Source organism: Flavobacterium sp. (assembly GCF_043760115.1).
In the GTDB taxonomy this organism is placed as follows: Bacteria; Bacteroidota; Bacteroidia; order Flavobacteriales; family Flavobacteriaceae; genus Flavobacterium.
On record NZ_JAYUPK010000021.1, the window covers coordinates 1 to 57,671 of the forward strand.

The 57,671-nt window shown below is 30.2% G+C and carries 45 protein-coding genes and 1 pseudogene (1 of these 46 running past the window's edge); 18 read left to right on the forward strand and 28 right to left on the reverse strand.

Features of this window, described 5'->3' with window-relative positions; all coding sequences use genetic code 11:
• Positions 1-223: 223 nt before the first annotated feature.
• Complete coding sequence (locus ACH2BC_RS01665; protein WP_395052230.1) at positions 224-739, reverse strand: PAS domain-containing protein; 516 nt, start codon at positions 737-739, stop codon at positions 224-226.
• 85 nt (positions 740-824) lie between these two features.
• Positions 825-1,907 carry a DNA polymerase IV gene (gene dinB / locus ACH2BC_RS01670; protein WP_395052231.1) on the reverse strand — a complete coding sequence of 361 codons (1,083 nt, stop codon included), beginning with the start codon at positions 1,905-1,907 and terminating at the stop codon, positions 825-827.
• Between the two features lie 93 nt (positions 1,908-2,000).
• Here dinB and ACH2BC_RS01675 point away from each other — a divergent pair, with 93 nt between their 5' ends.
• Positions 2,001-2,468: a CYTH domain-containing protein gene (locus ACH2BC_RS01675; protein WP_395052232.1), complete on the forward strand. Its 468-nt coding sequence runs from the start codon at positions 2,001-2,003 to the stop codon at positions 2,466-2,468.
• Here the strand turns inward: ACH2BC_RS01675 and ACH2BC_RS01680 are convergent, their stop codons facing one another.
• From ACH2BC_RS01680 to ACH2BC_RS01745, 14 genes are all read right to left on the reverse strand, one after another.
• Complete coding sequence (locus ACH2BC_RS01680; RefSeq protein ID WP_395052233.1) at positions 2,469-2,954, reverse strand: septal ring lytic transglycosylase RlpA family protein; 486 nt, start codon at positions 2,952-2,954, stop codon at positions 2,469-2,471.
• Positions 2,955-3,063: 109 nt separating this feature from the next.
• Complete coding sequence (locus tag ACH2BC_RS01685; RefSeq protein WP_395052234.1) at positions 3,064-3,486, reverse strand: hypothetical protein; 423 nt, start codon at positions 3,484-3,486, stop codon at positions 3,064-3,066.
• 99 nt (positions 3,487-3,585) lie between these two features.
• On the reverse strand, positions 3,586-6,870 hold the full coding sequence (locus ACH2BC_RS01690; RefSeq protein WP_395052235.1) for a TonB-dependent receptor domain-containing protein: 3,285 nt from the start codon (positions 6,868-6,870) through the stop codon (positions 3,586-3,588).
• 222 nt (positions 6,871-7,092) lie between these two features.
• Entirely contained in the window at positions 7,093-8,730 is a 1,638-nt protein-coding gene (pgi, locus tag ACH2BC_RS01695) for a glucose-6-phosphate isomerase (protein ID WP_395052236.1), read from the reverse strand.
• A 959-nt stretch (positions 8,731-9,689) separates the two neighbouring features.
• Entirely contained in the window at positions 9,690-10,916 is a 1,227-nt protein-coding gene (locus ACH2BC_RS01700) for a peptidoglycan DD-metalloendopeptidase family protein (protein ID WP_395052237.1), read from the reverse strand.
• A gap of 16 nt (positions 10,917-10,932) precedes the next feature.
• Positions 10,933-11,862: a tryptophan 2,3-dioxygenase family protein gene (locus tag ACH2BC_RS01705; RefSeq protein WP_395052238.1), complete on the reverse strand. Its 930-nt coding sequence runs from the start codon at positions 11,860-11,862 to the stop codon at positions 10,933-10,935.
• Between the two features lie 3 nt (positions 11,863-11,865).
• Positions 11,866-12,639 carry a DUF3108 domain-containing protein gene (locus ACH2BC_RS01710; protein WP_395052239.1) on the reverse strand — a complete coding sequence of 258 codons (774 nt, stop codon included), beginning with the start codon at positions 12,637-12,639 and terminating at the stop codon, positions 11,866-11,868.
• Between the two features lie 357 nt (positions 12,640-12,996).
• Positions 12,997-13,524, reverse strand: coding sequence for a Uma2 family endonuclease (locus tag ACH2BC_RS01715; protein WP_395052240.1), 528 nt, complete (start codon positions 13,522-13,524; stop codon positions 12,997-12,999).
• Positions 13,525-13,684: 160 nt separating this feature from the next.
• Positions 13,685-14,845, reverse strand: a complete 1,161-nt coding sequence (hppD, locus tag ACH2BC_RS01720) for a 4-hydroxyphenylpyruvate dioxygenase (protein ID WP_395052241.1) — start codon at positions 14,843-14,845, stop codon at positions 13,685-13,687.
• Positions 14,846-15,022: 177 nt separating this feature from the next.
• Positions 15,023-16,180 carry a homogentisate 1,2-dioxygenase gene (locus tag ACH2BC_RS01725; RefSeq protein WP_395052282.1) on the reverse strand — a complete coding sequence of 386 codons (1,158 nt, stop codon included), beginning with the start codon at positions 16,178-16,180 and terminating at the stop codon, positions 15,023-15,025.
• Between the two features lie 183 nt (positions 16,181-16,363).
• Positions 16,364-17,815: an amino acid permease gene (locus ACH2BC_RS01730; protein WP_395052242.1), complete on the reverse strand. Its 1,452-nt coding sequence runs from the start codon at positions 17,813-17,815 to the stop codon at positions 16,364-16,366.
• Positions 17,816-17,893: 78 nt separating this feature from the next.
• On the reverse strand, positions 17,894-20,248 hold the full coding sequence (locus ACH2BC_RS01735) for a patatin-like phospholipase family protein (protein ID WP_395052243.1): 2,355 nt from the start codon (positions 20,246-20,248) through the stop codon (positions 17,894-17,896).
• A 6-nt stretch (positions 20,249-20,254) separates the two neighbouring features.
• A complete protein-coding gene (gene uvrC / locus ACH2BC_RS01740; RefSeq protein ID WP_395052244.1) occupies positions 20,255-22,060 on the reverse strand; it encodes an excinuclease ABC subunit UvrC in 1,806 nt (601 codons plus the stop codon).
• 184 nt (positions 22,061-22,244) lie between these two features.
• A complete protein-coding gene (locus ACH2BC_RS01745; protein ID WP_395052245.1) occupies positions 22,245-23,117 on the reverse strand; it encodes a Fic family protein in 873 nt (290 codons plus the stop codon).
• 77 nt (positions 23,118-23,194) lie between these two features.
• Between ACH2BC_RS01745 and ACH2BC_RS01750 the strand changes: the two genes are divergently transcribed.
• A complete protein-coding gene (locus tag ACH2BC_RS01750) occupies positions 23,195-23,758 on the forward strand; it encodes a 5-formyltetrahydrofolate cyclo-ligase (protein ID WP_395052246.1) in 564 nt (187 codons plus the stop codon).
• Here ACH2BC_RS01750 and ACH2BC_RS01755 read toward each other — a convergent pair.
• From ACH2BC_RS01755 to ileS, 3 genes are all read right to left on the reverse strand, one after another.
• Complete coding sequence (locus tag ACH2BC_RS01755) at positions 23,748-24,416, reverse strand: lipoprotein signal peptidase (RefSeq protein ID WP_395052247.1); 669 nt, start codon at positions 24,414-24,416, stop codon at positions 23,748-23,750. The two genes, ACH2BC_RS01750 and ACH2BC_RS01755, sit on opposite strands and share 11 nt — an antisense overlap.
• A gap of 87 nt (positions 24,417-24,503) precedes the next feature.
• Positions 24,504-24,884 (reverse strand): TraR/DksA family transcriptional regulator, encoded by a 381-nt coding sequence (locus ACH2BC_RS01760; RefSeq protein WP_395052284.1) that lies wholly within the window; start codon positions 24,882-24,884, stop codon positions 24,504-24,506.
• An 11-nt stretch (positions 24,885-24,895) separates the two neighbouring features.
• On the reverse strand, positions 24,896-28,354 hold the full coding sequence (gene ileS / locus ACH2BC_RS01765) for an isoleucine--tRNA ligase (RefSeq protein WP_395052248.1): 3,459 nt from the start codon (positions 28,352-28,354) through the stop codon (positions 24,896-24,898).
• Positions 28,355-28,598: 244 nt separating this feature from the next.
• Between ileS and ACH2BC_RS01770 the strand changes: the two genes are divergently transcribed.
• Positions 28,599-29,471: a T9SS type A sorting domain-containing protein gene (locus ACH2BC_RS01770; RefSeq protein ID WP_395052249.1), complete on the forward strand. Its 873-nt coding sequence runs from the start codon at positions 28,599-28,601 to the stop codon at positions 29,469-29,471.
• A gap of 49 nt (positions 29,472-29,520) precedes the next feature.
• Here ACH2BC_RS01770 and ACH2BC_RS01775 read toward each other — a convergent pair whose 3' ends face one another.
• The 5 genes from ACH2BC_RS01775 to gdhA all read right to left on the reverse strand — a co-directional run bounded on the left by ACH2BC_RS01775 (position 29,521) and on the right by gdhA (position 35,255).
• On the reverse strand, positions 29,521-30,120 hold the full coding sequence (locus tag ACH2BC_RS01775; protein WP_395052250.1) for a zeta toxin family protein: 600 nt from the start codon (positions 30,118-30,120) through the stop codon (positions 29,521-29,523).
• Complete coding sequence (locus tag ACH2BC_RS01780; protein ID WP_395052252.1) at positions 30,107-30,298, reverse strand: hypothetical protein; 192 nt, start codon at positions 30,296-30,298, stop codon at positions 30,107-30,109. Before ACH2BC_RS01780 ends, ACH2BC_RS01775 begins: the two co-directional genes overlap by 14 nt.
• A 37-nt stretch (positions 30,299-30,335) precedes the next feature.
• A complete protein-coding gene (gene recO / locus ACH2BC_RS01785; protein ID WP_395052253.1) occupies positions 30,336-31,049 on the reverse strand; it encodes a DNA repair protein RecO in 714 nt (237 codons plus the stop codon).
• Positions 31,050-31,130: 81 nt separating this feature from the next.
• On the reverse strand, positions 31,131-33,470 hold the full coding sequence (locus tag ACH2BC_RS01790) for a T9SS type A sorting domain-containing protein (protein WP_395052254.1): 2,340 nt from the start codon (positions 33,468-33,470) through the stop codon (positions 31,131-31,133).
• A gap of 441 nt (positions 33,471-33,911) precedes the next feature.
• The gene (gene gdhA, locus ACH2BC_RS01795; RefSeq protein ID WP_395052255.1) at positions 33,912-35,255 is read right to left on the reverse strand and encodes an NADP-specific glutamate dehydrogenase; all 1,344 of its coding nucleotides are present in this window, start codon (positions 35,253-35,255) and stop codon (positions 33,912-33,914) included.
• 251 nt (positions 35,256-35,506) lie between these two features.
• Between gdhA and ACH2BC_RS01800 the strand changes: the two genes are divergently transcribed.
• On the forward strand, positions 35,507-36,301 hold the full coding sequence (locus ACH2BC_RS01800) for a glutamate dehydrogenase (RefSeq protein ID WP_395052256.1): 795 nt from the start codon (positions 35,507-35,509) through the stop codon (positions 36,299-36,301).
• 67 nt (positions 36,302-36,368) lie between these two features.
• On the opposite strand, the gene ACH2BC_RS01805 is transcribed toward ACH2BC_RS01800, so the two are convergent.
• Complete coding sequence (locus ACH2BC_RS01805; RefSeq protein ID WP_395052257.1) at positions 36,369-37,517, reverse strand: cystathionine gamma-synthase; 1,149 nt, start codon at positions 37,515-37,517, stop codon at positions 36,369-36,371.
• Positions 37,518-37,772: 255 nt separating this feature from the next.
• Between ACH2BC_RS01805 and ACH2BC_RS01810 the strand changes: the two genes are divergently transcribed.
• The 6 genes and pseudogenes from ACH2BC_RS01810 to nadD all read left to right on the forward strand — a co-directional run bounded on the left by ACH2BC_RS01810 (position 37,773) and on the right by nadD (position 42,169).
• Positions 37,773-38,132 carry an arsenate reductase family protein gene (locus ACH2BC_RS01810; protein ID WP_395052258.1) on the forward strand — a complete coding sequence of 120 codons (360 nt, stop codon included), beginning with the start codon at positions 37,773-37,775 and terminating at the stop codon, positions 38,130-38,132.
• A pseudogene (locus ACH2BC_RS01815) lies at positions 38,125-39,034 on the forward strand (DMT family transporter). Before ACH2BC_RS01810 ends, ACH2BC_RS01815 begins: the two are co-directional and overlap by 8 nt.
• A gap of 421 nt (positions 39,035-39,455) precedes the next feature.
• Complete coding sequence (locus tag ACH2BC_RS01820) at positions 39,456-40,316, forward strand: YicC/YloC family endoribonuclease (RefSeq protein WP_395052259.1); 861 nt, start codon at positions 39,456-39,458, stop codon at positions 40,314-40,316.
• Positions 40,317-40,391: 75 nt separating this feature from the next.
• Complete coding sequence (locus tag ACH2BC_RS01825) at positions 40,392-40,847, forward strand: hypothetical protein (protein WP_395052261.1); 456 nt, start codon at positions 40,392-40,394, stop codon at positions 40,845-40,847.
• A 63-nt stretch (positions 40,848-40,910) separates the two neighbouring features.
• Positions 40,911-41,495, forward strand: a complete 585-nt coding sequence (gene gmk, locus ACH2BC_RS01830; protein ID WP_395052262.1) for a guanylate kinase — start codon at positions 40,911-40,913, stop codon at positions 41,493-41,495.
• Between the two features lie 86 nt (positions 41,496-41,581).
• The gene (gene nadD, locus ACH2BC_RS01835; RefSeq protein WP_395052263.1) at positions 41,582-42,169 is read left to right on the forward strand and encodes a nicotinate (nicotinamide) nucleotide adenylyltransferase; all 588 of its coding nucleotides are present in this window, start codon (positions 41,582-41,584) and stop codon (positions 42,167-42,169) included.
• Between the two features lie 81 nt (positions 42,170-42,250).
• Here the strand turns inward: nadD and ACH2BC_RS01840 are convergent, their stop codons facing one another.
• Both ACH2BC_RS01840 and ACH2BC_RS01845 read right to left on the reverse strand, forming a co-directional pair.
• Positions 42,251-43,960 (reverse strand): choice-of-anchor tandem repeat GloVer-containing protein, encoded by a 1,710-nt coding sequence (locus ACH2BC_RS01840; protein ID WP_395052264.1) that lies wholly within the window; start codon positions 43,958-43,960, stop codon positions 42,251-42,253.
• A gap of 69 nt (positions 43,961-44,029) precedes the next feature.
• Entirely contained in the window at positions 44,030-46,654 is a 2,625-nt protein-coding gene (locus ACH2BC_RS01845; RefSeq protein ID WP_395052265.1) for a T9SS type A sorting domain-containing protein, read from the reverse strand.
• A gap of 689 nt (positions 46,655-47,343) precedes the next feature.
• Between ACH2BC_RS01845 and ACH2BC_RS01850 the strand changes: the two genes are divergently transcribed.
• Positions 47,344-48,021 carry a type 1 glutamine amidotransferase domain-containing protein gene (locus ACH2BC_RS01850; protein WP_395052267.1) on the forward strand — a complete coding sequence of 226 codons (678 nt, stop codon included), beginning with the start codon at positions 47,344-47,346 and terminating at the stop codon, positions 48,019-48,021.
• Positions 48,022-48,029: 8 nt separating this feature from the next.
• A complete protein-coding gene (locus ACH2BC_RS01855; protein ID WP_395052268.1) occupies positions 48,030-49,196 on the forward strand; it encodes an iron-containing alcohol dehydrogenase in 1,167 nt (388 codons plus the stop codon).
• Between the two features lie 496 nt (positions 49,197-49,692).
• Here ACH2BC_RS01855 and ACH2BC_RS01860 read toward each other — a convergent pair whose 3' ends face one another.
• Positions 49,693-51,033 (reverse strand): serine hydrolase domain-containing protein, encoded by a 1,341-nt coding sequence (locus ACH2BC_RS01860; RefSeq protein WP_395052269.1) that lies wholly within the window; start codon positions 51,031-51,033, stop codon positions 49,693-49,695.
• Positions 51,034-51,162: 129 nt separating this feature from the next.
• On the opposite strand from ACH2BC_RS01860, the gene ACH2BC_RS01865 reads away from it, so the two are divergent.
• The 6 genes from ACH2BC_RS01865 to ACH2BC_RS01890 form a co-directional block, all read left to right on the forward strand.
• On the forward strand, positions 51,163-51,816 hold the full coding sequence (locus ACH2BC_RS01865) for a DUF4331 family protein (protein ID WP_395052271.1): 654 nt from the start codon (positions 51,163-51,165) through the stop codon (positions 51,814-51,816).
• Between the two features lie 26 nt (positions 51,817-51,842).
• Entirely contained in the window at positions 51,843-52,388 is a 546-nt protein-coding gene (locus tag ACH2BC_RS01870) for a DUF4331 family protein (protein WP_395052272.1), read from the forward strand.
• Positions 52,389-52,459: 71 nt separating this feature from the next.
• Positions 52,460-53,755, forward strand: coding sequence for a tetratricopeptide repeat protein (locus tag ACH2BC_RS01875; protein WP_395052273.1), 1,296 nt, complete (start codon positions 52,460-52,462; stop codon positions 53,753-53,755).
• Positions 53,755-55,968, forward strand: a complete 2,214-nt coding sequence (locus ACH2BC_RS01880) for a TonB-dependent receptor (protein WP_395052274.1) — start codon at positions 53,755-53,757, stop codon at positions 55,966-55,968. Before ACH2BC_RS01875 ends, ACH2BC_RS01880 begins: the two co-directional genes overlap by 1 nt.
• A gap of 142 nt (positions 55,969-56,110) precedes the next feature.
• Positions 56,111-57,325 (forward strand): aminotransferase class V-fold PLP-dependent enzyme, encoded by a 1,215-nt coding sequence (locus tag ACH2BC_RS01885; RefSeq protein WP_395052275.1) that lies wholly within the window; start codon positions 56,111-56,113, stop codon positions 57,323-57,325.
• A gap of 10 nt (positions 57,326-57,335) precedes the next feature.
• Positions 57,336-57,671, forward strand: partial view of a hypothetical protein gene (locus ACH2BC_RS01890; protein ID WP_395052276.1) — the 5' portion only. The gene runs 132 nt beyond the window's last position; 336 of the gene's 468 nt are visible here — the first part of the coding sequence; it begins with the start codon at positions 57,336-57,338; its stop codon lies off the right edge, out of view.

Sequence of the window (57,671 nt, forward strand, 5' to 3'; positions counted from 1 at the left end):
TATAAGGTATATTTCGCCAACACAAATTAAAGTAAAATTATATCGTGACGGCAAATCATTTTACATTGATGGCAATTTTGATGTGCCAGAAGTACCAACGGTTCCATTTTTTGAATATATAATGAATAAAATTTAAAGAGTAATATTTCTACAGCTATATTTATACTAAAAGCGTCAATCTTTCGATTGACGCTTTTTTTATGAAATAATATTTCTTAATTATCTATGCAGCAATTTTTTCAAAAGCTATAAAATTAGTAAGTACACCTTTTTTATTAAAAATAGGATAACCTTTAATATGGCATTTATATAACGAACCATCTTTACAATAATTCATTATAGTTTTTTCAAATGATTGTTGCGTTTTAACTGCTATGCTTATCTCTCTAGAAATCGTATCATCAGTTAAATCTCCTTGAAACATTTTAGGAGAATTTCCTATAACTTCGTTTGGAACATAACCGTTCATTTTTATCATGTTTTTAGAAGCAAAAACAATATTAAGAGTTGCATCTGTAACAACAATAACAGTTTCATCATTCAGTTCTTCTTGAAAACTCCAATTGGTATTCCAATTATTATTGGTAACTATTGCATCTAACAAAGTAGTATCTGACAAAGAAGTTTTTAATTTTTCGAAATAATTTCCATAAAAACTCCAACACTTTAAAGGCGATTTATTAATCTTTAATGTCTTGAAATATTTCTCGATTGCGTTTTCGTATTCTTTAAATTCCATTGTATTACATTCTTAAATTTCGCCAAATATATATGATTTATAATTGGTTACATATTACTAATTAAAGTTTAACTTTTGTTGAATGTTAGAAATCAAATCGCAATTGCACTACAACCGATTTTTTAAGGTCTGTATTCAAGTTATTGACAGATATTCCTAATAATCTAACCGATTCTTTCATTCGTTCTTGAAACAATAATTCGGTTGCTGTTTCTGCCAACAATCCTTTATCAGAAATGAAATAAGGCAAGGTTTTACTGCGAGTTTGGGTTGTAAAATCGCTATACTTAATTTTCAAAGTAATGGTTTTTCCAGATAATTTATACTTTTTTAAACGTTTTTCAAGTTCGCCAGCAATTTGTACCAACTTTTCTTGCATAAAAATTTCTGAAGTCAAATTTTCGTTAAACGTATGTTCTGCTGCAACAGATTTAGAAACTCTATTAGGTTTTACTTCGCTGTTGTGAATTCCTCTAACAATATTGTAGTAAAACGAACCACTTTTTCCAAAATGTTCTTCAAGATATTCTTGCGATTTAGTTTTTAAATCTTTACCTGTAAAAATACCATGTTGGTACATTTTTTCTTTGGTAACTTTCCCAATTCCGTAGAATTTTTTTATTTCTAATTGTTCTAAAAAGTCAATAACCTCATCAGGATTTACTGTTTTTTGTCCGTTGGGTTTATTGTAATCCGACGCAATTTTGGCAACAAATTTATTTACAGAAATTCCTGCCGAAGCTGTAAGTCCAACTTCTTCTTGAATTCGTTTTCTAATTTCTTGTGCTAGTAAAGTGGCGCTTGGATTTCCTTTTTTATTATGAGTTACATCAAGATAAGCTTCGTCAAGCGAAAGTGGTTCAACCAAATCGGTATAATCAAAAAATATTTTTCTAATTTGCTGAGAGATTTCTTTATAACGATCAAATCTTGGTCTAACAAAAATTAAATCTGGACAATTTCTTGCTGCTTGAACACCACTCATTGCGCTTCTTACTCCAAATTTTCGTGCTTCATAACTTGCCGCAGAAACTACACCACGAGTTTCGCTTCCACCAACGGCAAGAGGTTTTCCTTTTAATTCAGGAAAATCCATTTGTTCTACAGAAGCATAAAAAGCATCCATATCTACGTGAATTATTTTGCGGTATTTTATTTCTTCAGTCACATTACAAATTTAGTTTTTTTATTTTCTGATTTTGAAAATGATTTGACACATTATAACTTTTGAAATCGTATTTTTGATGAAAAGTAATTATTTATGATTGAAATAGAACGAAAATATTTGGTGAATTCATTAGATTTTAAAGAACAATACTTCAAGAAAAGTGAGATTGCTCAAGGTTATATTTCATCGAATCCAGAACGAACTGTACGAATAAGAATTAAAGCAGAAAAAGGATTTCTAACCATAAAAGGAAAAGGAAATGAAAGCGGAGCAACACGACTAGAATGGGAAAAAGAAATTCCTGTTGATGAAGCCAAAGAATTATTAAAACTATGCGAAAAAGGAATTATAAAAAAAACTCGTTACGAAATACAATCTGGCAAACACATTGTAGAAGTTGATGTTTTTTATGGTGAAAACGAAGGATTAATTATTGCAGAAATAGAATTAGAAAACGAAAATGAAACCATTGTAAAACCAAATTGGCTTGGAGAAGAAGTTACAAATGATGAACGTTATTATAACGCTTTTTTAAGCAAAAATCCTTTTAAAAGTTGGTAATTATTTTTGCAAAGTTTCTAATGTTACAACAGCTTTTCCTCCAGCAGTGCTTCCGCAGATTGATATAAATGCTTTTTTAGACAAATCTATTTCTCTACCTTTTACAAATGGTCCACGATCGGTAATTTCTACTACAACTGATTTTCCGTTTTTTTCGTTGGTTACTTTAACTTTGGTTCCAAAAGGTAATTTCTTGTGCGCTGCAGTTAACTTATTCATATCATAAATCTTACCGCTTGCGGTTCTTTTTCCGTGAAAACGTTCGGCATAATAAGATGCGTGTGCCTTAGTTTTAAAAGGTTTAAACTTTCCTTTATAGACAATAACAGAATCTGTTTTTACAACTTCAACTTTATCTTTTTTAAGTGTATCTTGCTTTACTTTTTTTATTTCTTCTTGTTCTATTGTCTTCGGCTTGAAGGTAAAACCACTTAACAATAGAAAAAAAGATAAAATAACAATTAGTATGTAGGTGTATTTTTTCATTTTATAGATATTAAATTAAACTTACAAAAACAGTGCCTTTGTAGAAATTATAATGTAAAAAAGCGTTTTATACACTGATAAAAAGTATAATTTTAGAACTTGAATGTCTTTATTTAATCCATAAAGACCAAGGAATTTTAGAAAGGATTAAAAGTAATCCTAATCCAAAAAATATAAATATAAACTTAAATTTAGATTCACTAGAAAGAGCTTTTTTATGTTTAGACCAACCTATTGTAATTAAAGTAATTGCAATTATATTAGTTAATGGATGTTCTAATGAAGTTAATCTTGCAGTTTTTTCCATATTTCCTAAAAGTGCAAAACCTACAGGCGAAACAAAATATAAAATTAACCCAACAACAAGTTGAATATGTGTTACGATTAATCCGAAAAGTGCAATTTTTTTATCTTTGGATGTAAATTCTTTTTTAGAAACGAAGCCAATTAATGAATTTAAAACAACAACAACAAGTAATAAAAGTGCTAAGTAAGCCCAACCTGAGTGAAATTTTTGAATAAAAGTATACATAAGTAAATTTTTGGTTGAAACAAATATAAAGAAAAAAAGACGAAAAAAAAAGGCATTCTTGGTTAAGAATGCCTTTTTAGAATTATAATATTTAAAGTATTAGTTAAAAGTATATCTAACTCCAACTTGCATTTGCCATCTTGAAGATTGTAAACCTGCATCGTCAACTTGATTTAAAGTTTCTCCTGCTGCTGGTTTAAAGTTAAAGGTTGGTGTTGTGTTATCTGCTAAGAAACCTACCTGATTTATTAATAAAACTTGGTCATTTGTAGCAAAATATCTTCTTCCCCAATCTTTATTGATAAGGTTTGTAAAGTTAAATATGTCTGCAGAAATTTCTAAAGCATGTTTAGATTTTCCAACATTTATTGAAAATTCTTGAGCAAATTTAAAATCAACAATATGACTCCAATTTAATCTACTTCCATTTCTTTCTGCATATTGACCTCTTCTACTGCTTAAATATTCATTACTTTCTATATAACTATTTAATGCATCCCATTGTTGTTGAGGAGTTAATCCAGTAGAAGCATCTGCAACTAAAACAATATCACTTTGCTTTGCTGGTACATAAATTAATGCTGAATTAGAGAAAGTATCTCTTAAAATATTTCCAAAATCGTTATAAACATAACTTACTGGAGTACCCTGAGCTCCTTCGTAAAAGAAACCAAATTTAGATTTAGTATTTTTTGTCCATTTTAATGTTACAAATGAATTTCCTAAAACTCTATGTCCTTGTGAAAAATCTGACATTGAAGTTCCTGAAACTTTATTTGATCCGTTTACTGTTTCTATATTGTTCCATTGAGAAGCATTTACAGATGAAGTTGCATCATATAACACTGTTGAATTTCCATAGGCATACGTACCAGAAAGATTTAAATCTGCAAAACTTGATTTAAAGTTTTTAGATAATGTAAAAGAGGTATTCCAAGCTTCACCTTCACTAGTATTACTTGCTAAGAAAATCCCTAAATATTTAGAATCTACTCTTGTTGTACTGTATCTTGGTCTTACATCAGCTCCAGTTGTAAAAACAGTTGGTTCGCTTAAGTTTAAGTTTTCATATCTAATACCGCTAATGTTATCATTATAGGTAATATCCGCAGAAAATAATATTCCGTATGGTAATTTTTGATCTACTGCGAAACTTGCTTTAAAAACTTGTGGTAATCTAAAGTCTTTGGCAAAAATATCAATATTTCCTCCAGTTGCACCAGAACCAGGAACTGGCGCAATTGTTGCAGGTAATGTACTAATTTGACTTTGTACACTTGGATTAGGATTAAATGTTGGCATATTAACATTAGTAGTTCCAGTAATTTGAACTGCACCTTGAGTTAAACCATTATTGTTATAAGTTCCACCTGGCCATACTAAAGGTAATCTAGAAGTAAAAATTCCTAATCCACCTCTAAACTGAGTTTTTCTATTACCGTTTAAATCGTAATTAAATCCTAATCTTGGAGAAAGGTGTGCATAATTATCAATTTTTTGTCCCACTTTAGCACCTTGTAATTTTTTTCCTGCCGCTTCTAATAAACCAATTGTTCTATTATTAAAATCGTCATTTACTAAACCATCTTCCCATACTGGTACATCTACTCTAATACCGAAAGTTAGTTTTAAGTTGTTAGCAACTTTAAATTCGTCTTGAATGTAACCTCCAAATTGCATCACGTCAAACTCTGCTGCACCAAGAGATTCATCACCTGTTCCTCCAATTAATGAGTAATTAATTCTAAATCTGTTTGGCTTTCCGTTTGTTAAAAACGAATTGAAATTAGAATATCTATATTCTCCATAATTTCTTTGGAAAAATACATTTTTAGCACTTGAAAACTCATTATGTGTTCCAATTGTAATATTGTGTCTTCCTGTATTTATTTCAAAATTATCTGTAAGAGTTAGGATGTCTTGCTCTAATAAATTGGCCGTTGAATTAGATTCTGATCCTATAAAAATTGATCCTGCACCATCTTGTATTGAGATACTAGGAAATGGATCTCCATTAGCATCTCTATCATCAACAACATTAGTGTAACCTAAAACTAGGTTATTAGAATATTTATTGTTAAATCTAGTATTTAATTCTAAAGAAGTTGAATTTGTTGTAGATTTAAAATCTTGAGCACCGTTTTCAAAGTTTATAGAACTTCTAGTTGAACCAAAAGGTGATACGTTTCTTGCGGATACATAACTATGTTTAACAGCAAGTTTGTTTTTATCATTTATGTTCCAGTCAATTTTAGCTATTAATTTATCACTTACTAAAGTTGATAAGTTGTTTCTATAATCGCCTGTTTTATAACCAAAAGCAGTAGATAAATAATCTTGCAATTGTTGTATTTTAGTTGCAGCAAGAGCACCATCATATACTGTAGAACCAGTTGCAAAACCAATACCTCCAACGTAATTGTTAATATCAAAAGGTTGAGGAGTTTCATTATCTTGTCTTTCGTAGTTGATAAAATAAAATAATTTATCTTTTTTTATTGCTCCACCAGCTCTAACTCCGTAAGTTCTTGCAGTAAAATCTCCTAATTTTTTTCTTTCTCCACCATTAGCAATACTAACAGGAGTTTTTCCAGCTAAAGTTTCATCTCTATTAAAGAAATATGCTGATCCTTCAAATTTATTTGTTCCAGATTTGGTTATTGCACTTATTGCTCCACCAGCAAAACCTGATAATTTAACATCAAATGGTGCAACACTTACTTGAACTTGATCAATTGCATCTAATGAAATTGGGCTTACACCAGTTTGTCCACCATTTGTACCATTTGAAGCTAATCCAAATACGTCATTATTAACAGCTCCATCAATATAAATTGCATTGTATCTATTATTTTGACCACCAATAGATATTACATCATCGCCTCTTATTTGAACTTGAGGTGTTAATCTTGCAAAATCGGCAATGTTTCTAGAAAGAGATGGTAATGCATTTAATTTTCTTGAATCAATAATTGTTTGAGCTCCAGTTTTTTTAGAGTTAAAAGCATTATCTTGAACAATTACAACTTCTTCTAACTGATTTAATTCAGTTTCTAATGCAATTGATAAATTTTGAGATTCTCCTAATTGTAGAAAAACATCTGAAATTACTTTAGTTTTAAAACCAATATAACTTGCTGTTATTTCATATGGTCCACCAACTCTCATGTTAGATATTCTAAAAAAACCATCTACATCTGTAGAAGCAGAATATTTTGTTCCTGATGGTGTGTGAACTGCAACTAAAGAAGCTCCAATTAAAGATTCTCCTTTTGCTTCAGAAATTTTTCCATTAATGGATGAGTTAGTACTTCCTTGAGAAAATACTGTAGATACTACAATAAGCAGTAATCCAGTGAATGCCCATTTCTTAAAATTCTTCATTTTATAATTTGTTAAAATTTTAATGCAAAATTCCGATATTATATCCTATTTAATGTTAAGTTAATGTTAACAAAGATTGAAACTTTGATTAATTATCAATAGATTAAAGTAAACTTATAATTTTTTTAAAAATTCTATACATATTAACATATTTAAACTAAAAACCTCGATTTATTGTTAAATTGAGGTTTAAAAAGTGAGTGTTTCACATTTTTAACAATATTATTTCAAATAATGTTTTAAAAGAAAATTAGTTGAACTATCGTGTTTATTGACAGATTTACTTTCAATTTCTGCAAGTATTGAATTTGCTAATTGCTTGCCCAATTCTACACCCATTTGATCGTAACTAAAAATGTTCCAAATAATTCCTTGTACAAAAATTTTATGTTCATACATTGATACAAGTGAACCCAAAGATTCTGGTGTTAATTTTTGAATTAACAATGTATTTGTTGGCTTGTTTCCTTTAAAAACTTTAAAGGGTTTTAAATAATCTGATTTAGATTTTTCTAGGTTTTGTTCATCAAATTCTGATTGCACTTGTTCGGCATTTTTTCCGTTTAATAATGCTTCTGTTTGAGCGAAAAAATTGGACATTAATTTATTGTGATGGTCTTGATTGCCATAAAGTGGTTTTACAAATCCAATAAAATCGGTAGGAATTAATTTTGTGCCTTGATGTATTAGTTGAAAAAATGCGTGTTGCGAATTGGTTCCTGGTTCGCCCCAAATTATAGTTCCAGTTTGATAATTTACTGGTTTTCCGTCACGACCAATGCTTTTTCCGTTGCTCTCCATAATTCCTTGTTGCAAGTATGGCGCTAATTTTTGTAAATATTGTGTATATGGAATTAAAGCTTCGCTTTCTGCACCAAAAAAATTATTGTACCAAACGCTAATTAATGCAAGAATGACAGGAATGTTTTTATTAAATGATTCGTTTTTAAAATGGTTGTCCATTTGGTTAGCGCCTTTTAATAATTTGTTGAAATTATCAAATCCCACTGCTAAACTTATTGATAAACCAACGGCTGACCAAAGTGAAAATCGTCCTCCAACCCAATCCCACATTGGGAAAATATTGTTTTTGTCAATGCCAAACTCAGTTACTTTTTGAATATTAGTTGAAACCGCAACAAAATGTTTAGCAACATCTTGTTGTGTTGCTGATTGCAAAAACCAAGTTCTAATAGTTTGTGAATTGGTTAATGTTTCTTGTGTTGTAAAGGTTTTAGACACAATTACAAAAAGTGTTGTTTCTGGATTTAATTTCTTGATTATTTCGTTTACGTGATCGCCATCTACATTGGAAACGAAATGCAGGTTTAAATGATTTTTATAGAATTGTAATGCTTCTACAACCATTGCTGGACCTAAATCTGAACCGCCAATTCCTATGTTTACAACATCGGTAAATGGTTTATTTGTATATCCTTTTCTTTCGCCAGAAAGTATTTGATTGGTAAAAATTTCTATTTCTTTTTTTACTTGATAAATTTCGGGAATTATGTTTTTATTGTCTACTAAAACAGTTGCTGTTTCTGGAGCTCGTAATGCTGTATGAAGTACTGCTCTTTCTTCTGTTTGATTAATTGATTCTCCAGAAAATTGTTGAAAAATTGCTTCTTTTAAATGAACTTCTTCTGCTAGTTTTAATAATAAATCTAAAGTAGTTTGATTGATGTTATTTTTAGAATAATCTACTAAAAAATCGTTCCATTGTATGTGAAATTTTTCGGCTCTTGTTGCATCATTTTGAAACATTTCTTTAATAGAATTGTTTTGCATTGATAGGTAATGATTTTGTAATTCTTGCCAAGATTTGGTTTGCGTTGGGTTTATTTTTTTTAATGCCATTTTATGATTTTTTAGAAATGCAAATTTAGTTAAAATTTGTAGATTTTGGATTTGATGATTTTTAGATACAAATCCTCCAGAAAGGCGGACAGTTTCACGAATTATCACGAATTTTTTGAGGTTTGGATTTCACTAATTTTATCCTTCGGATTGTTTTTGAAACAAATTTTTAATAAATAGACACGAATTCTAAAAAAGATAAACACGAATTTTCACGAATTTTTTGAGATTTGGATTTCACTAATTTAATTCTTTGGATTGTTTTTTTGTAACAAATTTTTAATAAATAGACACGAATTTCACGAATTATCACGAATTTTTTGAGGTTTGGATTTCACTAATTTAATCCTTCGGATTGTTTTTTTGCAACAAATTTTTAAAAAAGCAAACACGAATTTCACGAATTATCACGAATTTTTTGAGGTTTGGATTTCACTAATTTTATCCTTTGGATTGTTTTTTTGCAACAAATTTTTAATAAATAGACACGAATTCTACAAAAGATAAACACGAATTTCACGAATTATCACGATTTTTTTGTGATTTTGATTTCACTAATTTTATCCTTCGGATTTTTGTTTTGAAACAAGTTTTTAAAAAAGTAAACACGAATTATCACGAATTATCACGAATTTTTTTAGTTTGGATTTTACTAATTTAATTCTTTGGATTGTTTTTTTTATAAGTAAATTGTAAAAGTTTCGTTTTTAAATTATACCTAACAGGTTAAAAAAAACCTGTTAGGATATTAAAAATAGTACTGTTTGGTTTTATGAGTTTGGAAAATACTTATGAAAAATTACTTGATTTTTAGCCCAGAATGCAATGAAAATCTTTGTGAAAAGAAATGCTAATTTTTCCTTGCTGTAAAAAAGCGACTGCAAGAAGCTCTTTTTATGGCTTAGAAAAATAGCAGTTATTGAACAAAATTGTAATGGAATGCTGGAAGTTGCTTCTAATTAAAGTGAGTTGAATTTTATGCTGAGAACACTGTCTAATTCTTGTTTTAATGGTCGTATTTGGTCTTTAAATCTTGGTAAGTCATAGTATTCCATTGGTTGCGAGTTTGGCAATTTAAGTTTTAATGCGTCTACTTGAACTCCGTTTTTCCAGAATCGATAGCATACATGTGGTCCGGTTGCTAAACCTGTACTGCCTACTTTTCCTAAAACGTCGCCTTGTTTTACTCGTTGTCCGCGTTTTACAAGTATTTTAGACATGTGTAAATATTGTGTGGAATAGGTATTGTCGTGTTTTACTTTTACAAAATTTCCGTTTCCTGCTGTGTAACCTGCTTGTTCTACTATGCCAGTTGCGGTTGTCATAATTGGCGTTCCTGTTGGCGCTGCATAATCTGTTCCGTTGTGTGGTTTAAATTTTAATTGTACAGGATGAAAACGGTTTTTAGAAAATTTGGATGTAATGTGGATGAATTTTAATGGCGCTTTTAGAAAAAAGTTTTTTAGGGCTTTTCCTTCTTCGTCATAATAATCTGTCTTGCCGTTGGTTTCTTGTTGAAATGGAAAGGCATAAATTTTTTCGTCTTTGTATTCAAAATAGGCAGCGCGAAGACTATCTATTCCATCGTAAAGTGTATCGTTTATATATCTTTCGGTAAAACTTAGCGCAAATTTATCTCCTTTTTTAAGTTTGAAAAAATCTATTGACCAAGCATAGACTTTCATTAATTTTTTAGATAATGATGCGTCGATTTTTTCTTTTTTAAGAGTTGATGCTAATGAACCACTAAGTTGTCCTGCAATGGTTCTTATTTTAAATGTTAATGGTCTTGATTTTTTAAATCCTATTACTGAATCTGTTAAATCGACCAAATAATAGTCTAATCTATTGGGTTGATAGATTAAATAGTGCAATTTATTGTATTTATTTTTAGATCGTAAAGCTACATAAGGTCTTTTAAATCTAACATCTGTTGGAAAAGAATCTTTAATGATTTTTAGTATTTCTGATGCTTTTCTTCCATTAAGATTTTGCTTTTTTAAGATTCTTTCAAAAGTGTCTTGCGCTTGAATTGTGTCGTAATGTACATTGTAATCGTCATATTTAAAACCGAAATCTACAATGGGTTTTTGAGGTTCAATGTCTTCAATAATGTATTCTTCTTGTTCTTTTTTACAAGAAAAGAGAGTTGTTATTACTAGTAAGATTAAAAATATTTTTCTCAAATTGAGTTGTTGTATTTTAATTTTCTTCGCCCCAATTTTTTAGTTCTTCTTCGCTCCAAAGTTCGGGAAAAAATATTCGACGTTGGTATTTTGGATGCATGTATTTTTTCCAATCGCTTCCGCCAGTTGCTTCTGCAATGCCTTGTCCGCTTTCTATATATTTTTTGGCTGTATTTAAATGTTGCATTACCCAAGTTATATTTACAGTTTTGTCATAATGACGCATTGCTGCAATTAAATCTTGATTTTGTTGATCTTGTTGTGGTAATTGCTTAAATTTTTGCCAAATATTTGTGGTGTTGTATTCTTCCATATTGCGAAGAAACTCTGCTTTATATTTTCTTTCAAATTCTAAAATTAAGAAACTTTTTTCTCCAGTTTTATAATCTTTTCCTGCAGCTTGCCAGTATAAATGTTCAAAGGCGTGCGAATATGGAGTATTTCTATCTATTGTTGCACGAAATCTATAATCTATAAGGTTTATTAAATCTGTAGAAGCAAATTCTATTAATCTGTATTGTGCACTTTGAAAACCACTTGCTGGTGTTAGTGTATTTCTAAATTTCATATATTGCTCTACTTCCATTCCGTCGCCCATAATATCGAAAGATGTGGTTAGCATATCAAAATATCTAGAAACTCGCATTACTCTTTCTGTAAAAAACTTGGTAGAAGGATTTTGGCAAGTTGTTACTTGATTTATTTCCCACAGAATCATTTTAAACAATAACTCATTGACTTGATGGTACATAATAAAAACCATTTCGTCTGGCAAAATGGTTCTTTGAGTTTGTAAATTTAGTAAAGCATCTGTTTGAATATAATCCCAATAGGTTATAGGTTTAGACCATAAAAGACCTTCAAGATGTGTTTGGGTTTTTTGGTTTATTGCTTCAAACTTTTTTTCTAAATTTTCAAGTATTTCTTGTGATATTTTTTCACTCATTATTTAATCTACTTTTACCATAAATGGATTTTTTAATCCTTTAAAAGATTCTAAATCTGCTTTAATAGAACCAACGGCTAGCTCTGCCTTGATTCTAACAGGAAGTTTATTATCGTCATTGGTAATCCAAACGGTTAAACTTTCTTCTTCTTTAAAAACTCGACCAGATTGTACAAGTGGTCTAAACATTAATGTAGAAGTGGTACCAAATTTAGTTTTTATATCTTCTTTACCTATGAATTTTAACTTAAATTTTGTTGTTTCATCATCAAAAAACATATCAACAGCTATTGCTTCGCCAACTTTTAACTTATCAACGTTGGGATGATTTCTTAAAAAATAGAATGTTGAGATAATATCTTGAACATTTTCTGATACAGAATATGACTTTTCAGTTTTATCTTTATAATTTTTTACTAGAACTTTATTGGTAGCTTGATTAAAAAAACCTTCTTGATCTTTTTTATATCCGCCTTCGTTAATTTTTCTAACAAATTGGTACGGTTGATTGGTTTCTTTATCAAAATAACTTTCATAATTATCGTCTACTTTAAAAAAGAAACGAGACATTCCAGTGGTATAACCTTTGCCAATTGCGTGAAACACTTTTTTATTATTTTTTACTGCTTCTTTAACTTCTAGAGTTGCATAACCAGCATTTATAAGACCATAATGAATTCTAAATTTAAACCATTCGCCAACTTGAAAGGCATCTTCTTTTTGGGTATCAAAACTAACTGTTAAAAAAAGTAGGGCTAAAGCAATAATTTTTTTCATAAAATTTTTAAATAGATTTAGTAACTATAATGCAAATTTTGTTCCAAATGTATAAAAACAAAAAAACCCAGTCAACAAATGACTGAGTTTTTATGCTATTAACCAACCAAAAAACTATAAATTATGAAATTTATATAAAAATTGAAGGAAACCACTCCTTCTCTTTTTGATGGTACAAAGATACTATGATCTTTGAATTATTCTTATAAAAAAATTGACTTTAACATATTTTTATCAATAGCAATGTCACTACAACGTTGTATTCTGTTAATTCTTTAATAAATTTAGATATTTTTAAATGAATGCTTTAATTGTTTAAGAAGTGAAACATATTGATTATTGAATTTTAATGTTATTTTATTTCCAAATTTCGTCATAATCAAAGTTGATTTCACAGTCTTTATCAATGTGAAAAACATTTTTATCTACCTGTTTATAATAATTATCAACTAATTCAAAAACCTCAACTGTTTTTTTATTATAATCTGCTAAAAGATAATATTTTACACCTTGTTCTCTGTATAGTTCAAATTTAATAACGCGATCTTTTTTTATTGATGATGGAGAAATTATTTCTAAAACCAAAACTGGTGGAAATTCTAGATATTCATTAGTTGTACTGCCACAAATAATCATCATATCTGGTCGAACAACTGTTTCTTCACTAATTTTCCAATCTAATTCTGAAAATAGCAAGCAGTCACAATCTTTATTTTTTTTTAGCGCATCTTTTCCTTGATATATAAAATTCATAATTGCCAAATTATGTCTAGGTGTTGGTGATGGCAACATTTGAAATGGATAACCATCAACTAGCTCCCAATCTTCTTTCCAGTTTTTATAATCGTTGTAGGTATATCTTGGTACTTGAAATCGTGATTCCATAATAATTAAATTTAAACAAAGTTACAGTTAACTATTTAATTTATATTATTTTGCAATAAAATAGTTTCTTATACATTTTACTTGTTTTTCAACTTTTATTTTACTTTTTTCTAACTTTGTTAAAGTTTAGAACTTTGACAAAGTTTAATAAATATTTGTTTTACAACGTTCCTCTCAAAGCTTGTTCACGTTCTATAGATTCAAAAAGTGCTTTAAAATTTCCTGCTCCAAAACCTTTTGCTCCCATTCTTTGAATAATTTCAAAAAATAATGTTGGTCTGTCTTGAACTGGTTTTGTAAATATTTGAAGTAAATAACCATCTTCATCAGCATCAACCATTATGGCTAATTTTTCTATTTCGTTTATGTCTTCTTTCATCATATCCATGTGTACGCCCAAACGTTCAGGAATAGCTTGATAGTACGTATGCGGTGGCGCAGAAAGAAAATCAACTCCTCGAGAACGCAACTCGGAAACCGTTTTTATTATATCGTCTGTTGCAATGGCAATGTGTTGAATTCCTGGTCCGCCATAAAAATCTAAATATTCTTCTATTTGCGATTTTTTCTTTCCTTCTGCTGGTTCGTTTATTGGAAATTTAATTCTTCCGTTTCCGTTACTCATTACTTTACTCATTAATGCTGAATATTCAGTATTAATTTGTTTATCATCAAACGATAAAAAATTTACAAATCCCATTACGTCTTCGTAGAATTTTACCCAAGTATTCATTTCGTTCCAACCTACGTTTCCAACCATGTGATCTATATATTTTAAACCAGTTGTTGTTGGATTGTAGTCTGATTTCCATTCTTTATAACCAGGAAGAAAAATGCCTTTATAGTTTTTTCTTTCTACAAATATGTGAACGGTTTCGCCATAAGTATAAATTCCAGATCTAACAACTTCGCCAAACTCATCTTTCTCAGTGGTTGGTTCCATAAACGATCTTGCACCACGTTTCATAGTTTCTACATAGGCAGAAGTTGCATCTTCTACCCAAAGTGCAGCAACTTTTACGCCATCACCATGTTTTTTTAAATGCTCGTGAATTGGTGAATCTTGCGTTAATGGTGTTGTTAAAACTAATCTTATTTTGTCTTGTTTTAACACATAACTTGTTCTGTCGCGAACTCCAGTTTCTAAACCAGCGTATGCCAAGGATTGATAACCAAATGCTGTTTTGTAATAATGCGCCGATTGTTTAGCGTTTCCAACATAAAACTCTACATAATCTGTTCCTAAAAGCGGAAGAAAATCTTGTGCGCCTTCAAATATTTTTTCTAAGCCGTATTCGACTGATTTTACTTCTTTTGACATTTTTTATTTATTTTCTTATTTGGTTAATCTTTTTTTTGATTAACTAAAAAATTTATTATTTAACGAAATTGCCTAGCCCAGATTGAAACGAAAATCCTTTTTTCAATTGCTTGGGTTAAAACCCAAAGCAATTGAAAAAAGATTGTAGTGTAAAGCTGGAAATAGCTCCTGAAAAAATTATTCTAACCAAGATTTATAATATTTTCCATCGTCAATTCCCATTGCTTCTTCGGTAACCATTAATGGACGAAATGTATCTACCATAACTGCCAATTCTTGTGTTTCTGTATGTCCAATGCTACGTTCCATTGCACCTGGAGCTGGACCATGAGGTATTCCTTTTGGATGTAATGTAATATGACCTTGTTCTATATTATTTCTTGACATAAAATCGCCATCTACATAATACAAAACCTCATCGCTATCAATATTACTGTGATTGTATGGCGCAGGAATTGATTTGGGATGATAATCATAAAGTCTTGGACAGAAGGAACATACTACAAATGTTGCTGTTTCAAATGTTTGATGAACTGGTGGCGGTTGATGAACTCGTCCTGTTATTGGTTCGAAATTGTGAATTGAAAATCCGTAAGGAAAATTATATCCATCCCAACCAACAACATCGAATGGATGTGTTGCATAAATAACTTCGTGCATCATTCCTTCTTTTTTAATTTTGATAAGAAAATTTCCTTTTTCGTCGTAAGTTTCTAACTCGGTTGGTAGTTTAAAATCTCTTTCGCAAAATGGTGAATGTTCTAAGTGTTGACCAGATTCGTTTTTATATCTTTTTGGAGTATAAAATGGTGCAAAACTTTCTACATAAAACAATCTATTTTCTTCGGTGTCAAATTGAATTTGATAAATCATTCCACGAGGAATAATTAAATAATCTCCATATTCAAATGAAATATTTCCCATCATTGTTCTTAACTTTCCTTTTCCTTTATGGATGAAAATTAGTTCGTCTGCATCGGCATTTTTATAGAAATATTCTGTTAAAGATTTTCTTGGCGCAGCTAGTCCAATTGTGCAATCTTTGTTGACCAACATTGCTTTTCTTGCATCTAAAAAATCATCTTCCGGTTTTAGTTCAAATCCTTTTAATAATAATGATTTGATGTTTTTTCCAATTGCAATTTTGGGCTCTACAGAATATGATTTTACAATTTCTTTTACTTGTGTAGGACGATGAACGTGATAAAGTAATGATGAATGTCCATGAAAACCTTCGGTACCAAACAATTGTTCGTAGTACAAACCTCCGTTTGGTTTTTCAAATTGAGTGTGACGCTTTTGAGGAAAATTTCCTAGTTTATGATATAACATCAGATTTAAGATATTAGATTTCGGATATTAGATTTCAGATTTATTAAAAAAATCTTAATTTATAACGTTGTAGCAAATATCGGAAAAAATTAATTTTGATAGTGATTTGTTGTGAATAATTTATAAAAAGAAAAAGTCTAAAATATTAATTACTATTTTAGACTTTTAATTATAAAAACTAATTATTTATTTATCTGGATTATTTAATTTACTATTTTTCTTCCCATAAATAAAATAAAATGCAACACCAATTGCCATCCATATGACTAATCTTAGCCAACTTTCATATGGTAAAGAATACATTAAATATAAACAAATTAAAACTCCCATTATTGGAACGAATGGAACAAGCGGTGTTCTAAAAGATCTTGGTGCGTCTGGTAATTTTTTTCTCATTACTAAAACTCCTATACAAACTAAAACAAAAGCTAATAGAGTTCCAATACTTACCATATGTCCTAAATCACTTACAGGTACAAATCCTGCAAAAAGACTAACAAAAACCATAAAAAATAAATTTGTTTTCCATGGTGTTCTAAATTTTGAATGTATTTCTCCAAAAAACGAAGGCAATAATCCATCTTTACTCATAGTATAAAAAACTCTGCTTTGTCCCATTAACATAACTAACATAACAGAAGTGTAACCTGCTAAAATAGCAACAATTAAACCAGTTTGTAAAAAAGTATAACCAGTTTTAGCAAATGCTGTTGCTGCAGGTTTTGCATCTCCAGCAAACTCATAATATGGAACTAAACCAGTCATTACGTGAGCAAACAAAACATACAATATAGTACATACAACTAATGAACCTAAGATTCCAATAGGCATTCCTTTTTGTGGGTTTTTTGCTTCTTGAGCTGCTGTAGAAACTGCATCAAAACCAATAAATGCGAAAAATACTGTTCCTGCTCCAGCGGCAATTCCTGACCAACCAAATTGACCTTTTATTCCTGTGTTTTCTGGTATATATGGTATATAATTTGCAGGTTCAATAAAATTCCAACCTAAAACAATAAATAAAATTACTACAGTAACTTTTAAAACTACTAAAAAATTATTAATCGATGCAGATTCTTTTGTGCCTCTAATTAATAATAAAGATAATACAGAAACTATAAATATTGCTGGTAAATTTATTATTCCACCATTTATTACAGTTCCATCACTAAGTTTTAAAGTTTCCCATGGAGAACATATAAAGTCTGGAGGTAAATGAATACCATATTTATTTAATAATTCTAATAAATATCTAGACCAACTAACTCCAACAGTTGCTGCGCCTAATGCATATTCTAAAACTAAATCCCATCCAATAATCCAAGCCATAAATTCACCCATTGTAGCATATGAATAAGTATATGCGCTTCCGGCAACAGGTATCATTGAAGCAAATTCCGCATAACACAATCCGGCAAATGCACATCCAACAGATGCTAATATAAATGATAGAGTTACTGCTGGTCCAGCATTTTCTGCTGCTGCAATTCCAGTTAAAGAAAATAATCCTGCTCCAATAATTGCACCTATTCCAAGTGCAACAAGAGATCTTGAAGATAAAGTTCTCTTTAATCCTTTTTCAGATTCTGAAGCTTCGTTTAATAATAAAGCAAGTGGTTTGGTTTTCCAAATAGACATAATGTATCTTTTTTTAATAATCTGTTCAAATATACTTTTTTTGTTTAATATTTCACAAATTTTTGCAAATTCTGTGTTTTAAAACCAAAATCCTACTCCGAACCATAGAAAACCTTTGGGCTGTTCTGGCGACCAAGAATATTTTATTTCTATTGGACCAATTCTAGATTCTAAACCATAACCTGCTGCATAACCCGAATATTGTGGCGTAGCAATCCAATTTCCTGTTGAAAATAAATTCTCTTCGACATTGGCAAAATTGGCTGAAAAATTTAAGTGATTTTTTTTATAAAACTCAACATCAACTGTTCCGCAAGCTTTTATATAACTGTTGGCGGCAATGGAAACAAAGTCGTAGCCATAAAATGGTTTAAAATTGTTTATTGCATTGTAGCCGTAACCACCAAGTACAAAGTCTTGAAAGGAAACGCTTTTTTCTCCAAAGGCAAATCCTGCATCTGTTTGTAATTTAATTGTGAATTTTTTGTAGATTGTTTTTGCAATTCCAATATCGCCTTTTACTATTGAATATCTATTAAAGTCACCAGAAAAATTAGTTGAATACAAGTACGATTGCAAATCGCCATTAAAAAACCATCCTTTTTTGGGAAAATATTTATTGTCAAACGAATCGTATTTTAAATATCCAAAAACGCTTGCGTAATCACTGTCTTCAAATTTTGATGAAACATCGCCAAGAGTTTTAGAAACTATTTTAATGTGTTTTAATTCGACTCCAGCGCCAATTAGAAATTTTTGTTTAAAAATAGTTTGTACATAAGCTTGGTTTGTAAAATCGGAAAAATCTATATTTAATGTATTAATTCCTAATTGTGTAAATAGTTCTCCATCACTAAAATCTGTTGCAACGTTTCTATTAAATTGATTATATCTTGACTTAAAACCAAAACTAAAATAAAATCCGTTATCGATGTAATAATCTAAATTGTATCTAAAATTATCCCCTAAAATTAAATCTAATGATAAAACATCGTTTTTAAACAGTGACTTTTTTTGAGTAAGATTAGTTAAAACTGCACTTTTATACAATCCATCATAGTGCAAAGAAAATTTTAAAAAGGTTTTATTATTACTTTCTGTTAAATTTAAATTTAGTTCATCTGATGCGTTAGATTTATTTAATTGAAAACCAATTGCGCTAAAGTTACCAGATGCATTTAATTTATTTATTCCTTTTTCTAGTTGATCATAACCTATTTTAGTATTAGGTTTAAATCCTAATTGACCTATAACATAAGCTCTTGTGTAATTATTTAAATCGTTAATTTCTATTCTATTTATTTGAATGCTGTCTTTTATGCATTTTAAGTTTGGCTTAATGTATTTATTGTCTTTAACTACTAGCTTTTTTAAATCTTCATAAACTATAAACGAAGCTTCTTCGCCTTTTTTTATAATTTCTTTACCTTTATCAAATGATATTACTGAATATTTTTGAACGTCTGGTTTTATGTAAATATCGGTTCGTTTTATTTTTTCATTCATTCCGTTTATCATTTGCAAGTTGGAAATTTGAACCAATATTCGTGTTGCTTCTTTTAAAGAATTTCTGTCTTTTAAATCGTCTTGAACATCTACACCTATTATAATATCTGCGCCAAGTTTTTTTACTTCGTCTATTGGATAATTATTTATAACACCACCATCAACTAGTACTTTTCCGTCTATTTCTACAGGTGAAAAAAGTGTTGGAAAAGAAGAACTTGCCAATAGTGCTTGTGGTAAATAACCTTTGTTTAAAAGTACTTCTTTACCAGTTTCAATGTCTGTTGCTATGCAAAGAAATGGTATTGGAAGTTTATTAAAATCTCTTACATGGCGCACATTATGTGTGAGTTTAGCAATTAAATTATAATTGTACAATCCTTTAGATAATGCAATTGGAACTCCAATACTAAACTTATTAAATGGTAATGAAATGGCATACATTTCGTCGTTTCGTTTTTCATAAAAACTTTTGGATGTTCTTGGAATATAATCTTGCAGAAGTTCGTCAAAGTTGGTTACAGAAAATATTGAATCTAGTTGTTTTGCATTATAACCAGATGCGTATAAACCGCCAACAATTGCACCCATACTTGTGCCACCAATATAATCTATTTTTATTCCTGCTTCTTCTAGAACTTTTAAAACACCAATGTGTGCAAATCCTTTTGCGCCTCCACCAGTTAATACTAATCCAATTTTTTTTCTAGCAATTGTGTCTTGTGAATAAGAATTTTGAGAGTATAGAAAAAAGAATATAGAAAATAGAATTGTTGTTGTGAGTTGTGGGTTGTGAGTTGTGAGTTTTTGCAAAAGACTAAAATTATTTAGCCCTGATTGCAATGAAAATCTTTTTTCTTTCTTTTTTGGAAAGAAAAAAATTGTAATGGAAAGCAGGAATATGGTAGATAAAAGTGCCCAAGCCATTCGCTTCTAATTTATAGTATTGATTTTATGGTAAAAGTCGGTAATTTTTTTGGCTTTTGATACTCCAACAACGTCAGAAATTTCTTTTTCTGTTGCTAATTTTAATCTTTTAACACTTTTAAACTGTTTTATGAGTGTCAACATTGTTTTTTCGCCTATTCCTGGAATTTCTTCAACTGATGAATTTAGTGCGGCTTTGCTGCGTTTATCACGATGATGTGTGATTCCAAATCGGTGTGCTTCGTTACGCAACATTTGAATTACTTTGAGCGTTTCTGATTTTTTATCGAGGTAAAGTGGCGCAGAATCTCCTGGATAATAGAGTTCTTCGAGACGTTTTGCAATACCAATTATGGCTATTTTTCCGCGCAAACCTAAGTCGTCTATGCTTTTTAGTGCCGATGAAAGTTGTCCTTTTCCACCATCGATAATAATTAATTGTGGTAAGGATTGATTTTCGTCAAGCATTCGTTTGTATCTTCGGTAAACTACTTCTTCCATTGAGGCAAAATCGTCTGGACCAACTACGGTTTTTATATTGAAATGTCGGTAGTCTTTTTTGGCTGGTTTTCCGTCTTTAAAAACCACGCAAGCCGCAACAGGATTGGTTCCTTGTATGTTAGAGTTGTCGAAACATTCTATATGTCGTGGTTCTACTGTGAGGCGTAAATCTTTTTGCATTTGCGCCATAATTCTGTTGGTATGACGTTCTGGATCTACAATTTGTATTTGTTTTAATTGGTCAATTCGGTAATATTTGGCGTTTCTAATTGATAATTCTAGAATTTGTTTTTTATCGCCAAGTTGTGGTACTGTTACTTTTATTTTATCGCCAAAGTCTAATGGAAAAGGCAACACTATTTCTCTGGTGAGTAAATTAAATCGTTCGCGAAGTTCTACTACTGCAAGTTCTAGTAATTCTTCGTCGGTTTCTTCAAGTTTCTTTTTTAATTCTAGAGTATAGGAACGAATTATTGCTCCATGTGCTATTTGAAGAAAATTTACATAGGCAACGGCTTCATCTGAAACAATTGAAAAAACATCAATATTGGAAATTTTTGGGTTTAAAACTGTTGATCTTGATTGATAATTTTGAAGATTTTCGATTTTATTTTTAATTTTTTGTGCTTCTTCAAATTGCATTTCGCTTGCAAAATAATTCATTTTTATTTTAAAATCTTTCAAACTTTCTTTAAAATTTCCTTTTAATATTTCGCGAATTGCATCAACATTTTTTTGATAATTTTCTAGTGTTTCATAACCTTCACAACCGCCTTTGCAATTGCCAATATGGTATTCTAAACATACTTTAAATTTTCCAGATTCTATATTGTTCTGGGTTAAATCGTAATTGCAGGTTCTAATTTGGTATAAGTCTTTTATTAAATCTAAAATGGTGCTGATTATTTTAAAATTAGAGTAAGGTCCAAAATATTCTGAACCATCTTTAACCATTCTACGTGTTGGAAATATTCTTGAAAAAGATTCTTTTTTTATGCAAATCCAAGGATAACTTTTATCATCTTTTAGATTGATATTGTACTTTGGTTGTAGCGTTTTTATTAAATTGTTTTCTAGTAAAAGTGCGTCTTGTTCGTTAAAAACTACAATGTGTTTTATGGTTGCAATTTTTTTAACCAACATTCTGGTTTTTCCGTATTCTTGTGTTTTATTGAAATAGGAAGCTACACGTTTTTTTAAATTTTTAGCTTTTCCAACGTATAAAATTTTTCCTTCTTTGTCATAATACTGATATACACCAGGATTATCTGGTAAGGTTTGTATTTGTAATTCTAGAGAAGGATTGGACATTTAGATTTGTGATTGCTGATTAACGATTTTTGATTTTTGATTTTTTTGAAGTGAGATTTATGTTTGCGTAAAGTTTGTCATTCCGTAGGAATCTCAGAATATTAAAATTAGCCACGGATTTTACGGATTAAACGGATTTTCACTGATTGTTTTTTTCTTTTTCTGTTTTTGTTCTATGAATTTTTTAATTATTTTTAGATTTTAGATCTTTTATTTTTAATTCTAATTCTTTTATTTTATTTGAAATCTCATCCTCTTCAATATCTTCGCCATTTGCTCCAGCAATCATAATTTCTAGAGAACGATTTAAATTTATTGCAATATAATTTATAAATGGTTCAATATTTCCTGCATCTGCGAGTTGTAAAGCTGCGAAATAATTGGCTTTATCTTCAGTTTTTATAATTACTGGTGGAAAACCAAATTGCATTAAAATAAAATTCATTAAAATTCTTGCAGTTCTTCCGTTTCCATCGTCAAATGGATGAATTCTTATAAATTTATAATGAAATTCTGCTGCAACCAATAACGGATTTACTTCTTTATCTTTTGTTTTTTCTTTGTACCAATTTAGTAAATCGTACATTTTAGAAGGTGTTTCTTCTGGCGATGCAAAATAAAAAATTTCTCCTGTAACAGTTTCAACGTGGTTTGGTGTAGATTTATATTTGCCAGAAGTTATTTTTCTTGGCACTATTTTTCCAGTTGCATTTTTAGAATCTTTGTATGAATCTTTTAATAATAGCGAATGCAATTCTCTTATAAAATTTTCAGTTAAAGGTCTTTCGCCTTGAGTCATTTCTAATACCCAATTTATTGCTTCGTTATGTCCTGTAATTTCTAAAGTGTCTTTTAATGGTTTTCCTTGTGCGGTTACTCCAAATAATAATAAAGCTTTTGTTTCGCTATAAGTTAAAGAATTTCCTTCCAAATGGTTAGAATGATAGTTCCAATCCAATCGAAATTTTTGCATTATTCTAGCTTCTTGTTCTTTATCAATTGGACGAAGTGCGTCTAATTGTGCTTTAAGATTTAGTGCTTGCTGAATTTCTTCCATTTATTAAAAATTTTATCCAAACAAATTTAACTCTAAATTCTACAGAAAACAAATTGAAATTATCTTACTTTTACCTTATGAATAAGCAAGAACTTAGAAAAAAATATAAAAATTTACGTGCTTCACTTTCTGATATTGAAATTGAGGAAAATAGTTTGCTCATTGCTAACAATCTATTAAAATTAGCTATTTGGGATAAAACCTACTATCATTTGTTTCTAACAATTGAAGAATTAAAAGAAGTTAATACTGAATTTGTTCTTCATATTCTGCAAGGAAAAGATAAAGAAATTGTGGTTTCTAAAAGTGATTTTGAAACCAAAGAAATGACCAATTATCTTTTAACAGATGCGACAAAATTCAAGAAAAACCAATATAATATTACTGAACCTGTTGACGGAATTATTGTTCCAACAGAAAAAATTGAAGTCGTTTTTGTTCCGCTATTAGCATTTGATACCAAAGGAAATCGTATTGGTTATGGAAAAGGTTTTTACGATAAATTTTTATCTAAATGCAAACCCGAAACTATAAAAATTGGGTTGAGTTTTTTTGAACCAGAAAAGGTATTTACAGATTTTTATGAAAATGATATTTCATTGAATTATTGTATTACAACAACTACTATTTTTACCTTTTAATTATATAATCGTCTGGGTTTATACTACTAGAATAACTAACATGAGGTGGAGTTGGCGCTGGACCAAATGCTTTTTTATTGAATACAATTAATATTCCAACTCCTATGGAAATTGATAAATCTGCAATGTTAAAAACTGCGTTAAAAAAACTAGCTTCTTCACCACCAAAATAAGGAATCCAAGTTGGTAGATTTCCTTTCCAAATAGGAAAATAAAACATATCTACAACTTTTCCGTGAAATAAAGTACCATAAGGTTGATCTGAAAAATAAGACGCTAAGTGTGTTGGTGTACTTTCGTCAAAAAAAACTCCATAAAAAACAGAATCTATAATATTTCCTAATGCACCAGCGAAAATAAATGCAATTGCAATACTTAAAAGAATATGTTTTCTTTTATTAGAAACATCATACATCCAATATCCAATACCACAAATAGCAATTAATCTAAAAACTGTTAAAATTAATTTTCCATATTCTCCAGGTATAACTGTTCCCCAAGCCATTCCTTCGTTTTCGATAAAATTAAGTTTGAACCAATTTAATCCAAAAACTGGAATTTCTTCGCCATAATATAAGTTGGTCTTAATTAAGATTTTAGAAAACTGATCTACTAGTAGAATAATGGCTATTAAAAATATAGAGTTAAATAATTTCATTATTTTTTTATTTATTGCGTGCAAAAATAGTATAAATTATAAAAAAAACGCTCTAAAAAGAGCGTTAATTATATTATTTATAACAGGTTATCGTTGTAAATTCTTAGCTTCAATACTCATTGTAGCGTGAGGAACAATTTTTAATCTTTCTTTACCAATAAGTTTTCCTGTTACTTTACAAACTCCGTACGTTTTATTTTCTACACGGAAAAGTGCATTTTTTAAATCACGAATAAACTTTTCTTGACGAATTGCCAATTGCGAATTCGCTTCTTTACTCATTGTTTCACTTCCTTCTTCAAATGCTTTAAATGTTGGCGAAGTATCGTCTGTACCATTGTTTAAATCATTCATATAAGCACTTTTAATCAATTCTAAATCGGATTGTGCTTTGTAAATTTTGTTTAAAATTATTTCTTTGAACTCAGCTAAATCAGCATCAGAGTATCTTGCAATTTCATCTACCATCATTATTGTACTTATTTTGTTATTACTATTTTTGTTTTTATCTCGTCAAATTCAATTTCTATGCCATTTTCAACAGTATCAAGAAAATTTAATTCTTCTGTTAACGTTTCAGACATAATATATGCTTTATTATTTTGTATTGCTTGTTCTAATTCTCCACTTCTTTGCACTTGAACTTTTATTTTATCGGTAACTTCAAATCCTGACTCTTTTCTAATGTTTTGAATTCTATTTACCAATTCTCTTGCAATTCCTTCTTGCTTCAATTCTTGTGATATTGTAATGTCTAATGCTACTGTAATTCCGTTGGCATTTGCAACCAACCAACCCGGAATATCTTGAGTTGCTATTTCTACATCTTCAGAAGTTAAAATTATACTATTTCCTGAAATAACAAGCGATAGTTCACCTTTAGCATCTAATTCATTTATTTGATCAGCCGATAATGATTGTATCTCTTTGGAAATCAATCCCATATCTTTACCAAATCGTGGTCCAAGTGCTTTAAAATTGGGTTTTATTTGCTTCACTAAAACGCCTGATGCATCGTCAAGAAGTTGTATTTCTTTCACGTTTACTTCGGCTTTTATAAGGTCAGAAACTGCTTCAATTTCAGCACGTTGATTCTCGTCAAGTATAGGAATCATTATCCTTTGCAAAGGTTGGCGTACTTTTATCATTTCCTTTTTTCGAAGCGATAAAACTAGTGATGAAACGGTTTGTGCTTTCATCATTCTGCTTTCCAACGATTTATCAACAAAGTTTTCAACCGAAACTGGGAACAAAGCCAAGTGAACACTGGTAAAATCTTCGGTTTTAGTTGTTCTAACTAAATCGCGGTACAATTGATCCATAAAAAACGGAGCGATTGGAGCAGAAAGTTTGGCAACATTTAACAAACAAGTATATAAGGTTTGATAAGCTGCAATTTTATCAGTTTCATATTCGCCTTTCCAAAATCTTCTTCTGCACAAACGAACATACCAATTACTCAAATTTTCTTGAACAAAATCAGATATTGCTCTAGCTGCTTTTGTTGGTTCATAATCTGCATAATAATCATCAACATTTTTTATCAAAGTATTTAATTCTGATAATATCCAACGGTCAATTTCTGGTCGTTCGTTCAACGGAATTTCAGCTTGGGCATAAGTGAAATTATCGATGTTTGCATATAATGTAAAGAACGAATACGTGTTGTAAAGTGTTCCAAAAAACTTTCTTCTAACCTCAGCAATTCCTTCTAAATCAAATTTTAAATTATCCCACGGATTGGCGTTCGAAATCATATACCATCGTGTTGCATCTGCACCATATTCTGCTAAAGTTGTAAATGGATCGGCAGCATTCCCTAAACGTTTAGACATTTTTTGTCCGTTTTTGTCTAAAACTAATCCATTAGAAACTACATTTTTATAAGCAATTTTATCAAAAACTAATGTTCCAATTGCGTGTAACGTATAAAACCATCCACGAGTTTGATCTACACCTTCGGCAATAAAATCGGCAGGAAAAGCATTACTTTGAATTTTATTCAAAGTTTCGCTTTTAGATTCTGAACCAAGTTCAGAATGACAAATACCATCAATTTTATCTTTATTTTCAAATGGATAATGCCATTGCGCATAAGGCATTGCGCCAGAATCGAACCAAACATCAATTAAGTCACTTTCGCGTTTCATTGGTTTTCCTGACGGAGAAACTAAGGTGATTTTATCGACAACATTTTTATGTAAATCAACTAAATCGTAGTTTTCTTCGCTCATATTTCCAACTTCAAAACCTTGAAATGGATTTACAGTTTCTAAACCAGCAGCGATTGATTTTTCAATTTCTGAATATAATTCGGCTACAGAACCAACTAATAATTCTTCGGTTCCATCTTCTGTTCTCCAAATCGGTAATGGAATTCCCCAATATCTTGAACGAGATAAATTCCAATCATTAGCATTTTTTAACCAATTTCCAAAACGACCTTCGCCAGTTGCTTTTGGTTTCCAGTTAATGGTTTCGTTTAGGTCGAACATTCTATCTTTGATTTCGGTTACTTTTATGAACCAAGAATCTAATGGATAATATAAAATTGGTTTGTCAGTTCGCCAACAATGTGGATAACTGTGAACGTATTTTTCTACTTTGAACGCTTTATTTTCTTCTTTTAATTGGATAGCAATTTCTACATCAGACGAACGTTCTGGTGCTTCGCCATCATTGTAATATTCGTTTTTAACGTATTTTCCAGAATAATTTCCTAAACCTTGAATAAATTTACCTTGTAAATCTACCAACGGAACAGGATTTCCGTTTTCGTCAAGAACCAACATTGGTGGTATTTCTGGCGTTGCTTCTTTTGCGACTTTGGCATCATCGGCACCAAAAGTTGGCGCTGTATGTACAATTCCAGTTCCATCTTCGGTAGTAACAAAATCTCCTGCAATTACTCTGAATGCATTTTCTTGATTTTGAAATGGTAAAGCCAATTTCATTAATTGTTCGTAACGAATTCCAACTAAATCTGAACCTTTACATTCGGCAAGAATTTGATATGGAATATTTTTATCGCCTTCTTTAAAATTTTCAAAATCTGATGGTTCTGTTGAAGCAAAAAATCCTTTTCCGAATTGTTTTCCGACAAGGTTTTTAGCTAAAATTACTTTTGATGGATGAAACGTATATTGATTGAAAGTTTCCACTAAAACATAATCTATTTTTGGACCAACTGTTAAAGCTGTATTTGATGGCAAAGTCCAAGGTGTTGTAGTCCAAGCTAAAATGTGAACATCGCCAAAACCTTGTAAAAAGCTTGGTAACGTTTCTGTTTTTGCTAGAAATTGTGCAACAACTGTTGTGTCAGTAACATCTCTATAACTTCCTGGTTGGTTAACTTCGTGAGATGATAATCCGGTTCCAGCTTTAGGCGAATACGGTTGAATTGTGTATCCTTTATATAGTAAATTTTTATTGTAAATTTGTTTTAACAACCACCAAACGGTTTCCATATATTTGGATTTGTATGTTATATATGGATCTTCCATATCTACCCAATATCCCATTTTTTCGGTCAAGTCGTTCCACACATCTGTGTAACGCATTACGGTTTTTTTACACGCTTCGTTGTATTGTTCTACCGAAATGGTTTTTCCTATGTCTTCTTTGGTAATTCCTAATTCTTTTTCAGTTCCCAATTCTACTGGTAAACCGTGCGTATCCCAACCTGCTTTTCGTTTTACTTGAAAACCTTTTTGAGTTTTATAGCGACAAAAAATATCTTTAATGGCACGAGACATTACATGGTGAATTCCAGGCAAACCATTGGCTGATGGTGGACCTTCAAAAAACACAAATGGTGTGTTTCCTTCACGTGAAGTTACAGATTGTTCAAAAATGTTATTTTCTTTCCAAAATTCTAAGGTTTCTGATGCTACTTTTGGTAAGTCAAGTCCTTTATATTCAGTAAATTTTGTGCTCATTTAGTTGTATTCTAATTTCAGTTTGCAAAAGTAATAAATTGTTGTGAGTTATGTGTTATGTGTTGTGGGTTTTTGTTAGCCACAAAGTCGCAAAGTCACAAAGATTATTAAAGTAGTTTGAAATATTATTTTTAATATATTAAGAAAACCTTTGTGTATGTTAATGAATTATTTTTAAAACATCCTTTGATAAATATAATTTTATGTAAGTTTGTATGTAACAAAATTTTAAAAAAATGAAATTATGAAAAAAACTATTATATTATTTTATTTATTTTTAAGTTTGGCTCAATCTGCTTTTTCTCAAAATACTTTTTTTCAAGTAAAATTAAATCCAAATTTTTATCAAGTTGTTGGCGATAGTGATGTGTACTTTAATGAAATTAATGATGCTGGGTTTAATCAAATTATAAATAATAATGGTGGTTATATTCAACCTATTCAAATTACATTTAAGTTTTCTGATGAATATTTAATGTCATTTATTAGTGTTAGGTCAATTCCAAGTATGGCTTCTTACGCAACAACTCTTTATAATCAATTGTTAGCATACTCTATTGTTGTAAACTCCATTTCCTATAACACAACACAGTCTGATTTTGGAAATTCTATAGAAGGTTTTGCATCGGATAGATTGAAAATGAATTTAGTTAATTCTGGCAATGGTTCTTATTTAACTACTGATAATAATATTGTTCAAACAAATAATAGCCAGTTAAACACTATTTTTCAAAACTTTAATGTTGATAAATACGAGAATAATTATATTCGTTGTAATTGTATTATCAATGACTTAAAAATTGCTTTACAAAATATTCCTGAAGTTGTTGCAAATACTTTAAATGTTCCAATAACTGGAGCTTATTTAAACAATTATGAATTTAAAACTAATAAAACTTCTGTTTATCCAAATCCATTTTATACTAGTTTGACTATTGAAACTAATAAACCAATTATAAATTATTTCATATATGATAGTTTAGGAAATGAAGTTGTTACATCCTCATCAAAAAATGATTTAGATATTAAATTAAAAGAATTATCTTCTGGATTTTACTTATTAAATTTATTATTTGATAACGGTCAAAGTGAAATTAAAAAAATAATTAAAAAATAATTTTACTTAACTAAAAACCTCTTTTAACACATTTAAAGATTTTGGTTATTTATTTGCAATTTTCCAAGATAGATAATGCCCAATCATTTGTAGTTGAATAAAACTTTTCGAGTTTACCATTTTTGGTTCTATAAAGAAGTTTTGGTATTTCATAATCAATAGAATTATCATAAATATAAAGTCTATCTACTATTTTTGAAAGCACTAAACAATTTGCAATAGATTTAGAAAAACGACTAATTATTTTTGTAATTGGTACATCATGTCCTCCTTCTAAAACCCTGTGCGCAATTCTGCTTGCATTAATTGAAGGATGATTAGTACCAACAAAAAAAAGTCTTACAAAATATCCGTTAGTGATAGCTTTTTCTACAAAATCTACTTTATCGGATGCGGAAAGTACTGTTTCAAAAATCAAACTTTTCTTATTTACAATGCAATCTTCTCTTAATTTACTTGCAAATTCAGCAGCTTTTAATACTGCATCTAAATTATTCCATCCGCCAAATTTTTCTTCTGCAATGTTATCTGGATTTATATAAATACAATCTTCAATCCATTCGTGTTTTAAAATTTGTGAAGTTAATGAAGTTTTTCCAGAACCATTTGGACCAGCAATAATGATAAGTTTAGGTTTAAACTCTTCCATTTTTGATTTGTATTTGTCTTTCTATGGCTTGATTAATTTGAAGTTTTTGAAGTTTTTTAAACTTTAAATTAGCTTTTTTGGCACGCTCTTTTACATCAATAATAACATCTTTCATAAGCAATTCAAGCTCATTCTCAGTTGGTTCAACATCAGATATAAATCTATAAGAAGTGTTCATAAACGTAATATATTAAACAAATATAATGAAAATAAATTTATGAAAAAACCTCCTTTAAAACATCGAGCGATTTTGGCTTTTTAAATCCGTCGAGGTGAATGGTGTAAAAATCTAGTAGAATTTTTAAAAGTATTTGACGTTCTATTGCTGCAAAAACTTTTTGATTGCTGTCAAATTTTAAATTGATGAGTTTCTTGAACAAATGTGTTTCGTGTTCTGACAAAGAATTTATTCCGTGAAATGGTGTAAAAATTCCTTCGTTTATATCGAAAAAGTTTAGTTCTATATCAGAATCATCTGGATAAAAGCCAAGAAATTTTGTCATTTCTAACATTAATATTAGATGAAAATTTGCAATTTCTTCGTTATTGTCTAACCAAAGTAAAGCAGTTTCGAGAAAGGTAAATAAATCTTGATTTTTTTCTTCTTCGTGAATGGAATGATGAATGATTTCTGACAAGAAAATGACAATGGTGCTTTTATAAATATTGGTGTTTATAGAGTGAAAAGCGGTTGCAAGTTTTATTTCTTTAAAATGTTCTAAAGTTCCTTTATTTTTATGATTAGCTTCTATTTCTAGAATGGTTAATGGTTGAAAATAAGCAATCTTTTGGTTAGACTTTTTACTAGAAAAAGCACTTTGAACAAAGTAGGATTTTAATCCATCAGATTCAGTGAAGCATTTTACAATCAAGCTTTTTTCTTGGTATTTTAAAGTAGAAATTACAATTGCTTTGGTTTTTACCAACATTTTTTATTTGTTGTTTACTGTTTTTGGTTTATAGATTATAGTTTTAAAACAACAAACCATTAACTATAAATCACAAAATTTTTATCTAATTATCATTACTTTTTTTACAATAGTATCTATTCCATCTTGTGCAGCAACTAAAATCATATACACACCAGATGCAACTTTATATTTTCCAAAGGCAGTTGTGTCCCATTCTATTGTTCCACCTTCGGAAGTTGTTTCATACACCAAACTTCCTTCAATATCGGTAATTTTTATATTGGCTCGGTTTGTTAATCCTGATATTTTTACTGTTCCTGTAAACTCTGGTCGCACAGGATTTGGATATGCATAAACGTTTTCTAAATTTTCACTTGATCTTGTTGCTGTGCCTTTAAATGAAACTAAACCTTTATCTGTAGCAAAAAAAACTTCGCCTGTAACGCCATCTATTTCTATATCATTAACAGTATTACTTGGCAATGGCGAATCGTCTTTAGTAAAATGATGAATGGTTTCTTGACCATTTGGTGAAACTAAAAACACGCCAGAATCGGCAATTGAAACCCATTTTCTATTTGCGCCATCAACTGCAATATCGATTATAAATTGTTCAAAAAATAATTCTTGAGCTAAGGTTTCACCATTAAATACTTCATTAATAATTATTGGTTTGGTTTGAATTTCTGTTTCAGACAAGAAAGAATCTACGCTTGAAATTATCCTTAAACCTCTTCCTGTTCCTATCCACATTTGGTTTCTATTATCAATTGCAACACATCTTACTTCTTTTACCGGAAGATTACCTTCAGTTCCAGTTTTTATAACAATTGATTTATTGTTTAATGTTTCATTATATCCTATTAATCCGTTTCTTAAAGTTGGTAACCATTTAGTATTGTTTTTATCTATTGCTAAAATGGCATACGCTTCTGATGTAGTTTCTGGAATTACATCAGACAAATCGAACGATTGCCATTGTCCGTTAGCTCTTAAAACTTTTAATCCTTTATTTACTCTGTTGTTTGTCATCCAAATATTTCCTTGTTTGTCAAATACTGGACCATTAATTCTAACATCAATATAATTTGGATCTGGTGGACTTAATGCTAATGATTCTAATCCGTTAGAACCAGTATTAGTTGTGTTGTATAATAGCGTTGGAACATCGTTTTCTACTTTTAAAAGTCCAGAAAAATAAGAACTTACATAAAATTGATTTTCATTATTTGGATTAAAAGCGATACTTGATAATGATTTAGCTCCAAATAAAGTGGTGTACGGAATTAAACTCCAACCAACATTAGCTTGAAATTTACTTATTGGAAATTCGGCAAGACCAAATGGAACGTATGGATTATATTCTCTATCATAAGTACCGTATAAGGCAAATAGTGAAGATGGAGATTTTCTTACTCTAAAAATATAATTTCTAATTGGTCCGTTTGGCATTAAAAACTGAGTTGTATTTGGAGAACTTAATGCAGATGTAACTAATCCGTTTTCGTTTGTGCCTATATAAATTGTATTGTCTAGAACTGTTGCGCAAGTAAAAGAAACAGCAATTGTTGGTATTTGACTACTAAGAATGTGAGCCACTTGTTGTAATGCTAAATTGTAAATATAAACATGATTATGGGTTGTAATGGTAAGATAATTAGAATCTGATCGAATATCTATATTACTTTGCGGACTTTGAGAAAATTGAACAAAATTAGTTCCGTTGTATTTAAATACTAAATTGTCTGTTCTAATGGCTAAAATTTCTGTTCCAAAAGCTGTAATTCCGTTCCATTCGCTTCCGTTTGAAACATCTGTCCATTGATTGAAATCGTCTAGAAATGGATTGGATAAATTAGCTCTTCTTATACCACTTCCTAAATTATTTGCTTTAGTAGAAGCATAAATAAATCCGTTGCTAATACAAGTTTGAGTTACATTAGAAAAAGAACCTTGCGGACCAATATAATAAGTTTGTTGAAATTCTAATGTTGTTAAATCAAAAACTGAAATTCCGTAATCGCAAGAAATATAAATTTTACCATCATATTCATTAAAATGATTAATTTTTTTAATCAATGGCGAAACTGGAACTTCTGTTAAAATTCCGTTTTTAAATAAAATTGAGTTGTCATCATTAATTACTAGTAATAATCCGTTGCTGTTTCCAACAAACGTTTTTTTAACGCTTTCACTGTAATATAATGCCGAAATGGTTTCTGCTTTTAATCCATCAACCGAATTAAATGTTTTTATTTCATCAGTTGTTATGTCTTTAGAAAACAAAGCGTTTTCTGATGCCGCAAAAATCTCATTACTAGATTGCGAAATATCTTTTATTTGATTGTATGAAAAATATCCTTGCCACAACGATTTGTTTTGAGAAAAACCCAATACAACTAGTAAATGAAATATTATAAATACTATTTTTTTTATCATTTTTAAATCTAAATAACGTTACAAAGATATAAACGAAATTATTTACTATTTAATATATTTTAAAAGAAAAACCTTCTTTCAATTGTTGAAAAAATTTACAAAGATTATTCCTTCGTCAGAAAGACAAATAATTCGATGGGTTTTGAGTTTGGAAATTACAATTATAGTATTTCAAAAAATAATTATCAATAAGTAATTCAATTTTTCTAGCGACAACTTTCCATTCTTACAAAGGAAGAATCTCCATAAAATGCTCAAGCAAACAAAGTTAAATTTGCCAAGTTCGCAGAGATTCTTCCTTCGTCAGAATGACAAATAGTGCGATGACTTTTGTCTTAGATTATTACAATTATAGTATTTAAAAAAATAATTGTAAATAATTATTAGGCATAAAAAAAACCGAGCATAAACTCGGTTTTATATATTTTGAAAGTGAATTTTTTAAACTATTCCTTGAGCAAGCATTGCATCGGCAACTTTTACGAAACCTGCAATATTGGCACCTTTTACATAGTCAACATATCCGTTTTCTTCTGAACCATATTTTACACAAGATGCATGAATGTTTAACATAATATTTTTAAGTCGTTCGTCAACTTCTTCTGATGTCCAACTTAAACGTAAGGAGTTTTGAGACATTTCTAATCCAGATGTTGCAACTCCACCAGCGTTAGATGCTTTTCCTGGTGCAAATAATATTTTAGCATTTTGAAAAACGGTAACTGCTTCAGGTGTAGATGGCATGTTTGCTCCTTCGGCAACACACATACAACCGTTTGCAACTAATGCTTTTGCTTCTTCTTCGTTTAACTCGTTTTGAGTGGCACAAGGTAATGCAATATCACATTTTACTTCCCAAGGTCTTTTATTTGCAACAAATTTTGCACTTGGATATTTAGTTACATAATCTGAAATTCTGCTGTAATTTACGTTTTTAATTTCCATAACGTATGCTAACTTTTCTGCATCAATTCCAGCTTCGTCATAAATATATCCAGATGAATCTGACATTGCAACTACTTTTCCACCAAGTTGCGTAGCTTTTTGAGCTGCATATTGCGCCACATTTCCTGATCCAGAAACGACTACTGTTTTACCAGAAAAACTATCTCCTTTAGTTTGAAGCATGCTTTGAGCAAAATATACATCGCCATAACCAGTTGCTTCTGGACGAATTAATGAACCTCCAAAAGAAATTCCTTTTCCAGTTAAAACTCCTGTAAATTCGTTTCTTAATCTTTTATATTGACCAAACATATAACCTACTTCTCTTCCACCAACTCCAATATCTCCAGCTGGAACATCAGTATCTGCGCCAATATGTTTAGATAATTCAGTCATAAAACTTTGACAAAATTTCATTATCTCATTGTCCGATTTTCCTTTTGGATCAAAATCAGATCCACCTTTTCCTCCACCCATTGGTAAAGTTGTTAAACTATTTTTAAACGTTTGCTCAAAAGCTAAAAATTTTAAAATACTTAAATTTACTGATGGATGAAAACGCAAACCGCCTTTGTATGGTCCAATTGCAGAGTTCATTTGAATTCTATAACCACGATTTACTTGTGTGTTTGATGCATCGTCTACCCAAGTTACCCGAAACATAATTACGCGTTCTGGCTCGACCATTCTTTCCAAAAGCATCTTGCCTTCGTATTTTTTATTTTTTTCAATAAATGGAATTACAGTTTCTGCAACTTCCTTAACAGCTTGCAAAAATTCAGGTTCGTTTGGATTTTTTTTAGCTACTGCTTCAATAAAATTGTTTATACTTTGTGACATAAATTATTATTTAAGAAAACGTTTTCGTTAATTTGGCACAAAGATACATTTTATAAAAATAATGCGTTACAATTTTTAATTTTCTGATTTATTTTTATTTTAAAGTCAAGAAAACAGAAATATAATTGCTTTTTTTACGTTATTTTAAAAGTTTTTCTGATTTATTTCATTCTTATATAAGTATTTTTTCATTTTATTTTATAAGTGAATGATGTTTTTATATATTTGTCGAGAATTGAATAGTTTATAATATGCAAATATCCAAATCTTTTATCGTAACCTTATTATTCTTAGTTGGTTTAACTAGTAATGTAAATGCCCAGTTTGGCTTTTCACATGAAATAGGAGGAATAGTTGGTCCAGTAGCTTTTCAATCAGATTATGGAGAAAGATATGATTTTTCTACTAATGCAGGTAATACTGGTTTTGGTATTGGAATCATTCATTATCTAAATTTCTCTTACAAAGCAGAGTGTAATTGTTACACACCTGAAACTTATTTTAACGATCACTTTAAATTAAGAAGTGAGTTATCATATAATAAAACCAAATTGCAACATTTTGGAGAATGGGTTGATACCAAAAGAACTTCTTTAACTGCTCAACAGTTAAGAGCAATGAGAGGAAGTACTGCTGTAACTAATATTGGTATGCAATTGGAATTTTTTCCATACAGTATAAGAGATTTTACTGCAAGAGTTGGAAGTTATGCGCCATTTATAAGTCTTGGTGGACAATTTAGTTATTTTAAACCAACAGCAGAATCTAGTCTTGGTCCAGGTTTAGGACAATTACCAACAGTTACTCCAATAAAATACATTGATGCTTTTGATGTAAAAGGAGGAACAACTTGGTCTGTAGTTACTAGTGTTGGAACAAGATATAAATTAACTGAACTATCAGATTTAATGGTAGATTTAAGATTTCAATATTACTTTTCTAATTGGGTTGATGGTTTAAGTCCAGATCCAAGAATTTATACAGAAAACAAAGCCAATGACTGGAATGTATGGTTAAATTTTGGATATATTTATTACCTGAATTAGTAAATTAAAGACATAAAAAATGCCAAATCTAGATTTAGATTTGGCATTTTTTTTTTATAAATATTGATTATTTAAAAGCTTGTTCCAAATCGGCAAGTAAGTCTTCTATATCTTCAACACCTGTACTAAGACGAACTAAATCATCTGAAATTCCTATTTCTTTTCTTTTATCTTCTGGAATTGATGCGTGTGTCATTAATGCAGGATGATTGGCCAAACTTTCAACTCCACCAAGAGATTCTGCTAAAGTAAATACTTTTAAATTTTCTAAAAATTTAATTGCATCTGCTTTTAAACCAGATTTGAATGTGAATGAAACCATTCCGCCAAAACCATTTTGCATTTGCTTTTTTGCAATTTCGTGAAACGGATGATTAGGTAATCCTGGATAAAAAACTTTTGCTACAGCAGAATGATTGCTTAAAAATTCGGCAACTTTGGCACCGTTTTCACAATGTCTTTGTACTCTTAAATGCAATGTTTTTATTCCTCTTAAAACTAAGAACGAATCCATTGGTCCAAGTGTTGCGCCTGTTGCAAATTGTTGAAAATGTAATTGGTTTCCAAGCTCTTCATCTTTTACAATTAATGCTCCAGCAATAACGTCTGAATGTCCGCCAAGATATTTTGTAGCCGAATGCATTACAACATCTGCGCCTAAATCTAAAGGTTTTTGTAAATAAGGCGTTGCAAATGTATTATCTACTGCAAAAAGAATTTTGTGTGCTTTGGTGATTTTGGCAATTTCTTGAATGTCTGCCAATTTCATTAAAGGATTGGTTGGCGTTTCTACCCAAACCAACTTTGTGTTTTCGTTTATTAATGATTGGAATTTTTCAATATCATTCATATCTACAAAGTGAAATTTTATGCCACTATCTTTATAAATACGAGTAAACATTCTGTAAGTTCCACCATATAAATCGTCCATTGCAATGATTTCGTCACCAGCTTTGAACGAACGAAGTAAACAATCTGTAGCTGCTAATCCAGATGAAAAAGCCAATCCGCGAGTTCCGTTTTCTATACTTGCTAATGCGTTTTCAAGCGCTGAACGTGTTGGGTTTGCTGCACGAGAATATTCGTAATCGGGATTTACTGGTTGTCCTGGACTATTTTGTACAAAAGTAGAGGTTTGATAAACTGGTGGCATAACTGCTCCTGTACTTGGATCGTGATGTTGTCCGCCGTGTATAACTTTAGTATTGAATTTCATTATTTAAATATTTATTTTGCAAAGATAGTGAGTTTGTTTTTTGCCACGAAGACACTGAGCCACAAAATTGATTTAAAATTTAATCAAAGTAAAAATGCCAAATGCTGCGATTATTTTAGCCCAGATAGCAGTGAAATCCTCGTAGCTTTTGCGAAGAGATTGGAACGGATAGCTGGAAAATGCTTCAAGAAAAAAATTAAAAAAAAAATATTTTATACAGTTTAAATGAATTTTCTTTGCAAAAAATTAATTCTTATGACCGATACAATATATTACTTGGCAAGTTGCGATACGTGCAGAAAAATTATAAAATCGTTGCCTAAAAGCGCTAATTTGGTTTACAGAGATATAAAACAAGATACTATTTCTATTGAAGAATTAGAATTTATGTATTCAATTTCTGGAAGTTATGAAGCGTTGTTTAGCAAAAAAGCGCAGTTGTATAAATCGATGGATTTAAAAAATAAAAACTTGACCGAAGATGATTACAAGAAATATATTTTAGAACATTACACCTTTTTAAGCCGACCTGTTTTTATAATTAATGATAAAATTTATATTGGAAACACGCAACAAAATATGTTGCAAGTGAACAAAGCGTTGGGTAATGTCTAGAAGAAACTTAGCTCTAGTTGGAGCAACTTTAGTCTCTATAATTTACGGATTAACTTTTACAATTGCTAAAGATGTAATGCCAAAATATATTGAACCGTTTGGGTTTATAGTTTTGAGAGTTTTTGGTGCAGCGGTTTTGTTTTGGATGGTTTCTATGTTTATGAAATTGTTTAATAAAGTTTCAAACGAAATTAAAATTGAACTTAAAGATTTTCCTAGAATTGCAGCCGCAGCATTGTTTGGTGTTGCCATAAATATGCTCACGTTTTTTAAAGGATTGAGTTTGACTTCTCCTATTTCGGCATCGGTAATTATGGTTTCTACACCAATTATTGTTTTGATATTATCGGCAATAATTATGAAAGAAAAAATGTTGAAACGCAAAGTTTTTTGGAATAATTTTGGGTTCAATTGGAACTGTTTTTTTAATTGTTTACGGAAAATCTATTGGCAATGCAAGCAATGCTAGTTTGGGAAATTTTTTGGTTTTGGTAAATGCAATTTCGTATGGATTTTACCTGATAATTGTTAAGAAATTAATGGATAAATACAATGCATTTACTTTTGTAAAATGGATTTATACTTTCGGATTTCTGATGGTTTTGCCATTTGGATGGAATGAATTTGAAGTTATAAATTGGACAATAATTCCGATTTCTATTTATTGGAAGATTGGTTTTGTGATTCTTTTTTCTACTTTTTTTACTTATTTGCTAAACTTACTTTCAATGCGTGAATTAAAACCAACAACAGTTGCTGTTTTTATTTATTTACAACCACTTTTTGCAACAATATTTGCCATTAGTTTAGGAAAAGATGAACTGACTTGGGTTAAAATTAGTTCGGCAATTTTAATATTTATTGGCGTTTATCTTGTTACTCAGAAGAAAAGTGGTCAGTGATCAGTTTTCAGTTTTCAGTTTTCAGTTTTCAGTTTTCAGTAATCAGTTTTCAGTTTTCAGTTTTCAGTAATCAGTTTTCAGTAATCAGTGTTCAGTAATTTGTAATAATATTAAAAATTGTAGAACAATTGTAAAAATAAATGAAAAATTTTAAATTCTGAAACTGAATACTTATTACTGAACACTCATAGCTAAACACTCATAACTGAATACTCATAACTGAACACTGAATACTTATTACTGAACACTCATAGCTAAACACTCATAAATAAACACTCATAACTGAATACTGATTACTGAAAACTGAAAACTGAACACTGATCACTGAACACTGATTACTGATTAATGAAAACTGAACACCGAACACTGAACACTGAATACTGAACACTTTTTTATTATCTTTGAATTCTTATAAAAAAATATGATACAATCAATGACTGGTTTTGGAAAAGCATCTTTGCAATTACCAACCAAAAAAATTACCGTAGAAATAAAATCGCTAAACAGTAAAGGTTTAGATTTAAATACAAGAATGCCATCGGTTTTTAGAGAAATGGAATTGGGTTTGCGTAATCAATTATCACAACGATTGGAACGCGGAAAAATTGATTTTTCACTATATGTAGAAGTTACTGGAGAAGAAACATCATCTAAAATTAATGTACCAATTGTACAAGCTTACATTAATCAAATGAAAGCGGTTTTACCAAATGCTGACGAAACTGAACTAATGAAAATGGCCGTAAGAATGCCAGATGTATTAAAAACAGAACGTGACGAAATTGACGAAAACGAGTGGAAACAAATTCAAACAGTTATTGACGAAGCATTAAATAACATTCAGAATTTTAGAAAAGACGAAGGTTTATCTCTTGAAAAAGAATTTGTATTGCGAACTTCAAATATAAATTCGCTAATGAACGAAGCAGTATCGTTTGACACAGAACGAATAGAAACTGTAAAAACCAGATTAAGAACAGCACTTGATGAACTAAAAGTAAACGTAGATGAAAATCGATTTGAGCAAGAATTGATATTTTATCTTGAAAAATATGATATTACCGAAGAAAAAGTGCGACTAGAAAATCATTTGAATTATTTTGTAGAAACACTTTCTGGAACCGAAGCTAACGGTAGAAAACTAGGTTTTATTTCGCAAGAAATTGGTAGAGAAATTAATACAATGGGTTCAAAATCTAATCATTCTGGAATGCAAAAAATTGTGGTTATGATGAAAGATGAATTGGAGAAAATTAAAGAGCAGGTTTTGAATGTTCTTTAAAGAAAATAGAGATTAGTCCTTCGACAAGCTCAGGATGACAAAAAATAAAGAGAATAGATTAAATAAATATAGATTATGACTTCAAAACTAAATTCTAAATTATTTAGTGATAGATTAAATTACACAACAAGAATTGGAAATCCATTTTTTATGGGACCAATTTTATTTTTCAATTTATTCCTCAACCAAACTAAAAATACTTTTTTTGGACGTTTTGATTCTTCATCATTCAAATTAACAAACAACTCTTATTTAAGAACACCGTTCATTATTGTAGGAACATATGACAAAAATGATTCGCAAACTCTTGTAAATTACACTATTAAAACAAATTATTACACTTTTTTTTGGATACATCTTATTACCGTTTTTATAGTTTTAATAAATCTTCCATTCATTTTATTGAACGAAATAAGTTTAGAAACATTTATTCGTATAGTGATTATTGCCATATTTTTTATCCGATATATTAACATATACCAAAAGAGAAAAGAACTTAATGAGAGTTTTATTGAAATTTTCGAGTTATAAATAAAAAAACTATATTAAATAATTGAGGAATAAATTATTTTATATCTCGCTAATGAATGAAGTATGAACAAAGGAAAATTATTAGTATTCTCAGCGCCATCAGGTTCAGGAAAAACAACTATAGTTAGGCATTTGCTTAAGCAAGAAGATTTGAATTTAGAGTTTTCTATTTCCTCTACAACTCGTGAAGCTCGTGGCGAAGAAGTGAACGGAAAAGATTATTATTTTATTTCGCTTCAAGAGTTTAAAAAGCACATAAAAGCCGAAGAATTTCTAGAATGGGAAGAAGTATACAGAGATAATTTTTACGGAACTTTAAAAAGCGAAGTAGAACGCATTTGGGCAAAAGGTAAAAACGTAATTTTTGACATTGATGTTTCTGGTGGATTGCGAATAAAATCTAAATACAAACAAGAAACACTAGCTGTTTTTGTAAAACCACCAAGCATTGACGAGTTAAAAATTAGATTAAAAAAACGTTCTACAGAAAGTGACGACAAAATAAATATGCGAATTGCAAAAGCATCGGTAGAATTGGCAACTGCGCCACAATTTGACAAAATTATAAAAAATTATGATTTGGATGTGGCAAAGGAAGAAGCATATCAGTTGGTAAAAACTTTTATTCACACGAATTCCACGTATTAACGCAAATTTGGTGAAATTAATTGAACTCAATAAATTAGTGTTAATTCGTGTAATTCGTGTGAAAAATTTAATTTAGATTTAAAAATATGAAAATAGGATTATACTTTGGCACGTTCAACCCAATTCATGTTGGTCATTTAATTATTGCCAATCACATGGCAGAACATTCTGTTTTAGAACAAATTTGGATGGTTGTAACGCCACACAATCCGCACAAAGAAAAAAATACTTTGCTTGATGATAGACAGCGTTTTCATATGGTTTCATTGGCAACAGAAGACTATCCTAAAATAAAACCATCTGATATTGAATTTAAATTACCACAACCCAATTATACGGTAAATACGCTTGCACATTTAAAAGATAAATTTCCGCATCACGAGTTTTCTTTGATTATGGGAGAAGACAATTTGAAATCACTTCACAAGTGGAAAAACTATGAATATATTCTTGAAAATCATGATATTTATGTTTATCCAAGAATTTCTGAATCTACAGATACTGAAACAAGTTCAATATTAAACCATTTGCGAGTTCATAAAATCAACGCACCAATTGTAGAAATATCATCAACTTTTATTCGAGAAAACATCAAGAATAAAAAGAATATTCAACCGTTACTTTCTGAAAAGGTTTGGAAAGAAATTGATCATAATAATTATTACAGAAAATAAATGTCAGCTATTCTTGGTTAAAAATAGAAAAAACACCTTCGTCATAAGATTATTTCTTTAATAATCTATTTAATTTATTTTTTACTCCTTCACAAACTTCCCATTCCAATCTCCATTATTAGTTTTTAATTGTAAAATATAGATGCCTTTTTGTAAACTACTTACATCAATATTTTTAGTATTTTTTATCTCGCCAATAACATTTTGACCAAGTAAGTTTACAATAGAAATATCTTGAACTTCATAGTTGCCACTTTCTGGTAAATAAATTGAAATTGAGCTTTTTGTTGGATTTGGGTACAGTGAAATAGTATTTTTATCAGCAATAACTTCTTGAACATCAAGGCAATTTACATTAATATTTAAGTTCATTGTTGTGGTTGTACCACATTCGTTTGTCATGGTGCAAGTATAAATACCTGTATCTGATGCTATAAGATTGTTAATAGTTAATATTCCTGTGGTTTGTAACGGTACAATTACACCATCTTTTTTCCATACATAACTTGTGGCGTTGGTGTTGTTAATGTCATAAGTAAATGGTGTGTTTACACAAGGAGTAAATGTGTTAGGAATGAATTCTTGGTAAGATGGTTTGCGACAAATTTCTATGAGGTTTTCTGTTTTAGGTGAAGTACCCATTGAACAAGTATTAGTTACTGGGTTATATTTAAATATTACTCCAAAATCATTACCTACAGTTCCAAAATAATCTCCTGTTGACGATTTCATTAGCGAACTTGGATTTGCAATTAAATTACCACCACAACCAAAGGTTTTTAAAACAGTTAAAGCATTAGTAATTGGATTAAATTCAAATAAAGTTCCAGAACCTTCTGTTGACGATGATGTACAAGTACCAAAACCCACACAAGCACCATAAAGATTACCGTTTAATCCTTTTATTAACGGACTTGGGCGACTACCAGTTATATCTTTATCAAAATCAAATTTTTTGGTGTAAGTATTTGTTAAAAAATTATATTCGAATATTACACCATAATTAGAAACAGCACTATTTGGTAATATACCACCTTCAAGAGTGGTGCCATACAATTTACCCGGACTAACCTCTACTAATTCTCCTGATGGTTTTGCGCCCATTGCCCAATTGCAACTTAAAGAATAATTAATATTTATAGTATTACTAGAAGGAACAATTTTTATTATGGAGCCATTATAAGGTAAACTTGATGAAGAAGAATTTGGACAGTTTTGTGGTTCAAAAATTACCGTTCCATATAAGTTTCCATCTGATGCTTTAACTAATTCGCTATTAATAGAATATTCTAATCCACCATTAAATGTAGTAATATCAGTATTTAAATCATGTCTAATTAATTTAAATCTGGTTGCACCATAAAGTATTCCTGGCAGTGGTTCAATAAACCCTATATATGGTGTAAAATTACTTTGGTAATCTAAATAACGAAAGACTCTGTATTTATTTAATATTAAATCATATTCATATAAAACGCCATAACCTTGAGACATACTAGTATTACCTTCGCCTGTTACACCTCCTTGTGAACATGTACCGTACAATTTACCATTAGATGCTAAAAATAATTTACCTAATGGTGTTTTACCGTTGGCTTCATCAAACTGATGCATTATTATTGGATTTTCTCCATTATTATCATACCTTATAATACTACCAAAATTTGCTGGAACAACTACATCATTTGCAACTGTATAATTAGGATAACCTTTATAAACACCCCAAAGTTCTTTTTGAGAATAAACGTTATTTAATAGCATAATAAAACATATAAAAAGAATTTTTTTCATTGAATTATATATTAAAATAACCTTTGTCAAAGTTTATAACTTTGACAAAGGTATTTGTTAGAATAAAATTTACTTAATAATGATTTTTTTAGATTGACTTACACCATCTATGTTTATTGAAAGTATGTAACTTCCTTTAGCTAAACCTTCATTTTCAATTTTGGTTTCTCCTTTTTTCAATAGATAAACTGCAAGTTGTTTTCCATTTAAATCACTTAATGTTGCTATTGCCGATTGTTTTACATTTTCTAAAGCAATTGTAAAACTTTCAGTACTTGGATTAGGATAAACTACAATACCATCTAAATTTTTAGTAATTTTAATTGGTGGAGTTTGTTTTAATCCATGCGTTGCACCAGATGGTGAAATTAATCTAGTAATCGTAGAACAAGCACCTAATGTTGCAGGTTGAGGCGTAACATCTACCGTAACTCTACCAGATAAACCGTTATTTCCTGCCAATACAATAGTATTATTATTTGCACCTAAAAGAACAACACCACCAATTCGCCAAACAAAAGTATATGTAGTTGGAGAAACTCCATTTACAAAATAACTATCAGAACCAAATGCACCAGGCGAATAATTTACACCCAAAGTAGCTGCATTAGCTGGTGGAATAGTAATTTGTATTTTTGTAGATGCAGTAGATGCACAAGTACCACCAGAAGTTTGTGTATTAAATGTTATCCAAAGATCATATACACCTGGTGGTGGGGAAACCACTGTAGGATTAGAAATTAAATTAGCTAATGTATCAGTAGTATTAAAAGTTATTGTAGGTGTTGGTGTACTTGTAAAAGCTACACTTGATCCTACTGCATAGTTTGGCAATGATGCTGGTGTAGTTGATGTGCCAGTTGGAGTTAAAGTAACCGTATAAGCACCAAAGAAAGGACTTGGCGCATTAGTAACATTTAAAGTTACTAAACTTGACATATTTACATTATAACAACTTGGCTTTTCTGTAAATGCTGGTGCAACAACAGAATAATTTATAGTTAAAGTTGGACTACTTGCACTATTACACCCAGAACCTGCAAAACCTAATGCAACAACACTTACTGTTCCAGATGCTGTATTACCATTAGGTGTAATTGTAACTGTTGGAGTTGCTGTAGTAACTGTAGCATTACCTGTTACCCAACCAGATGGAAACGACCATAAGTAATCTGTTGCGCCTGTTACAGCACCACATGTATAAGTTTGCGCACTTCCGCCATTACGTACTACACAAGTGGCACCACTAGGAATGCTTGGCGCTACTGGTTTTACATAAATTTTAGTAGTAATGCTTCCACCACAAGTTAAATAAGTTCCACTTGTGTTACCATTGGCAGTTACTGTATATTCACCAACAGCTGTTGTTGTTGGTAAAAATAATGTCATTGTAGAACCTACAGTTGAAGGTGTAATAATTGCACCAGATACTGCTGGAGATAATCCCCAATTTGTTCCGTTAGCCAAACCATTGGTTGTAAAAGAAGTAGTTGAACCTGCCAATACACAAGCATTAGCTGGTGTAATTGCCATAGATGGAGCAACAAAACTGCGGTTTATTTGATATAAAAAATCGGTTGGTGTACAACCATTATTAACAGTTAATTTAAGTTGTCCAGGATTATTATCAATTCCAGATACTGTTATTGATGTTGCAGTTTGTGTTAAATTCCAACCCACACCACTTACAATTGACCAAACATAACTCACGCCTGATAAAGGAGAAAAATTAATAGTAAATGTGTTTTGACTTGTTGGCAAACAATTCGTTCCAGGTATTGCGGTTAATCCGCTTCCTGTTAGTGTTGTGGAATATGGTGTTGGTTGTGTTGCAGCAGGTCTTAATAATATAGACACACAAGTATCGTGATTTTGGATAGTTGAACCATTAGGAACAGAATTTGAAACGCCACCATCCCAAGCTGGATTTACTCTACCATAACAACATTTTAATATACTTTGAGGTGGAATAGCTAAAGAACTTGTTGTAAATGTTATCGAACTAAAATCGGCAGAATAATAATCTACAGTTGCGCCTGTAGGAAGTCCGCTCCAATAGTAACTATCAAACCCTATGGCATCATTAGCATTATCACTTGCAATTTGATCAACAGAAAAAGTATATTGCCTGCTTGGTAATAAACAGGTTGTGTTTCCAACAATTTTAGGAACGTTTCTAGGTTGAGCTGGTAATATTGCATTTGGTGGATATACTTTAAAAACTTCAAATGTAATAGCACCACCACATGTTGCAGAATAAGTAACTCTTACTCTTCCTTTGCTTCTTCCCCAAATTGGGTCTAAATCAGGAAGTTGATTTTCTGAAATTCGCAATGTTTTATTATAAGATTGAATGGAAACTTGAAGACCAGTTGATGAAACAATTGGAGTATTGTATAATGGCAATGTTACATTTTTTACAGATAAATCACCTAATAAAGTCCAAGTTCCAACTGTAACTCCTGTTGCAGGATTAGCAGTAAAAACATTAAATGGAAATGGGTCAGGCATACTTACAACTCCACCATCACCAACTTTTCCTGCTAATCCTGCTATTCCACCAAATCCAGGCACAACAACTCTACAACCTGCTGGTACAGTAACCGTTAATTGTTGTGCAAATCCAAAGCTTGCACTCAATAACACAACCGCCAAAATCAGTTGTATTTTAAAATTTTTATATAAAATATTCATATTTATGATTTTTGTTAAATTAAAATAAAGTTTTTAGGTTAGAAGAAATTTAGAGCCAGTTCCTTTTCTGCATGGTGCGAACTGAACACAAATGGTCTTCTTCTTTACTCGTTTAACAAAATATATTTTTTTTACTACGCACATATACAGAAGGTATTTGTGCGTGATTGCGTGATTGCGTGACTGCATAACTGCGTAACTGCGTGACTGCGTGACTGCGTAACTGCGTGACTGCGTGACTGCGTGACTGCGTAACTGCGTAACTGCGTAACTGGTTCATACAATATATTTTACCCAAAGTTAAAAAATATTTTCTTACAAAAAAATTTATAATGTTAAATTTTTATGGTGTTTATTTTAATTTAATAGTATTGTTATGAATATAGCATTATCATAATACAATTCTAGATAGTGTGTTTAAAAATTGCTTAAATCAGTTTTTTAAGTAATATAAAAAATCATTATACCTTGAGCCGATTAAATTCTTCTAAATAATGTGATAATTGTCACACAAAATTTGTGAGTTTCGTCCTTCTTTATATTTGACAAACAAAGTAATTTTGTAACAAATAACAGAAAGTATGAAATAGTTGAAACTCTTACTAGCAGTACCTTTGCTTTTCTTTGGTTGCAAAAATCAATCAAAAGAAAACAACACATCACAAATTAAAAATCAAAAAGAAAAAGTTATGAAAAAAGTATTATTTGTAGTTACTAGTCACGACAAACTAGGAAATACAGGCGAAAAGACAGGATTTTGGACAGAAGAATTTGCTGCACCATATTATGAATTATCAGATAAAGGAATTACTATTGATGTTGCAACTCCACTTGGTGGACAACCACCAATTGATCCTAAAAGTGAAGAACCAGATGCTGTTACAGAAGCTTCAACACGTTACCACAACGATAAAGAACTTTTGGAAAAAATGAAAAATACACATAAATTAGCCGATGTAAATCAAGCAGATTATGATGCCGTTTTTTATCCTAGTGGACACGGACCATTATGGGATTTAGCCGAAGATAAAAATTCAATTGCTTTAATAGAAGCATTTTACACTAATAATAAACCTGTAGCGTTTGTATGTCATTCGCCAGCAGCTTTAAAAAATGTAAAAGTTAACGGAGCGTATTTAGTAAATGGAAAAAAAGTTACAGGATTTTCTAATACTGAGGAAGATGCAGTTGGTTTAACTAAAGTTGTTCCTTTTTTATTAGAAGATAAATTAAAAGAAAACGGTGCAACTTATTCTAAAGTTGGCGATTGGCAACCTTATGCAGTAGAAGATGGATTATTAATTACAGGACAAAATCCGGCTTCATCTATTCTTGTAGCACAAAAATTAGTACAACAATTAAAATAATATAAAAAATGTTAAATTTTGAACTTTATAATCCTACAAATTACATTTTTGGAAAAGGACAAACTGAAAAATTATCTAAATTAATTCCTGCAAATGCTAAAGTTTTATTGGCTTATGGTGGCGGAAGTATTTTTAAAAATGGCGTTCATGAAGCGGTTACAAAAGCTTTAAAAGATTTTCAGATAATTGAATTTGGCGGAATTGAACCCAATCCAAGATTTGAAACCTTACTAAAAGCAGTAGAAATTGTAAAAAAAGAAAACATTACATTTATTCTTGCGGTTGGTGGCGGAAGTGTAATTGATGGCGTAAAATTTATTTCTGGCGCAACACATTACGAAGGAAATCCAATTGATATTTTAAAAAACAAAGTCTTATTTACAGATTTGTCTAAAGTAATTCCTTTTGGAACCGTTTTAACCTTGCCAGCAACAGGAAGCGAAATGAATTCTGGCGCAGTTGTTACCATTGAAGCAACGCAAGAAAAATTGGTACTTGGCGGAAGTGCTTTGTTTCCTAAATTTTCAATTTGCGATCCAACTGTGGTTTCATCGTTGCCAAAACGTCAAATTGAAAACGGAATTATCGATGCATTTACCCACGTTATGGAACAATATTTAACGTATCCAACTGATGCACTTTTACAAGATAGAATTGCCGAAGGAATTTTGCAAACACTTGTAGAAATTGGACCTAGTGTTGTAGAAAATCCAAGTAATTATAAATTGGCGTCTAATTTTATGTGGTGTGCAACAATGGCATTGAATGGATTAATTCAAAAAGGTGTTCCTAGTGATTGGGCAACACACATGATTGGTCACGAATTAACCGCACTTTACGAAATAGACCATGCAAGAACTTTGGCAATTATTGCACCCAATTTATACCGAGTTATGTTTGAAACCAAAAAAGACAAACTAGCACAATATGGAGAAAGAGTTTTTAATGTTACAGGAAATTCTGTAGATGAAAAAGCGAATCAAGCAATAGAAAAAACGGTAGAATTTTTCCACAAAATGGGAATGAAAACCAAGCTTTCGCAAAACACAGATGATTACTCAAAAACTGCCGATTTTATAGTAAATCGTTTCAATGAAAGAGGTTGGAAAGCTCTTGGCGAAAAGCAAAATATTACTTTGGAAAAAATAAAGGAAATTGTTGAAATGAGTTATTAATTAAATTTATAATGTCACACTAAGAAGTTTATACTGAGCATAGTCGAAGTGTCATATTAAAAAAAGATACTGAATCAAGTTCAGTATAAAAAATCAAAAGCCATTCAAGATACAATCCTGAATGGCTTTTTTTCAACCCCAAAACAAAAATTTAACTAAATTTATTTTTTAACTAACTTTATAAATAACGGTCTATTATTTTCTTTATTGTGTTGGAAATCATAAAATTAAGTTAATTTTTTTTAAGAGCTAATCCAGCTTTTCATTTCAAGTTTTTTCTATTTTAATCTAGGCTAGTAATTAGTATAACATTCAAATTTACTTTTTCAATACATTAATAAAAAAATAAATGAAACCAAAAAACATTAAACCTAATCCACAAAGTAAACAAATTGTACTTATAGGATGTCCTAAAGTTGTTACAAATGCAAAGCCATTAAAAATAAAACCAATACAAAAAATTAGTATCGATAAAAGTATTTTCTTATTCATAAATTTACTTCTCAAAACTACCTATAATCTCTTTCAAAAACCCATTAAAATCAAAATCTTCACTCAATCCCATTCTTACAATTACTAAATCTAAAGATGGAATTATAAAAATTCGTTGTCCTTGAAAGCCATTGCAAGAATATAAATCTTTTGGTGCATCTGGGTATTTTCCACCTGCATTTAACCAAAAATGTCCACCATATTGTCCATCAGAATTGTTGGTTGGTGTTGTTATAAAAGTTATCCAACTTTCGTCAAATAGTTGTTCGCCGTTCCAATTTCCTTTATTTAAATATAGTAATCCAAATTTTGCCCAATCTCTCGTAGTTGCCCAACCATATGACGAACCTACAAAGTTTCCTGTCATGTCACTTTCTACAATCATAGAATTCATTCCAATTTTATCTATTAATGACACGTACCAAAAATCTAAGTATTCTTGATGGTTTTTAAATTGACTTCTAAGTATTTTAGACAATAAATTGGTAGTTCCAGATGAATAATTCCAATGATAATTTGGTTTAAATTTCAATGGCTTGTCTAGTTGAACTTTTCCCATATCTTCTTCTTGAAAAAGCATTTTGGTTGCATCGCAAATTTTTTCATAGCTTTCTTCCCATTCCAATCCAGAGTTCATGTGCAATAAATCGTTTATTGTTATATTTTTTCTATCATCCTTTTGCCATTCTATAATTGGTGCTGGTTTGTATATATCAATTTTTCCTTGCTTTTGCAAAATTCCAAAATAAGTTGCGGTTAGACTTTTAGTCATTGACCAACCCAAAATTTTAGAATTTTTATCGAAACCTTTTAAATATTTTTCAGCAATAATTTTGTTTTTATAAAGTACTAAAACTGATCTTGTTTTCTTTACATTTTGTCCGTTTTTATCAAATGCATTTGCTACAGTTTTTTTTAATCTTTCATAATCAATAGTAGAGAAAATAGTGTCTTTTGGCTCTAAATTTCCATAAGGAAAAGGCAAATTATTTACTATCTTGTTTCTTTTTGGTATATTATAAGGTTTAGAAACATCAAAATCATCATTAATTAATGTTGCGCCAAGTCCTTCTCTATAAATAGCTTTTCGTTCTTTTAATCCGTAAACAGATGCTGTTGCAAATTTTCCTGAAGCATCAATTTTATTTTTTGCCAAAGTTATCATTTCAATATTGTTGTCACTTTTTTCAATAACTTCTAGAGTTCTATTGTCATTAAAATGAGCAGAAGCTACACTTTTAGCCGAAAATCCTGAAATCAAATCAAGTTTAGGATAGGTTACAAATCCATAATAAATGATAAATCCAAAGACGATTAACCCAATTACTTTTACAATTTTTTTCATAAAATATGTTATTAAAATTTTCATTATCAATTAATTATACAATATTTAAAATTATACGTGTAAATAATTAAAACCAAATCTAATCTAATTTCGTAACTCATATTAATTAATCATTAAAAAATTTTTACAATGAAAAAAACAAAAATGTTTTTAGGTCTGTCGCTGGTTGCGATTTCAGGTCTAATTTTAGTAGCAGCAGATCACGCAGATGCTCCAGCTGTTACAGGAAATGCTAATGACATTACAGATGTCTATGCTTTTCAAGGTTCTAACTCTAGTAATTTAGTATTTGTAGTAAATACACAAGGATTACTTTCTCCAACAGCTACTGCTGCTGCAACGTTTAAAGAAAATGTTATGACAGAAATTAACATTGATAATAACGGCGATAATGTGGAAGATTTAGTTATTCAAGCTATTAAAAGAGGAAACAAAATGTACTTTTTTGGACCAGTTGCTCCAGGAACAGCAGGAACATCTAGTACAGTAAAAGTTGGTTCTGCAGCTGGAAGTGTAGATATTTCTGCATACGGAAGTACTGCAATTACTTCTACCAATAATGGAATGACGTTTTTTGCTGGACCAAGAGATGATCCATTTTTCTTTGATTTAAACCGTTTTAAAGCAATTCTTGCGAGTCCAACTCCAATTGGATTTAACAATCCTGGAACCGACTCATTTGCTGGAACTAATGTTTTAGCTACAATTGTTGAAGTACCAAAATCTATGTTAGGAAATTCTGCAACTATCAATGTTTGGGCAGAAACTAAACAAAAACAATAATTTATTAAATTTTAAAACAACGAATTATGAAAACAAATAATTTCAAAATTATAGCATTATCTTTAGTAGCAACAGCTTTTTTTGCAAGTTGTAATAATGATGATGAAGATACAACGCAACAAGTTGAATTTTCTGGAACTTATGTACAAACAGATCAAATGGCTCGTCCTGCAATAAATACAGTTTTTATTGCTCCTGGAACTCCAAAAGATGCTTTTAATACTACAACACCATCAGCAATGGGCGCAGCATATCAATCGGTTTTTCAATCTAGATTGCTAGCTTTAAATCCTGCTTACACAACAAATGCTTTGGGTCAAAGTGCTGCTCAATTAACAGGATTATTGGCTACAGACGTTTTGGGAGTTTCTAAAACAGGAACAACTACTTTCTTTGATGGAACTAATGTTTTAACAGGTCGTGCTCTTGCAGATGATGTTATTGATACTGAACTTTTATTAATATTTGGTGGAACAAACGGAATGGCAAACGCTACTTTAACTTCAGACAATGTTGATGCTAATGATAAAGCATTTTCAACTACTTTTCCTTACCTAGCAACTTCTTGGTAATATAGTATAATCAGAGCATATAAATTTATATGCTCTGATTTTTCTAAACAAAAAAACAAAAAACTTACTTTATGAATACTCTAAAAATAACATTTGTAATTTTTATTACTTCGCTATGTCTTTTAAGCAGTTGCGGTAATAAATCTGAAATAATAAATCCAAAAGATTATAATTCTTTTTTAGAAAATAAAGAAAATAAATCGCTAGAAAACGCAAATAAAGAAATTGATTTTTGGCAAAATAAATTTAATGCTGCACCAGATCAATATTCGTTTTTATCTCAAATTTCTAGTAATTATTCTAAACTATTTGAAATTACTGCAAACATTGATTATCTAATTAAAGCTGAAGAGTTGTTAGTACAATCTAATGAAGCATTAAGATATTCTAATGTTGGAACAATAAGATCACTAGCCAGAAATTATATTTCGCAACATCGTTTTAAAGAAGCTTTAGTTCTTGCCAATAAAGCACTTGCAATTGGCGAAGGAATGAAAGAAACTCAAAAATTATTATTTGATGTTCAAATGGAACTTGGCGATTATGTTGCTGCAGAAAATGCTTTAAAACAAATAAAAAATAATAAAGATTTTGATTACCTAATTAGAATTTCAAAATGGAGCGATCATCAAGGAAATTTAGATAAAGCAATTTCTTTTATGGAAAGTGCATCTAAAATTGCAGAGTTTAACAATAATGAATATTTAAAAATTTGGTCTTATTCTAATCTTGGTGATATGAATGGACACGCAGGAAAAATTAAAGAATCATACAACTATTATTTAAAAACACTACAACTTGATGCCAATAATACTTATGCTTTAAAAGGTATTGCTTGGATTGCATTTTCTCATGAAAAAAATACTGCTGAAGCAAATAGAATAATAGATATAATTTCTAAAAAGCACAATTCTCCAGATTTTTATTTACTGAAATCGGAAATTGCTGAATATGAAAAAAACAGCAAAGCAAAAGACGAAAATTTAGCTTCCTATTTTGCAATGCTTCAAAATAAAAAGTATGGTGCAATGTATAATAAATACAATACTTTACTTTATGCTGACGAAAAATCTACAGCCAACAAAGCATTAGAAATTGCTAAAATTGAAATTGATCATAGACCAACTCCAGATTCTTATGATTTACTTGCATGGTCATACTATTCTCTTGGTGATTCAAAAAAAGCTTTAGAAATTTCTCAAAAATATGTTGTTGGAAAATCGTTTGAACCCAATTTAAATTACCATTTGGCAACAATTTATAAAGCTAATAATCTTCTTGAAAAAGTAAAACCTATTAAAGAAGAATTAATAAAAAGTTCTTTTGAATTAGGTCCAAACTTAACTGATGCTATTGAAAAATTATAATGAAATTATTATTTACATTACCGTTATTATTTGTTTCATTTATAATTAACGCGCAATCTATTAATGGAATTGTAAAAGATTCCATCGGAAACGCTATAGAAAGTGCTTATGTTTTTAATTCAAATTCGCAATCTCACGCACATACAGACGAGTTTGGTAAATTTTCAATAGAAAAAACCAACTTAAAAAATATTTTATATGTTAGTGCTTTAGGATATAAAAAAACATCTTTCACAGTAAATTCGGATAGTATTATAATCACATTAAATTCTGACGCTTTTAAACTTGATGAAGTTGTAATATCGTCTAAAATTAATGCAATAAATGTAATCTCTAAGATTGATTTACAAACACGTCCTGTAAATTCATCGCAAGAAATTTTAAGAAAAGTACCCGGATTATTTATTGGTCAACATGCTGGTGGAGGAAAAGCAGAACAAATTTTTTTAAGAGGATTTGATATAGATCACGGTACAGATATTGCACTTGCTGTAGATGGAATTCCAGTAAATATGCCATCTCACGCTCACGGACAAGGTTATGCCGATTTACATTTTGTGATTCCAGAAACTATAGATAAAATTGATTTTGGTAAAGGAACATATTATGCAAGCAAAGGAAATTTTGCAACCGCAGGTTATGTTGGCTTTCAAACAAAAGACAAAGTTGACGAAAATAAATTTAGTGTTGAAGCAGGACAATTTAACACCATAAAATCAGTTGGAATATTTAATTTATTGGATAAAAAAAGCAGAGACAATGCCTATTTTGCAACAGAATATGTAGTAACCGATGGACCATTTGAATCGCCACAAAATTTTAAACGAATTAATCTTTTTGGAAAATATACTACTATTTTATCAGATAAAACTAAAGTTTCTATTTTAGCATCTAGGTTTACTAGTAAGTGGGACGCATCAGGACAAATTCCTCAAAGATTGGTTGATGCTGGCATAATTTCAAGATTTGGAGCTGTTGATAATACCGAAGGTGGAACTACATCTAGAACTAATTTTAATATTGCAATTACAAAACCTATTAGTGAAAATGTAACTTTTAAAGCAAACACTTTTTATTCTAATTATCAGTTTGAATTGTATTCTAATTTTACTTTTTTTCTAGAAGATCCTATCAACGGCGATCAAATTCGTCAAAAAGAAAACAGAACTATTTATGGATTAAACTCTGAACTTTCAGAAAAATTTAAATTCGATAACAATAATGGATTAGTTCAATTTGGATTCGGATTTAGAGCAGACGAAACAAAAGATACTGAATTGTCGCATACTTTAAACAGAAAAACCACTTTAGAACAAATAAAACTGGGCGATATTGATGAAACAAATATTTTTAGTTACGTAAATTCTGAAATAGAATTTGGCAAATTAAAAATAAATCCTGCCATTAGATTTGATTATTTCAAGTTTAATTATCAAGATAAACTATCAACTATTTTTAAAACTCAATCTCAAAATAAAGTAAAATTTTCACCTAAGTTGAACTTTATTTATTCTCAAAATAGCAATTTGCAATTTTTTATAAAATCTGGATTTGGCTTTCATTCTAATGATACTCGTGTTGTAGTTGCACAAACTGGCGAAAAGATTTTGCCAACAGCTTTTGGTTTAGATGTTGGAACAATTTTTAAAGTTACACCTAGATTAATTGTAAATTCTGCTTTATGGATGTTGAATTTACAACAAGAATTTGTTTACGTTGGCGATGCAGGAATTGTAGAGCCAAGCGGAAAAAGTGAACGAAGAGGAATGGATTTAGGAATAAGATATCAACTTTCTAATTATTTATTTCTTGATGCCGATGCCAATTATACTTATGCCAGAAGTAGCGACGAACCAAAAGGTCAAAACTATATTCCACTTGCTCCAGATTTTACAACAACTGGCGGATTAAGTGTAACTAAATACAAAGGTTTTTCTGGAGGAATAAACTACAGATATTTAAAATCTAGACCAGCCAACGAAGATAATTCAATCGTTGCAAAAGGATATTTTGTATCTGATATCAATTTAAATTACGAATTTAAAAATCTACTATTTGGTTTGTCTGCCGAAAATATTTTTAACACAAAATGGAACGAAACACAATTTGCAACCGAATCTAGATTGCAAAATGAAACTAATAGTGTAACCGAAATTCATTTTACACCAGGAACACCTCTTTTTATAAAAGGAAAAATAACTTATAGATTTTAAATAATGGTTTGTTTTTTTTGTTGAAGAGTTCACTTACTATTTAAGTGAGCTCTTTTTTGTTTACATTATTATTAACAAATGTTTCTTATATATCAAATTGGTTTTTACTACTTTTGTATTTAGAATTTTTCTAAATAACAAAATGCTAGATATAAATAAAATAAGAGCCGATTTTCCTATTCTTTCTGTAAAAGTAAATGGAAAACCTTTAGTATATTTTGATAATGGTGCAACTTCGCAAAAACCACAAGTTGTAATTGATGCAATTGCCAAATACTATCAAGAAATTAATGCTAATATTCATCGTGGCGTACATACGTTAAGTCAATTAGCAACTGATGCTTTTGAAGTTTCTCGTGGCAAAATTCAACAGCATATTAATGCTAAATTTCCGTATGAAGTAATTTTTACTTCTGGTACAACACATTCTATAAATGCTGTTGCAAATGGTTTTACTTCTCTTTTAAAAGCTGGCGATGAAGTTTTGGTTTCTGCATTAGAACATCACAGTAATATTGTACCTTGGCAAATGCTTTGCGAAAGAACTGGCGCAATTTTAAAAGTAATTCCGATGAACGATCAAGGCGAATTGATACTTTCAGAATACGACAATTTACTATCAAATAAAACTAAAATTGTAACTGTAAATCATATTTCTAATGCACTTGGAACAATCAATCCTATTAAGTATATGATTGAAAAAGCGCATCAAGTTGGTGCAGCAATTTTAATTGATGGCGCACAAGCTGTTCCGCATTTAAAACCAAATGTTCAAGAATTAGATTGCGATTTTTATGTTTTTTCTGGACATAAAATATGTGGTCCAACAGGAACAGGAATTCTTTATGGAAAAGAAAAATGGCTAAGAAAATTACCACCATATCAAGGTGGAGGCGAAATGATAAAAGAAGTTACTTTTGAAAAAACTACTTATGCCGATTTGCCACACAAGTTTGAAGCTGGAACACCAAATATTGCTGGTGGAATTGTGCTTGGAACAGCAATAGATTATATGAACGAAATTGGCTTTGAAAACATTGCAGCATACGAACATGAATTATTAGAATACGGAACTCAAAAATTATTAGAAATTGAAGGAATGAAAATTTTTGGTACTGCATTAGAAAAAACTTCTGTAATTTCGTTTAATATTGAAGGCATTCATCCGTATGATATTGGAACGATTATTGACAATAAAGGAATTGCAGTTCGAACTGGTCATCATTGCGCACAACCAATTATGGATTTCTTTAAAATTCCTGGAACTATAAGAGCAAGTTTTGCTTTTTACAACACCAAAGAAGAAATTGACAGTATGGTTGATGCTATTAAAAAAGCCAAATTAATGTTGCTTTAAAATAAAAAATATGAAATTAGTATCTATTTTATTTATATTATTTATCACTTTAGCAAGTTGTAATTGTCAAAAAAAGACAGTTGAAACTTCACCAAATAGTACATCTGAAAAAGTACAAAATAACAATATGTTATTAGTTTACGAAGCCAATACTAGAGGTTTTTATCAAAAAATAACGGTACAAAATCAGGATATATATATTTCTAAAGATAGAAATTCGTTAGAAAAAGGAGTTGTTTCTAAAATTTCTGATAAAGATTGGAAAGAATTAATTGGCTATATAAATATTCTAAAAGTAGAAGAATTAGCAACTTATAAAGATCCAACACAAAAACGATTTTATGAT

Coding starts and splice junctions, on each gene's coding strand:
- ACH2BC_RS01665 (WP_395052230.1), bottom strand. CDS start 739: ATGGAATTTAAAGAATACGAAAACGCAATCGAGAAATATTTCAAGACA.
- ACH2BC_RS01675 (WP_395052232.1), top strand. CDS start 2,001: ATGATTGAAATAGAACGAAAATATTTGGTGAATTCATTAGATTTTAAA.
- ACH2BC_RS01680 (WP_395052233.1), bottom strand. CDS start 2,954: ATGAAAAAATACACCTACATACTAATTGTTATTTTATCTTTTTTTCTA.
- ACH2BC_RS01685 (WP_395052234.1), bottom strand. CDS start 3,486: ATGTATACTTTTATTCAAAAATTTCACTCAGGTTGGGCTTACTTAGCA.
- ACH2BC_RS01690 (WP_395052235.1), bottom strand. CDS start 6,870: ATGAAGAATTTTAAGAAATGGGCATTCACTGGATTACTGCTTATTGTA.
- pgi (WP_395052236.1), bottom strand. CDS start 8,730: ATGGCATTAAAAAAAATAAACCCAACGCAAACCAAATCTTGGCAAGAA.
- ACH2BC_RS01705 (WP_395052238.1), bottom strand. CDS start 11,862: ATGAGTGAAAAAATATCACAAGAAATACTTGAAAATTTAGAAAAAAAG.
- ACH2BC_RS01710 (WP_395052239.1), bottom strand. CDS start 12,639: ATGAAAAAAATTATTGCTTTAGCCCTACTTTTTTTAACAGTTAGTTTT.
- ACH2BC_RS01715 (WP_395052240.1), bottom strand. CDS start 13,524: ATGGAATCACGATTTCAAGTACCAAGATATACCTACAACGATTATAAA.
- hppD (WP_395052241.1), bottom strand. CDS start 14,845: ATGTCAAAAGAAGTAAAATCAGTCGAATACGGCTTAGAAAAAATATTT.
- ACH2BC_RS01730 (WP_395052242.1), bottom strand. CDS start 17,815: ATGTCTATTTGGAAAACCAAACCACTTGCTTTATTATTAAACGAAGCT.
- ACH2BC_RS01735 (WP_395052243.1), bottom strand. CDS start 20,248: ATGGCTTGGGCACTTTTATCTACCATATTCCTGCTTTCCATTACAATT.
- uvrC (WP_395052244.1), bottom strand. CDS start 22,060: ATGTCCAATCCTTCTCTAGAATTACAAATACAAACCTTACCAGATAAT.
- ACH2BC_RS01745 (WP_395052245.1), bottom strand. CDS start 23,117: ATGGAAGAAATTCAGCAAGCACTAAATCTTAAAGCACAATTAGACGCA.
- ACH2BC_RS01750 (WP_395052246.1), top strand. CDS start 23,195: ATGAATAAGCAAGAACTTAGAAAAAAATATAAAAATTTACGTGCTTCA.
- ACH2BC_RS01755 (WP_395052247.1), bottom strand. CDS start 24,416: ATGAAATTATTTAACTCTATATTTTTAATAGCCATTATTCTACTAGTA.
- ACH2BC_RS01760 (WP_395052284.1), bottom strand. CDS start 24,884: ATGGTAGATGAAATTGCAAGATACTCTGATGCTGATTTAGCTGAGTTC.
- ileS (WP_395052248.1), bottom strand. CDS start 28,354: ATGAGCACAAAATTTACTGAATATAAAGGACTTGACTTACCAAAAGTA.
- ACH2BC_RS01770 (WP_395052249.1), top strand. CDS start 28,599: ATGAAAAAAACTATTATATTATTTTATTTATTTTTAAGTTTGGCTCAA.
- ACH2BC_RS01775 (WP_395052250.1), bottom strand. CDS start 30,120: ATGGAAGAGTTTAAACCTAAACTTATCATTATTGCTGGTCCAAATGGT.
- ACH2BC_RS01780 (WP_395052252.1), bottom strand. CDS start 30,298: ATGAACACTTCTTATAGATTTATATCTGATGTTGAACCAACTGAGAAT.
- recO (WP_395052253.1), bottom strand. CDS start 31,049: ATGTTGGTAAAAACCAAAGCAATTGTAATTTCTACTTTAAAATACCAA.
- ACH2BC_RS01790 (WP_395052254.1), bottom strand. CDS start 33,470: ATGATAAAAAAAATAGTATTTATAATATTTCATTTACTAGTTGTATTG.
- gdhA (WP_395052255.1), bottom strand. CDS start 35,255: ATGTCACAAAGTATAAACAATTTTATTGAAGCAGTAGCTAAAAAAAAT.
- ACH2BC_RS01800 (WP_395052256.1), top strand. CDS start 35,507: ATGCAAATATCCAAATCTTTTATCGTAACCTTATTATTCTTAGTTGGT.
- ACH2BC_RS01805 (WP_395052257.1), bottom strand. CDS start 37,517: ATGAAATTCAATACTAAAGTTATACACGGCGGACAACATCACGATCCA.
- ACH2BC_RS01810 (WP_395052258.1), top strand. CDS start 37,773: ATGACCGATACAATATATTACTTGGCAAGTTGCGATACGTGCAGAAAA.
- ACH2BC_RS01820 (WP_395052259.1), top strand. CDS start 39,456: ATGATACAATCAATGACTGGTTTTGGAAAAGCATCTTTGCAATTACCA.
- ACH2BC_RS01825 (WP_395052261.1), top strand. CDS start 40,392: ATGACTTCAAAACTAAATTCTAAATTATTTAGTGATAGATTAAATTAC.
- gmk (WP_395052262.1), top strand. CDS start 40,911: ATGAACAAAGGAAAATTATTAGTATTCTCAGCGCCATCAGGTTCAGGA.
- nadD (WP_395052263.1), top strand. CDS start 41,582: ATGAAAATAGGATTATACTTTGGCACGTTCAACCCAATTCATGTTGGT.
- ACH2BC_RS01840 (WP_395052264.1), bottom strand. CDS start 43,960: ATGAAAAAAATTCTTTTTATATGTTTTATTATGCTATTAAATAACGTT.
- ACH2BC_RS01845 (WP_395052265.1), bottom strand. CDS start 46,654: ATGAATATTTTATATAAAAATTTTAAAATACAACTGATTTTGGCGGTT.
- ACH2BC_RS01850 (WP_395052267.1), top strand. CDS start 47,344: ATGAAAAAAGTATTATTTGTAGTTACTAGTCACGACAAACTAGGAAAT.
- ACH2BC_RS01855 (WP_395052268.1), top strand. CDS start 48,030: ATGTTAAATTTTGAACTTTATAATCCTACAAATTACATTTTTGGAAAA.
- ACH2BC_RS01860 (WP_395052269.1), bottom strand. CDS start 51,033: ATGAAAAAAATTGTAAAAGTAATTGGGTTAATCGTCTTTGGATTTATC.
- ACH2BC_RS01865 (WP_395052271.1), top strand. CDS start 51,163: ATGAAAAAAACAAAAATGTTTTTAGGTCTGTCGCTGGTTGCGATTTCA.
- ACH2BC_RS01870 (WP_395052272.1), top strand. CDS start 51,843: ATGAAAACAAATAATTTCAAAATTATAGCATTATCTTTAGTAGCAACA.
- ACH2BC_RS01875 (WP_395052273.1), top strand. CDS start 52,460: ATGAATACTCTAAAAATAACATTTGTAATTTTTATTACTTCGCTATGT.
- ACH2BC_RS01880 (WP_395052274.1), top strand. CDS start 53,755: ATGAAATTATTATTTACATTACCGTTATTATTTGTTTCATTTATAATT.
- ACH2BC_RS01885 (WP_395052275.1), top strand. CDS start 56,111: ATGCTAGATATAAATAAAATAAGAGCCGATTTTCCTATTCTTTCTGTA.